This window comes from Neisseria sp. Marseille-Q1983, assembly GCF_018224585.1.
GTDB classification, from domain to species: Bacteria; Pseudomonadota; Gammaproteobacteria; order Burkholderiales; family Neisseriaceae; genus Neisseria; species Neisseria polysaccharea.
Genome location: NZ_JAGTUI010000002.1, coordinates 69,881 through 112,866, shown reverse-complemented (window position 1 = coordinate 112,866; position 42,986 = coordinate 69,881). Strand labels below are relative to the sequence as shown.

General features: G+C 53.0%; 40 protein-coding genes, 1 tRNA gene and 1 pseudogene (1 of these 42 cut by a window edge). 19 read left to right on the top strand and 23 right to left on the bottom strand.

The annotated features are described in order from the left end of the window. The first annotated feature begins 435 nt into the window (after window positions 1-435). The 3 genes from KEM39_RS01115 to KEM39_RS01105 all read left to right on the top strand — a co-directional run bounded on the left by KEM39_RS01115 (window position 436) and on the right by KEM39_RS01105 (window position 3,377). Complete coding sequence (locus tag KEM39_RS01115) at window positions 436-2,517, top strand: carbon starvation CstA family protein (protein ID WP_211709477.1); 2,082 nt, start codon at window positions 436-438, stop codon at window positions 2,515-2,517. Next, window positions 2,507-2,701, top strand: a complete 195-nt coding sequence (locus KEM39_RS01110) for a YbdD/YjiX family protein (RefSeq protein ID WP_002212918.1) — start codon at window positions 2,507-2,509, stop codon at window positions 2,699-2,701. Before KEM39_RS01115 ends, KEM39_RS01110 begins: the two co-directional genes overlap by 11 nt. A gap of 115 nt (window positions 2,702-2,816) precedes the next feature. Continuing rightward, window positions 2,817-3,377: an rRNA large subunit pseudouridine synthase E gene (locus KEM39_RS01105; RefSeq protein WP_118997258.1), complete on the top strand. Its 561-nt coding sequence runs from the start codon at window positions 2,817-2,819 to the stop codon at window positions 3,375-3,377. Between the two features lie 280 nt (window positions 3,378-3,657). On the opposite strand, the gene KEM39_RS01100 is transcribed toward KEM39_RS01105, so the two are convergent. The 3 genes from KEM39_RS01100 to KEM39_RS01090 all read right to left on the bottom strand — a co-directional run bounded on the left by KEM39_RS01100 (window position 3,658) and on the right by KEM39_RS01090 (window position 6,351). Further along, entirely contained in the window at window positions 3,658-4,875 is a 1,218-nt protein-coding gene (locus KEM39_RS01100) for an aspartate kinase (RefSeq protein ID WP_118997259.1), read from the bottom strand. Between the two features lie 201 nt (window positions 4,876-5,076). Then, on the bottom strand, window positions 5,077-5,805 hold the full coding sequence (rph, locus tag KEM39_RS01095; RefSeq protein WP_118997261.1) for a ribonuclease PH: 729 nt from the start codon (window positions 5,803-5,805) through the stop codon (window positions 5,077-5,079). A gap of 81 nt (window positions 5,806-5,886) precedes the next feature. Further along, window positions 5,887-6,351, bottom strand: coding sequence for a universal stress protein (locus tag KEM39_RS01090; RefSeq protein WP_003713854.1), 465 nt, complete (start codon window positions 6,349-6,351; stop codon window positions 5,887-5,889). Between the two features lie 217 nt (window positions 6,352-6,568). Between KEM39_RS01090 and KEM39_RS01085 the strand changes: the two genes are divergently transcribed. From KEM39_RS01085 to KEM39_RS11455, 8 genes and pseudogenes are all read left to right on the top strand, one after another. Next, window positions 6,569-7,345 (top strand): tRNA threonylcarbamoyladenosine dehydratase, encoded by a 777-nt coding sequence (locus KEM39_RS01085; RefSeq protein ID WP_118997262.1) that lies wholly within the window; start codon window positions 6,569-6,571, stop codon window positions 7,343-7,345. 137 nt (window positions 7,346-7,482) lie between these two features. After that, window positions 7,483-8,011: pseudogene (locus KEM39_RS01080) on the top strand (hypothetical protein). 353 nt (window positions 8,012-8,364) lie between these two features. Beyond that, the gene (locus KEM39_RS01075) at window positions 8,365-9,210 is read left to right on the top strand and encodes a segregation and condensation protein A (protein ID WP_118997263.1); all 846 of its coding nucleotides are present in this window, start codon (window positions 8,365-8,367) and stop codon (window positions 9,208-9,210) included. 17 nt (window positions 9,211-9,227) lie between these two features. After that, complete coding sequence (gene brnQ / locus KEM39_RS01070; protein WP_211709476.1) at window positions 9,228-10,553, top strand: branched-chain amino acid transport system II carrier protein; 1,326 nt, start codon at window positions 9,228-9,230, stop codon at window positions 10,551-10,553. 107 nt (window positions 10,554-10,660) lie between these two features. Continuing rightward, window positions 10,661-11,869: a nicotinate phosphoribosyltransferase gene (gene pncB / locus KEM39_RS01065; RefSeq protein WP_211709475.1), complete on the top strand. Its 1,209-nt coding sequence runs from the start codon at window positions 10,661-10,663 to the stop codon at window positions 11,867-11,869. A gap of 91 nt (window positions 11,870-11,960) precedes the next feature. After that, window positions 11,961-13,679, top strand: a complete 1,719-nt coding sequence (argS, locus tag KEM39_RS01060) for an arginine--tRNA ligase (protein WP_211709474.1) — start codon at window positions 11,961-11,963, stop codon at window positions 13,677-13,679. A gap of 539 nt (window positions 13,680-14,218) precedes the next feature. Then, on the top strand, window positions 14,219-15,637 hold the full coding sequence (locus tag KEM39_RS01055) for an LTA synthase family protein (protein ID WP_192886302.1): 1,419 nt from the start codon (window positions 14,219-14,221) through the stop codon (window positions 15,635-15,637). 349 nt (window positions 15,638-15,986) lie between these two features. After that, the gene (locus KEM39_RS11455; protein WP_240002727.1) at window positions 15,987-16,133 is read left to right on the top strand and encodes a hypothetical protein; all 147 of its coding nucleotides are present in this window, start codon (window positions 15,987-15,989) and stop codon (window positions 16,131-16,133) included. Window positions 16,134-17,193: 1,060 nt separating this feature from the next. On the opposite strand, the gene KEM39_RS01045 is transcribed toward KEM39_RS11455, so the two are convergent. The 10 genes from KEM39_RS01045 to KEM39_RS01005 form a co-directional block, all read right to left on the bottom strand. Then, on the bottom strand, window positions 17,194-17,940 hold the full coding sequence (locus KEM39_RS01045; protein ID WP_096108524.1) for an amino acid ABC transporter permease: 747 nt from the start codon (window positions 17,938-17,940) through the stop codon (window positions 17,194-17,196). Further along, window positions 17,924-18,103 carry a hypothetical protein gene (locus KEM39_RS11450; protein ID WP_013448733.1) on the bottom strand — a complete coding sequence of 60 codons (180 nt, stop codon included), beginning with the start codon at window positions 18,101-18,103 and terminating at the stop codon, window positions 17,924-17,926. The genes KEM39_RS01045 and KEM39_RS11450 overlap by 17 nt, the downstream gene beginning before the upstream one ends. 15 nt (window positions 18,104-18,118) lie before the next feature. Further along, on the bottom strand, window positions 18,119-18,790 hold the full coding sequence (locus KEM39_RS01040) for a thermonuclease family protein (protein WP_192886303.1): 672 nt from the start codon (window positions 18,788-18,790) through the stop codon (window positions 18,119-18,121). A gap of 68 nt (window positions 18,791-18,858) precedes the next feature. Then, window positions 18,859-19,530 carry a ribose-5-phosphate isomerase RpiA gene (gene rpiA / locus KEM39_RS01035; protein WP_002225069.1) on the bottom strand — a complete coding sequence of 224 codons (672 nt, stop codon included), beginning with the start codon at window positions 19,528-19,530 and terminating at the stop codon, window positions 18,859-18,861. Window positions 19,531-19,606: 76 nt separating this feature from the next. Next, complete coding sequence (ispF, locus tag KEM39_RS01030; RefSeq protein ID WP_211709483.1) at window positions 19,607-20,089, bottom strand: 2-C-methyl-D-erythritol 2,4-cyclodiphosphate synthase; 483 nt, start codon at window positions 20,087-20,089, stop codon at window positions 19,607-19,609. A 31-nt stretch (window positions 20,090-20,120) separates the two neighbouring features. Continuing rightward, window positions 20,121-20,810: a 2-C-methyl-D-erythritol 4-phosphate cytidylyltransferase gene (ispD, locus tag KEM39_RS01025; protein WP_211709473.1), complete on the bottom strand. Its 690-nt coding sequence runs from the start codon at window positions 20,808-20,810 to the stop codon at window positions 20,121-20,123. After that, window positions 20,807-21,541: a DNA polymerase III subunit epsilon gene (gene dnaQ / locus KEM39_RS01020; RefSeq protein WP_114935532.1), complete on the bottom strand. Its 735-nt coding sequence runs from the start codon at window positions 21,539-21,541 to the stop codon at window positions 20,807-20,809. Before dnaQ ends, ispD begins: the two co-directional genes overlap by 4 nt. Before the next feature lie 154 nt (window positions 21,542-21,695). Next, window positions 21,696-23,006, bottom strand: coding sequence for an MFS transporter (locus KEM39_RS01015; protein ID WP_211709472.1), 1,311 nt, complete (start codon window positions 23,004-23,006; stop codon window positions 21,696-21,698). Next, window positions 22,996-23,181 (bottom strand): cbb3-type cytochrome oxidase assembly protein CcoS, encoded by a 186-nt coding sequence (ccoS, locus tag KEM39_RS01010; protein ID WP_211709471.1) that lies wholly within the window; start codon window positions 23,179-23,181, stop codon window positions 22,996-22,998. The genes KEM39_RS01015 and ccoS overlap by 11 nt, the downstream gene beginning before the upstream one ends. Next, window positions 23,181-23,480, bottom strand: coding sequence for an HLGFF motif protein (locus KEM39_RS01005; RefSeq protein ID WP_211709470.1), 300 nt, complete (start codon window positions 23,478-23,480; stop codon window positions 23,181-23,183). Before KEM39_RS01005 ends, ccoS begins: the two co-directional genes overlap by 1 nt. A 348-nt stretch (window positions 23,481-23,828) precedes the next feature. Between KEM39_RS01005 and KEM39_RS01000 the strand changes: the two genes are divergently transcribed. Beyond that, window positions 23,829-25,025, top strand: coding sequence for an acetate kinase (locus tag KEM39_RS01000; RefSeq protein ID WP_211709482.1), 1,197 nt, complete (start codon window positions 23,829-23,831; stop codon window positions 25,023-25,025). 409 nt (window positions 25,026-25,434) lie between these two features. Here KEM39_RS01000 and KEM39_RS00995 read toward each other — a convergent pair whose 3' ends face one another. Next, window positions 25,435-27,276: a protein-disulfide reductase DsbD family protein gene (locus KEM39_RS00995; protein ID WP_118997275.1), complete on the bottom strand. Its 1,842-nt coding sequence runs from the start codon at window positions 27,274-27,276 to the stop codon at window positions 25,435-25,437. Window positions 27,277-27,360: 84 nt separating this feature from the next. On the opposite strand from KEM39_RS00995, the gene KEM39_RS00990 reads away from it, so the two are divergent. Next, window positions 27,361-27,831: a DUF1841 family protein gene (locus KEM39_RS00990; protein WP_002223573.1), complete on the top strand. Its 471-nt coding sequence runs from the start codon at window positions 27,361-27,363 to the stop codon at window positions 27,829-27,831. 71 nt (window positions 27,832-27,902) lie between these two features. On the opposite strand, the gene hpnC is transcribed toward KEM39_RS00990, so the two are convergent. Next, window positions 27,903-28,715: a squalene synthase HpnC gene (hpnC, locus tag KEM39_RS00985; protein ID WP_192886304.1), complete on the bottom strand. Its 813-nt coding sequence runs from the start codon at window positions 28,713-28,715 to the stop codon at window positions 27,903-27,905. Between the two features lie 86 nt (window positions 28,716-28,801). Continuing rightward, the gene (locus KEM39_RS00980; protein WP_025457789.1) at window positions 28,802-29,284 is read right to left on the bottom strand and encodes an FKBP-type peptidyl-prolyl cis-trans isomerase; all 483 of its coding nucleotides are present in this window, start codon (window positions 29,282-29,284) and stop codon (window positions 28,802-28,804) included. Between the two features lie 474 nt (window positions 29,285-29,758). On the opposite strand from KEM39_RS00980, the gene KEM39_RS00975 reads away from it, so the two are divergent. From KEM39_RS00975 to KEM39_RS00960, 4 genes are all read left to right on the top strand, one after another. Beyond that, window positions 29,759-30,010, top strand: coding sequence for a hypothetical protein (locus KEM39_RS00975; protein WP_030002141.1), 252 nt, complete (start codon window positions 29,759-29,761; stop codon window positions 30,008-30,010). Between the two features lie 109 nt (window positions 30,011-30,119). Further along, on the top strand, window positions 30,120-31,487 hold the full coding sequence (locus KEM39_RS00970) for an FAD-binding oxidoreductase (RefSeq protein ID WP_118997277.1): 1,368 nt from the start codon (window positions 30,120-30,122) through the stop codon (window positions 31,485-31,487). A 40-nt stretch (window positions 31,488-31,527) separates the two neighbouring features. Further along, on the top strand, window positions 31,528-32,028 hold the full coding sequence (locus tag KEM39_RS00965; RefSeq protein WP_240002728.1) for a YfbM family protein: 501 nt from the start codon (window positions 31,528-31,530) through the stop codon (window positions 32,026-32,028). A 90-nt stretch (window positions 32,029-32,118) separates the two neighbouring features. Further along, window positions 32,119-32,349: a hypothetical protein gene (locus KEM39_RS00960; protein ID WP_118997279.1), complete on the top strand. Its 231-nt coding sequence runs from the start codon at window positions 32,119-32,121 to the stop codon at window positions 32,347-32,349. Window positions 32,350-32,453: 104 nt separating this feature from the next. Here the strand turns inward: KEM39_RS00960 and smpB are convergent, their stop codons facing one another. The 3 genes from smpB to KEM39_RS00945 form a co-directional block, all read right to left on the bottom strand. Beyond that, window positions 32,454-32,900 (bottom strand): SsrA-binding protein SmpB, encoded by a 447-nt coding sequence (gene smpB / locus KEM39_RS00955; RefSeq protein WP_114936095.1) that lies wholly within the window; start codon window positions 32,898-32,900, stop codon window positions 32,454-32,456. A gap of 54 nt (window positions 32,901-32,954) precedes the next feature. After that, window positions 32,955-33,965 (bottom strand): lipopolysaccharide heptosyltransferase II, encoded by a 1,011-nt coding sequence (waaF, locus tag KEM39_RS00950; protein ID WP_118997280.1) that lies wholly within the window; start codon window positions 33,963-33,965, stop codon window positions 32,955-32,957. 130 nt (window positions 33,966-34,095) lie between these two features. Continuing rightward, window positions 34,096-34,171, bottom strand: a tRNA-Asn gene (locus KEM39_RS00945). A gap of 260 nt (window positions 34,172-34,431) precedes the next feature. On the opposite strand from KEM39_RS00945, the gene glgB reads away from it, so the two are divergent. After that, entirely contained in the window at window positions 34,432-38,724 is a 4,293-nt protein-coding gene (glgB, locus tag KEM39_RS00940; protein ID WP_211709481.1) for a 1,4-alpha-glucan branching protein GlgB, read from the top strand. Window positions 38,725-38,773: 49 nt separating this feature from the next. Here glgB and KEM39_RS00935 read toward each other — a convergent pair whose 3' ends face one another. Then, a complete protein-coding gene (locus tag KEM39_RS00935) occupies window positions 38,774-39,583 on the bottom strand; it encodes a methylated-DNA--[protein]-cysteine S-methyltransferase (protein WP_211709480.1) in 810 nt (269 codons plus the stop codon). Between the two features lie 292 nt (window positions 39,584-39,875). Here KEM39_RS00935 and KEM39_RS00930 point away from each other — a divergent pair, with 292 nt between their 5' ends. Further along, a complete protein-coding gene (locus KEM39_RS00930) occupies window positions 39,876-40,433 on the top strand; it encodes a YbhB/YbcL family Raf kinase inhibitor-like protein (RefSeq protein WP_211709469.1) in 558 nt (185 codons plus the stop codon). Here the strand turns inward: KEM39_RS00930 and KEM39_RS00925 are convergent. The 3 genes from KEM39_RS00925 to KEM39_RS00915 all read right to left on the bottom strand — a co-directional run. Then, on the bottom strand, window positions 40,411-41,226 hold the full coding sequence (locus tag KEM39_RS00925; protein ID WP_211709479.1) for a helix-turn-helix transcriptional regulator: 816 nt from the start codon (window positions 41,224-41,226) through the stop codon (window positions 40,411-40,413). The two genes, KEM39_RS00930 and KEM39_RS00925, sit on opposite strands and share 23 nt — an antisense overlap. A 416-nt stretch (window positions 41,227-41,642) precedes the next feature. Continuing rightward, on the bottom strand, window positions 41,643-42,788 hold the full coding sequence (gene dapE / locus KEM39_RS00920) for a succinyl-diaminopimelate desuccinylase (RefSeq protein WP_211709478.1): 1,146 nt from the start codon (window positions 42,786-42,788) through the stop codon (window positions 41,643-41,645). A gap of 99 nt (window positions 42,789-42,887) precedes the next feature. After that, window positions 42,888-42,986 carry the final stretch of an HI_0552 family protein gene (locus tag KEM39_RS00915; protein WP_211709468.1) on the bottom strand. The gene runs 522 nt beyond the window's last position, so the window shows 99 of its 621 coding nt (coding positions 523-621); its start codon lies off the right edge, out of view; its stop codon occupies window positions 42,888-42,890.

Genomic DNA, 42,986 nt, shown 5'->3' with positions numbered 1-42,986 from the left:
TCCCAAATAAAGTCTGATTCTACCGCCCCGAAGGACGGATGTCCAAGTGGCGGGGTTTCAACCGGAAAGGAAACACGATGAATCGATAATCCGGATTGCGCACCCCTTCTTTATCCGTCTTCCGACACCGCCTTTTACCTGACGATGCCGTCTGAACCTGCCTGCCCGCTCGGAGGAATGTAAATTTTTTCCAAATTCCAAGTAAAAACCGCTATCAGTGTGCTAATTTGCGTTAAAATCCTATTCAGCGTTTAACGTTTTGTGCGCCCGCATCCCTGCACTGTTTGATGCGGGCATAAGGCACAAATCCCGACAAGCGCACTGTTTCATACTTCGTCAATCATTCAGACTCCGGTTTGTGCCCGTGCCGGCAGGCGGTCGGCCGTTTCCCGCCGTTCAGGCATATTCCGACAGTGTGAGATAAGGATTTATTCGATGAAATCACTCAAAACCTTCCTCATTTGGGGCATAGTGGTACTGGTCGGCTTAGCATCCTTTACCACTCTGGCTCTCAGCCGAGGCGAACAGGTCAGCGCGGTATGGATGGTTACCGCCGCCATATCCGTTTACTGCATCGCCTATCGTTTTTACAGCCTCTACATCGCTAACCGCGTAATGCGGCTCGATCCTAACCGCCTGACTCCGGCAGAACGCCACAACGACGGCTTGGACTATGTTCCGACGCACAAAGGCGTATTGTTCGGACACCACTTTGCCGCGATTGCGGGTGCAGGCCCTTTGGTCGGTCCGGTTTTAGCAGCGCAAATGGGTTACCTGCCCGGTACTTTGTGGATTATCTTCGGCGTGGTATTTGCCGGTGCGGTACAGGATATGATGGTCTTGTTTGTCTCTATGCGCCGCGACGGTAAGTCTTTGGGCGATATTGTGAAACAGGAACTCGGCACTGTCCCCGGCGTGATTGCCTCCATCGGTATTTTGATGATTATGGTCATCATTATGGCGGTGTTGGCGTTGATTGTCGTAAAAGCATTGGTTCACAGCCCTTGGGGTACGTTCACCATTGCAGCAACTATGCCGATTGCGCTGTTTATGGGTATTTACACGCGTTATATCCGTCCGGGCAAAATCGGCGAGATTTCCATCGTCGGCTTTATTTTGCTGATGCTGGCGGTAATTTACGGCGAAGATGTGGCTAAAAGTTCCATCGGGCATTGGTTCGACCTTGACGGCATCCAGCTCACTTGGGCGATTATGATTTACGGCTTTGTCGCCTCCGTATTGCCCGTATGGTTGCTGCTCACTCCACGCGACTATCTCTCCACCTTCCTGAAAATCGGTACGATTGCGGCCTTGGCTTTGGGTATCGTCATCGTCAATCCCGCTTTGCAAATGCCTGCCGTAACCCACTTTATCGACGGTTCGGGTCCGGTATTCTCAGGCGCATTGTTCCCATTCTTGTTCATTACCATCGCCTGCGGTGCGGTTTCGGGCTTCCACGCGCTGATTTCTTCCGGCACTACGCCGAAAATGCTGGAAAACGAAACCCACGTCCGCATGATCGGTTACGGCGGTATGTTGATGGAAAGTTTCGTGGCGATTATGGCACTTGCCGCTGCCGCATCGCTTGATCCCGGCGTGTACTTCGCCATGAACAGCCCAGCCGCCCTGATCGGTACGGATGCCAATACCGCCGCCGAAGTGATTACCACCAAGCTGCAATTCCCTGTCGATGCCGCAACCCTGTTGCACACTGCTAAAGAAGTCGGCGAAAACACCATCCTTTCCCGTGCGGGCGGTGCGCCTACCCTCGCAGTCGGTATGGCGCACATTATGAGCCGCCTGATTCCGGGCGAGGCGATGATGGCATTCTGGTATCACTTCGCCCTGTTGTTTGAAGCCTTGTTCATCCTGACCGCCGTCGATGCCGGTACGCGCGTCGCACGTTTTATGATTCAAGACTTGGGCAGCATCTTCTATAAACCTTTCGGCAACACCGACTCCATCCCCGCCAACCTGATTGCGACCTTCTTCGCCGTGGCATTGTGGGGCTACTTCCTCTACACCGGCGTAACCGACCCTCTGGGCGGCATCAACTCGCTCTGGCCTTTGTTCGGCATCGCCAACCAAATGCTGGCGGGCGTAGCCTTGATTATGTGTGCCGTTGTGTTGATTAAGATGAAACGCGACCGTTATGTTTGGGTGGCACTCGTTCCCGCCGTCGGCGTACTGTTTGTAACCTGCTACGCCGGTCTGCAAAAACTGTTCCACAACGACCCGCGCGTCAGCTTCCTTGCCCACGCCGGCAAATACAGCGACGCATTGGCTAAAAACGAAGTCCTTGCGCCCGCTAAAGACATCGGCGAAATGGCGCAAATCATCTTCAACGACAAGATTAATGCCGGTTTGACCGCATTGTTCCTCTTAGTCGTCGTCATCGTTGCCATCTACGGCGTGCGTACCGCCCTCAAAGCACGCAAAGTCGGCTGGCCGACCGCCAAAGAAATCCCGGCGGTGTACCGCGACGGCAAGCAGCCGGAGGCACAAAGTGAAGCATAAGCTCGCGTCTTGGTGGAAAACCATCAAGCTGACGGCAAACTTGATGGCAGGCGTGCCCGATTATGAAAACTACGTTGCACAGCAGCGCAAACATAATCCCAACGCCCCCGTGATGACCAAGCTGCAATTTCAAGACTACTGCCGCAAACGCCGCTGCGGCGCAAACGGCGGACGCTGCTGTTAAACCTGCTTGAAACAAATGCCGTCTGAAACCAATTTCAGACGGCATTTTATCTTGAAGTTCCACACCAAAAGGCAAACAGCTACAATATCCAGCATCAAGCCCCTATAGACCAACCATGAAAAACCTCATCATCTTCAATAAACCCTATGGCGTTATCTGCCAATTTTCACCGCACGAAAAACACAAAAGCCTGAAAGACTTCATCGATCTGCCCGGTTTCTACCCTGCAGGCAGGCTGGATACCGACAGCGAAGGGCTACTGCTGCTGACCGACGACGGCAGACTTCAAGCACAAATTACCGACCCCAAATTCAAACACCCCAAAACCTACTGGGCACAACTGGAGGGCGTACCCGACGAAACTCGGTTGGAAAGTTTAAGAAAAGGGATAGACTTAGGCGGTTTCGTTACCCGTCCGGCAAGCGTCCGCATCTTGAAACACGGGGAAACAAATCCGTTATGGGAACGCATCCCGCCGATACGCGTCCGCAAAACCGTTCCCGATTTTTGGATTGAAATTACCATTTCTGAGGGCAAAAACCGCCAAGTCAGGCGAATGACCGCCAAGGCGGGCTATCCCTGCCTGCGTCTGATCAGAGTGGCAAGCGGCAGACTGAAACTGTTTGATTTGGATTTAAAACCCGGGGAATGGGCATACGCCCCGTTCAGACCATAAAGCCGCACTACCCTGCCATTATCCTTTTGCCCCTGCCGCTTAACGCTTAACGCTTAAAACAATTAGTAACGCAAGGGCTTATTCTAATTATCTAAGACGGCCTCAAATTTTTTACCGATTGAAACATCTTTAATCACGATGAGCTACAAATTTTAAAAGCAGAAATGGTTTTCTCCGTCGGGAGGATTAAAAATATGCCGTCTGAACGTTCAGACGGCAGACAAAACGGCACAGCCCGATAAAGGCTGTGCCGTTGCTAATTAGACACCGACTCAGGCAATCAGCCCAAATCAAAGGCTTTATGCAATACCCTGGTTGCCAGTTCCATATATTTTTCATCAATCAATACGGAAACTTTGATTTCAGAAGTTGAAATCATTTGGATGTTGATGCCTTCTTCTGCAAGGGTACGGAAGATTTTGGCGGCTACGCCGACGTGCGAGCGCATACCCAAACCGACTGCGGAGACTTTGCACACGGTGTCGTCGCCGTCGATAGAGGCCGCGCCGATACTGTCTTGACGTTCCGACAGGATTTCCAAAGTCTGTTTGTAATCGCCGCGCGGTACGGTGAAAGAAAAATCGGTTGTGCCTTCGCTGCCGACATTTTGGATAATCATATCGACTTCGATGTTGGCATCGGCGACCGCGCCCAAAATCTGATAGGCAACGCCGGGCTTATCGGGCACACCGCGCACGTTGATGCGGGCTTGGTTTTTGTCGAATGCGATACCGGTTACGGCAGCTCTTTCCATGTTGTCGTCCTCTTCAAAGGTAATTAAGGTGCCGTTGCCGCCGTCTTGCAGGCTGCTCAGTACGCGCAGGCGCACTTTGTATTTTCCGGCAAATTCTACTGAACGGATTTGCAAAACTTTCGAACCGAGGCTGGCCAGTTCGATCATTTCTTCAAACGTTACCGTATCCATGCGGCGCGCTTCGGGTACGACGCGAGGGTCGGTGGTATAAACGCCGTCTACATCGGTATAGATTTGGCATTCGTCCGCTTTGATGACTGCGGCGAGCGCAACGGCAGAAGTGTCGGAACCGCCGCGTCCGAGCGTGGAAATATTGCCTTCACTGCTGATGCCTTGGAAGCCGGCAACGATGACGACTTTGCCATCGGCGAGGTCGGCGCGCATTTTTTCGTCATCAATGCTTTCGATGCGGGCTTTGGTGTGGGCGGTATCGGTTTTGAGGGCGACCTGCCAGCCGGTGTAGCTTTTGGCTTCCACGCCGATGTCTTTCAACGCCATTGCCAAAAGGCCGATGGTAACCTGTTCGCCGGTGGAGAGGACAACGTCCAATTCGCGCGGATCGGGGTGCTCCTGCATTTCGTGCGCCAGCGCAACCAGGCGGTTGGTTTCGCCGCTCATCGCGGATACGACAACAACGATATCGTGTCCTTCGGCGCGGGCTTTAGCGACACGTTTGGCTACGTTTTTAATGCGTTCGGGCGAGCCTACGGATGTGCCGCCGTATTTATGTACGATTAACGCCATGTTTCGTGCTTTCTTGTGTAGGGTTGGTCGGGCAGCATGGTTTGCTGGAAAAGGGCTTATTATTACTATTTTTTACTTGAAATTCAAGAACGGACTGCGCTTTCCCGCCTGCCGTTTGACAGCGGTCAGCAAAAAACCTGTTCTTTCAGATTTTTGACAAAATGCCGTCTGAACGGTTTTCAGACGGCATACGGACAATAATTAAGCAACGGACAATGCATTTTGCTGATATCGCACCAGCTCTCTTATGCCTTGTTCGACCAGTCCGATCAGTTTGCCCAATTCTTCCAAACTGAATGGCGCGCCTTCCGCCGTCCCCTGTATTTCGATGATTTTCCCCGATGCGGTCATCACGATATTCACATCACTGTCGCAACCGGAGTCTTCGGGATAATCCAAATCCAAAAGCGGCACGCCGTTCACTACGCCTGCGGATACGGCGGCAACGGCTTCTCGGATGGGGTTTTCACTCAAAATGCCGTCTGAAACCAGTTTGCCGACGGCGATTTGCAGCGCGACAAACGCACCGGTAATAGATGCCGTACGCGTACCGCCGTCTGCCTGAATCACATCGCAATCAATCAAAATTTGTCGTTCGCCGAGTTTTTCCATATCCACGACCGCGCGCAGCGAACGCCCGATCAAACGTTGGATTTCCTGAGTACGCCCGGACTGCTTGCCCGCCGAAGCTTCGCGGCGCATACGCGAAGCGGTGGATGCAGGCAGCATCCCGTATTCCGCCGTTACCCAGCCTTGGTTTTTGCCGCGCAGAAACGGCGGGACATTTTCGTCTATGGAGGCTGTGCAGATGACTTTGGTATTGCCGCATTCAATAAGGCACGAACCGTCGGCGTGCGGCAGGAAATGAGGGGTAATTTTAATATCGCGCAGGCTGTCGGCGGCGCGTGAGGTGCGGATGTAATCAGGCATACTGCCCTCCCGTTAAAAACAGATAAATTAAAAAGCCTTAAATATGAAAAATCACATTTAAGGCCTTCAAACTGAAAATTTCTACGCCTCTTCGGCTTTGCTGCGGATAATCAAAAGCGGCAGGTGGCTTTGGCGCATTACCGTTTCGGCGAAACTGCCCATCAGAAGGTGCATCAGGCCGGTACGTCCGTGCGTGCCCAACACCAGCAGGTCGGCACCGTTTTCATCGGCATAATCGACCAAATCCTGCGCCATTTCGCGCGCGCCTTTGTTCGCCACCAAGAGGTGTTTGACCGTATTTCCGACACCCAGTTCGCGGGCAATCCTCTCGGCATTGTCCAAAACCTCGTTGCCTTGTGCGACGGCGGCGGCTTCGTAGCTTTCGTGTTGCAAAAATTCAGGGGCAAGCGCCATATATTCGGCAGGATTGGCAACGTGCACCAAAGTCAGGCGCGCATTGTTGACGCCGGCAAGTTCGGCGGCGTGTTTCAGGGCATTGATGGAAGTTTCACTGCCGTCGACGGCAACGACCAAATGTTTGTACATAATCGTATCCTCCTTTTGCACCGCCTCGCGGCGCCGTTTCATCAGGTTCGCGCAAAGGCTGTCTGCGCCGTTTCATTATAGTCCCGCCGCCGGGTTTTATACAACAGCCGAACAGCCCGGCCGCTTTACAGTATAATACGCCGCCGTCGGACGGCAGGACGTTTCCCGCCGGCTTCCGTTTACGCTTCATTTGATGCAACCTTACAGGATTTGACTTATGACCGGCACCGGTTTGAACCTTTCGCGCCGCTTCGGCGGCATTGCGCGGCTCTACGGAGACGAAGCACTCTCACACTTTGCCGATGCCCACGTCTGCGTGGCCGGCGTGGGCGGTGTCGGCTCGTGGGCGGTCGAGGCTTTGGCGCGGACGGGCATCGGACGTTTGACTTTGATTGATTTGGACAACGTTGCCGAATCGAATGTCAACCGCCAGCTGCACGCCCTGACCGGCGACTTCGGCAAAGCAAAAGTTACCGCCTTGCGCGAACGTATTACACAAATCAATCCGCAATGCGAAGTATTTGAAATTGAAGATTTCGTTACCGAAGACAATTTGCCGGAATACTTCGGAAAAGGTTTTGATTTCGTCATCGACGCGATCGACCAAATGCGCGTCAAAGCGGCAATGGCGGCTTATTTTGTGAAAAACCGTCAACCTTTTATCATCAGCGGCGGCGCAGGCGGACAAAAAAATCCGGCGTTGATCCAAACCGCCGATTTGAGCCGCGTAACCCACGACCCGCTGCTTGCCAACCTGCGCTACACCTTGCGGAAACGCTACGGCTTCAGCCGCGATACTAAGGAAAAAATGCGCGTGCCGTGCGTGTTCTCAACCGAAAACATCACGCCGCCACAATCGGGCGCGGCGTGTTCTGCCGATGCCGCACTGCAGGGCTTGTCATGCGCCGGCTACGGTGCAAGCATGCTCGTTACCGCTTCGTTCGGGCTATATTGCGCACAGGCGGCGGTGGAACACATCGCGGGCAAAAAATAAGCAATGCCGTCTGAAACAGGATTCAGACGGCATTTGAACAAACTATGGTTATGATTTAGGACAAAAAAGGATACGGATAAAAAATAACATAAAATATATGATTCCTAATAATATACCAAGTATCGGAGAGCTATTTAATGGAATTCGTTAATAATTTAGTTATTTTTTTCATTTTTATTACTAATGCTTATTCCGATATTTTTTGTAGTATATGGTATATACCATAAGATACGTTATCGCAAAATATGTATCCTAAGAACAAGTTTTACATTATTAGTGGTAATACTTTACAGTATGTATTACATATATTGCCGTTATCTTGACCAACAAAAAGTAGCTTATTATTGCATAGATAAACAATGTATTTCTATTGTTCATCTATACAAAGATTATGGTATAAACTCTCCCACATATGCGAGAATTTACGCAGGAAAAATATTGTTTAGATTTCAAGTAAGAGCTAAAAATTACGCTGAATTACTTATGGAAGATGATATATCAATTAGTAAAAAAATTTTGGGGAATAAATTTATCATTTATGGGTCGCTACCTGTAATATACGGTAATGTAGATAATATTGAAGTAAGAGAAGCTACTGGTTATATAGATAGAGCCAGTACTGATTATATTGTCTCAAGAAACTTAAAATTCAGACATTTATATTAATTAAGAGGTTTTAGCAAGAGTGCCGTCAAAATATAGGGCGCATCATCGAATTCGCGAAAGACAAACGCTACGATGAACGTTTCAAGGATTTGAAAAAAGAATCCATAGGCTATCTGAACCGGCATCCCGGTTTGGTAGCCGACTACCTGAAGGCGGCAATCAAGCTGTCGGTTCAGAAAAACCAACATCGGCACACCTAAAACCGTATTCACAACCCGCTCCTTTTCAAAACATTTGCATTTAAAAGCCGTTATAATACCGTCTGAACATCTGCCCGACCACATTACGCGTGAATGCCGGCAGATTGTTTTCTTTTGTAAACTTATATTAAAATCCACTTACCGATTCACGCCATGCCGCCCATCCCTGCCCCATCCGCACCATCCGAGCACACCGTCGCATGGGTATTCGGCCAACCCGTTACCGATTTGCCGCAGGATTTGTTTATCCCGCCCGACGCGCTGAAAGTCGTATTGGGCAGTTTTCAAGGCCCTTTGGATCTGCTGCTCTACCTTATCCGCAAGCAGAACATCGATGTTCTCGATATTCCGATGGTGGAAATTACCGGGCAGTATCTGCACTACATTGCCCAAATGGAAGCCTATCAGTTTGATTTGGCGGCGGAATACCTGCTTATGGCGGCCATGCTGATTGAAATCAAATCGCGCCTGCTGCTGCCGCGTACCGAAGCCGTCGAAGACGAAGAAGCCGACCCGCGTGCCGAGTTGGTGCGCCGCCTGTTGGCTTATGAACAGATGAAGCTGGCGGCACAGGGTTTGGACGCGCTGCCCCGAGCCGGACGGGATTTCGCATGGGCTTACCTGCCTCTGGAAATTGCCGTCGAAGCCAAGCTGCCCGAAGTCTATATTACCGACTTGACTCAAGCGTGGCTGAGTATTTTGTCTCGGGCAAAACATACGCGCAGCCACGAAGTAATCAAAGAAACCATCTCCGTGCGAGCGCAAATGACGGCAATCCTGCGCCGTTTGAACGGACACGGAATATGCAGGTTTCACGACCTGTTCAATCCCGAACAGGGCGCGGCTTACGTGGTTGTCAACTTCATCGCACTGTTGGAGCTTGCCAAAGAAGGATTGGTCAGAATCGTACAGGAAGACGGTTTCGGAGAAATCCGAATCAGCCTCAATCATGAAGGGGCGCATTCAGACGGCATGAACAGGACAGAAACACCGGATTGACCTATTTAAAAAGGAACATGATGACAAGCAAACAAAACCAAGCCTCATTATGGGCGGTCGGACTGATGCTGTTTGCCCTGTTTTTCGGTGCGGGCAACCTGATTTATCCCGCCTATCTCGGTCAGCAGGCAGGCGAAAACTGGCTGATTTCCATGCTCGGCTTCCTATTGACCGGAGCAGGCCTGCCGCTATTGGGCGTAATCGCCATCGGCTACTCGGGTTCCCGTGATGTCGAAGCACTCGCCTCGCGTGTCGCGCCCTGGTACGGCGTAGCGTTTGCCGCCTCCCTCTACCTTGCCATCGGCCCGCTGTTCGCCCTGCCTCGGACGGCGACGGTTTCCTTTGAAATCGGCGTTTTACCGCTGATCGGCAATCTTTCCCCGAATATGGCTCAGGCAGTATTCAGCCTGCTTTTTTTCGGCCTGGCCTACTGGCTTTCGATGTCTCCGAGCAAATTGGTTGACCGCATCGGAAAAATCCTGACGCCCGCACTCCTGCTGACCATCGCCGTATTGGTCGGTTATGCCGCACTCAACCCCATCGGCGCACCGCTCGCCGCACAAGGCGATTTTGCCGCCCGCCCGATGATTAAAGGCATTTTGGAAGGCTACGGCACGATGGATGCCCTCGCCTCACTCGTATTTGCCATTATCGTTATCGACGCCGTCCGCGCCATGGGTGTCGACACCCGTTCGGACCTGCTGAAACCCACCGCCATATCAGGCCTGATGGCTGCAGGCTGCCTTGCTGCGGTTTACCTGCTGATAGGCTATATGGGGGCGACCAGTGTGGCGGGAATCGGTTTGCAGAAAAACGGTGCGCTGGTATTGTCGAAATCGGCACAATACTATTTCGGACTGGGCGGCAACCTGCTGCTCGGCATCATCGTACTGCTAGCCTGCCTGACCACGGCGGTCGGTCTGGTTACTTCGTGTGCCGAATACTTCAACCGCCTCTGTCCGGGCATTTCCTACAAAACCTTCGTCATCATCAATACGCTGGTTTCCATCGTCTTGGCAAACAAGGGGCTGTCAGCCATCCTGCAGATTTCCGTCCCCATGCTCATGCTGCTTTATCCGCTGACCATCGTACTCATCCTGCTGACCCTGACCGACAGGCTGTTCGGCGGTAGCCGCATCGTCTATTTCTGCACCATGATGCCCGCACTGGCGGTCGGCCTGCTCGATGCCTACAAAACCGCCTTCGGTTTCAGCGAAACGGCAGCAAAAGCCATCGACAAAGCCCTTCCCCTATACAGCATAGGACTGGGCTGGATTATTCCCTCTTTAACTTGCTTTGCCTTAGGCTGCCTGCTCAATGCGGCCGTAAGGAAAAAATCCTGAAACCATGCCGTCTGAAAGACCTTCAGACGGCATTTTCGGTACACAGGGCAAATGTGATGTGTTCTAATACGTCCTAAGCCGCCACCAGAAACTGGGAGAACCGCCGCATGACAGGCATCATACATTCACTTCTTGACACCGACCTCTACAAATTCACTATGCTGCAAGTGGTTCTGCACCAGTTTCCGCAGACACACAGCCTTTACGAATTCCGATGCCGCAATGCCTCAACTCCCTATCCGCTTGCCGATATCAAGGAAGACTTGGAAAAGGAACTTGACTCACTCTGCCAACTGCGCTTTACCCATGACGAACTCGGCTACCTCCGCAGCCTGCGTTTCATTAAAAGCGATTTCGTCGACTATCTCGAACTCTTCCAGCTCCAACGCCGCTTTGTCGAAGTCGGCACCGATGCAGAAGGCCGTCTGAACATCCGTATCGAAGGCCCCATGATTCAAGCGATGTTCTTTGAAATCTTCATCCTTGCCATTGTTAACGAACTTTACTTCCGCCGCCTGGAAACCCCTGCGGTCATAGAAGAAGGCGAACGCCGGCTTCAAGCCAAAGCCGCGCGTCTGAAAGAAATAGCCGCCACACAGAATCCGGACGATCCGCCCTTCCTGATTTCCGACTTCGGCACACGCCGCCGCTACAACCTCCCATGGCAGGAACACGTCATCCGCACCCTGCTCGAAGCCGCCCCCGGCATCGTACGCGGGACCAGCAACGTTTATCTCGCCAAAAAACTCGGCATTACCCCCATCGGCACCATGGCGCACGAGTTCCTCCAAGCATTCCAGGCCCTCGACGTACAATTGCGGAATTTCCAAAAAGCCGCACTTGAAAGCTGGGTACACGAATACCGCGGCGACCTCGGTATCGCATTGACCGACGTGGTCGGCATGGATGCCTTCCTGCGTGATTTCGACCTTTATTTCGCCAAGCTCTTCGACGGTTTGCGGCATGATAGCGGAGACCCCTACGAATGGGGGGACAAAGCCTACATGCACTATAAAAAACTCAAAATCGACAGCCGAACCAAAATGCTGACCTTCTCCGACGGACTGGATATCGACCGATCTTGGGCTTTGCACCAATATTTCAAAGACCGCTTCAAAACCAGTTTCGGCATAGGCACCAACCTGACCAACGATATGGGGCATACGCCTTTGAATATCGTGTTGAAACTGGTCGAATGCAACGGTCAGTCCGTCGCCAAGCTCTCCGATTCTCCCGGAAAAACCATGACCAACAACAATACTTTCCTTGCCTACCTGAGGCAGGTATTCGGCGTTCCCGCCGTACAAACATCCTAGTCCCCGGCAACAATCCCACAATTCCTATTGCTGCCGTACAAATTCTTTTAAAATACCGACTGATTTGAATTTAACCGAAAGACCGAACTTCATGAACCTACACCAAACCGTCGAACACGAAGCCGTCACCGCCTTTGCCGCCGCAGGCATCGCCGACAACCCTATTGTTTTGCAGCCGACCAAAAACGCCGAACACGGCGATTTCCAAATTAACGGCGTGATGGGTGCGGCGAAAAAAGCCAAACAAAATCCGCGCGAATTGGCGCAAAAGGTAGCCGAAGCATTAGCCGACAACGCCGTAATCGAAAGCGCGGAAGTAGCCGGTCCGGGCTTCATCAACCTGCGCCTGCGCCCCGAATTCCTTGCCCGAAACATTTATGCTGCCTTAAACGACGCGCGTTTCGGCATAGCAAAAACCGACAAACCGCAAACCGTCGTTATCGACTATTCCTCGCCCAATCTGGCAAAAGAAATGCACGTCGGCCACCTGCGTTCCAGTATCATCGGCGACAGCATTTCGCGCGTGTTGGCATTTATGGGCAACACCGTCATCCGCCAAAACCACGTCGGCGACTGGGGTACGCAGTTCGGCATGTTGGTCGCTTATTTGGTCGAGCAGCAAAAAGACAATGCCGCGTTCGAGCTGGCGGATTTGGAGCAGTTTTACCGCGCCGCCAAAGTGCGCTTTGACGAAGACCCCGCCTTTGCCGACACCGCACGCGAATACGTTGTAAAGCTGCAAGGCGGCGATGAAACCGTATTGGCATTGTGGAAACAGTTTGTCGATATTTCGCTCTCGCACGCCCAAGCCGTTTACGACACGTTGGGCTTGAAACTGCGCCCCGAAGATGTGGCGGGCGAATCGAAATACAACGACGATTTGCAGCCTGTGGTCGATGATTTGGTTCAAAAAGGTCTGGCGGTCGAAGACGACGGCGCGAAAGTCGTATTCTTGGACGAGTTCAAAAACAAAGAAGGCGAACCCGCTGCGTTTATCGTGCAAAAACAAGGCGGCGGCTTCCTTTATGCTTCCACCGATTTGGCGTGCCTGCGCTACCGCGTCGGTACGCTTCATGCCGACCGCCTGCTGTACGTCGTCGACCACCGCCAAGCCCTGCACTTCGAACAACTCTTTACCACTTCCCGCAAAGCAGGCTATCTGCCGGAAAATGCAAAAGCCGAGTTTATCGGCTTCGGCACGATGATGGGCAAAGACGGCAAGCCGTTTAAAACACGCAGCGGCGACACCGTGAAACTGGTCGATTTGCTGACCGAAGCCGTCGAGCGCGCCACTGCTTTGGTGAAAGAAAAAAATCCCGAATTGGGCGCGGACGAAGCGGCAAAAATCGGCAAAACCGTCGGCATCGGCGCGGTCAAATACGCCGACTTGAGCAAAAACCGCACCAGCGATTATGTGTTCGACTGGGACGCCATGCTCTCGTTTGAAGGCAACACCGCCCCCTATCTGCAATACGCCTACACCCGCGTGCAAAGCGTGTTCCGCAAAGCAGGCGAATGGGACGCGGACGCGCCAACCGTTTTGACCGAACCTTTGGAAAAACAACTGGCCGCCGATCTGCTGAAATTTGAAGACGTGCTGCAAAGCGTGGCGGACACGGCGTATCCGCACTACCTCGCCGCCTACCTCTATCAAACCGCTACCTTGTTCAGCCGCTTCTACGAAGCCTGCCCGATTCTGAAATCAGAAGGTGCAACCCGCAACAGCCGCCTGCAACTGGCGAAGCTCACCGGCGACACGCTGAAACAAGGCTTGGATTTGCTGGGCATCGATGTGTTGGACGTAATGTAAAACCGCACCGCCCGATTGCGGACAACAGCCCCGCCATCCTTATCCGAATCTGAAAAAAGCGGCGCGATACACCGTATCCGCCGCCCCTCCCAAAATGCGAAACAGACAAACGCCAAGCAAGCAAGCAAGCAAGCAAGCAAGCAAGCAAAAAATTATAACCCCCTTCCTGCCGACGTACGCACTTTCCGCGCGGCGCATTCCCCTTTTTCCGCCCCTCAAACCCGCCTTTTCTTCAGGCAGGGTTTCAGCCCGCCCCCTTTCCCTGTTTTCCTTTCCCCGACACGCGTGCGCGCCACCTGCCGCACCGTGCCGCACTTTCGCGCCCGGACAGCATCGGTCTGTCATCCGGTTCTCTGTTTTAAATACCCCTGTTTCAGAAAGAAATGCAGATGTTTCAACACACAGGACGACATATAAAGCACCGCCCTATGTGTTGCCCTGATTTGGAAGGGGTTGCGCCCCTCCCAAATAAAGTCTGATCCTGCCGCCCCGAAGGACAGATGTCCGAGTGGCGGAGTTTCAACCGAAAAGGAAATACGATGAATATTCACGCCCTGCTCTCCAAACAATGGACGCTGCCGCCATTCCTGCCGAAACGGCTGCTGCTGTCCCTGCTGATACTGCTGGCCCCCAATGCGGTTTTTTGGGTTTTGGCACTGCTGACCGCCACCGCCCGCCCGATTGTCAATTTGGACTACCTTCCCGCCGCGCTGCTGATCGCCCTGCCTTGGCGTTTCGTTAAAATTGCCGGCGTATTGGCGTTTTGGCTGGCGGTTTTGTTTGACGGGCTGATGATGGTGATCCAGCTTTTCCCTTTTATGGACCTCATCGGCGCCATCAACCTCGTCCCCTTCATCCTGACCGCCCCCGCCCTTTATCAGATAATGACCGGGCTGTTGCTGCTGTATATGCTGGCGATGCCGTTTGTGTTGCAGAAAGCCGCCGCCAAAACCGACTTCCGGCACATTGCCGCCTGTGCCGCCGTTGTGGCAGCAGCCGGCTATTTCACCGGCCATTTGAGTTACTACGACCGGGGGCGGATGGCCAATATCTTCGGCGCAAACAACTTCTATTACGCCAAAAGTCAGGCGATGCTCTACACCGTCAGCCAGAATGCCGACTTTATTACCGCCGGCCTGGTCGATCCCGTCTTCCTCCCCTTGGGCAATCAACAGCGTGCCGCCACGCATCTGAACGAGCCGAAATCTCAAAAAATCCTCTTTATCGTCGCCGAATCTTGGGGGCTGCCGGCCAATCCCGAACTTCAAAACGCCACTTTTGCCAAACTGCTGGCGCAAAAAGACCGTTTTTCGGTTTGGGAAAGCGGCAGTTTTCCCTTTATCGGCGCGACGGTCGAAGGCGAAATGCGCGAATTGTGCGCCTACGGCGGTTTGCGCGGGTTTGCACTGCGCCGCGCGCCCGACGAAAAATTTGCCCGCTGCCTCCCCAACCGTTTGAAACAAGAAGGTTACGCCACCTTTGCGATGCACGGCGCGGGCAGTTCGCTTTACGACCGCTTCAGCTGGTATCCGAGGGCGGGCTTTCAAGAAATCAAAACCGCCGAAAACCTGATTGGTAAAAAAACCTGCGCCATTTTCGGCGGCGTGTGCGACAGCGAGCTGTTCGGCGAAGTGTCGGCATTTTTCAAAAAACACGACAAGGGACTGTTTTACTGGATGACGCTGACCAGCCACGCCGACTATCCCGAATCCGACATTTTCAACCACAGGCTCAAATGCACCGAATACGGCCTGCCCGCCGAAACCGACCTCTGCCGCAACTTCAGCCTGCACACCCAATTCTTCGACCAACTGGCGGATTTGATCCAACGCCCCGAAATGAAAGGCGTGGAAGTCATTATCGTCGGCGACCATCCGCCGCCCGTCGGCAACCTCAATGAAACCTTCCGCTACCTCAAACAGGGGCACGTCGCCTGGCTGCACTTCAAAATCAAATAACAACAATGCCGTCTGAACGCACCAACAGCCTTCAGACGGCATTTTGCAGACAGACCGTCCCCCTCCAAGCCCACTTTTTCATCATTTCCGATAAATTGCTTTGTATAGTGGATTAACAAAAACCAGTACGGCGTTGCCTCGCCTTAGCTCAAAGAGAACGATTCTCTAAGGTGCTGAAGTACCAAGTGAATCGGTTCCGTACTATCTGTACTGTCTGCGGCTTTGTCGCCTTGTCCTGATTTTTGTTAATCCACTATATGCCATGCTCCCCGATCTGATTTATGAGCCCGAATATATTTTTTATGACAACAGCAGAGGAAAAGAAAGTTTTGTTTTACTCGGGAAGCCGTTGGAATGGAACGAAAAATACAGATTGATAGCGGTGTTGAAATATCTGCCGCAGTATGATGAGATTTTTTTGGATTCGTTCCGCTTGGCGGATGAAAAAGAAATTGTGAAAAGTAAGAAACGCTATGAAATGAAAAAAGGCTACTAAGTCGGACTGCAATCCCGACACACTCTCGCTTATGTAACGGATACCAATCCCAGTCTGAAGACTGCATAAGGTCTGCGGAGGGCAGACAAATTCACCGCTTTTTTAGTAGCCTTTTCGGGATAATATCATGATTGATGCCGAATAGGCAATATTTCTGCCGTCTTGAAACAAGGTGTTGAAATATCTGCCGCAGTATGATGGGATTTTTTTGGATTCGTTCCGCCTGGCGGATGAAAAAGAAATTGCGAAGGGGAAAGAAGTATTGAAATAGACGTTGGGCAAGGCTCGAATTCACTTGCACACGCTCTCGGACACTCTAAAGGGCAGGCTGCGGTATCGAGATTATCACCGCTTTTCCAACGTCTGTACGGAATAATACCATGATTGAAGTCAGAATAGACAATATTTAAGAATCCAAAAATCCAAAATCACAGGAAGTTATCAAAAAAACAGAAACCATCCGCCATCATTCCCGCGAAAGCGGGAATCCAAAGCCACGGGAATTTATCGGAAAAACCGAAACTTCTCCGCCGTCGTTCCCGCGAAAGTGGGAATCCAAAGCCACGGGAATTTATCGGAAATAACTGAAACGCCGCCGCCGTCGTTCCCGCGCAGGCGGGAATCTAGGTCTGTCGGTGCGGAAACTTATCGGATAAAACGGTTTCTTCAGATTTTACGTTCTGGATTCCCACTTTCGTGGGAATGACGGGATGTAGGTTCGTAGGAATGACGTGGTGCAGGTTTCCGTATGGATGGATTCGTCATTCCCGCGCAGGCGGGAATCCGGAACCGGAAACCGCAGAAATTTATCGGAAAAACCGAAACTCAAAAACAACGGAAACCGAACGGACAGGATTCCCTCCTGCACAGGAATGACGGCTCATACATCACCCCAAAAAATTGAAACCAAACAGATGGGATTCCCTCTTGCGTGAGGCTGACAGATGCCGTCTGAAAGACTTTCAGACGGCATAGGGCGTTTTCTCTTTGAATGTAAATTTGCCACAAAAAAGCCGCCTCAAATGAATACCCGGGCAGCTTTTTGTTGATATGATTCCAATCAGCGGTGTTGCGGATTGTAACGTTTTTCCAAACGCAGAAATATCCAGCCTAAGAAAGTCGTCATCAGAAGATAAATCAGGGCGACGGTATAAAGCGGTTCTTCATAAACCGAGTACCGGCCCGTAATCGTATTCTGAACATAGGCCAACTCCGCCACGGCAATGACCGATAACAGAGAGCTGTCTTTCAGCAGCGTGATGAATTCGCTCGCCAAAGGCGGCAGCATACGGCGCAATGCCTGCGGCAGAATCACATAGCGCATCGCCTGCGGATAAGTCATACCCAAAGAACGCGCCGCCTCCATCTGCCCTTTGTCTATAGACTGGATGCCCGCGCGGAAAATCTCACAGATATACGCCCCCGAGTTGGCAACCAAAGCAAGCGAACCGGCAATCAAAGGACCGTATCCGCGACGCAACTCGATTGCCGCCTCGCCGCTGACCAAAATGCCGTCTGAAGGGTGGACAAAAAACGGAAACCACACATACGCCCAAATCACAATCTGCACAAACAGCGGCGTACCCCGGAACAGCGTAACGTACAGCAGCGAAACCTTACGCAACGCCCACGCCAGCACGCGCATCGGCACACCGGCTTTTTCCAAGTGAATCAGGCGCGCCAATGCCAAAAGCAACCCCAATACCGAACCGCCCGAGGTCGCCACGACCGTCAGCCCCAGTGTCGTCAGTGCGCCATAAAGGAACATCCAGCGGTATTCGTAAATAATGTCAAAACGAAAATCCATATAGTGTCCGTATCAAAAACCGGCGAAACTGCCGCCGTTTCAAAATAATCCGCCATTTTACCGTAAAAACCGCCGCCTGAACTTTTTTATCGCGGCAGACGGCGGTTGCGCGTTTCCGCAAAAATGCCGGACGCGCGGTTTTCAGACGGCATTTGCCGTTCAAAGCCGTGCGGTGTCTTTACCAAATGCCCAACCATTCGCCCACGGAATCCATCCAATCCTTATTGCCCCCGCCGTTCCTGCCTGCCCGGCGGTACGCCCACGGCGCTTGCGGATTTTTAGCTTTCCACAATCCTTTGCGTTCCCTTTCCGCCTGAATTTGAGCGTCGGCATAGTCGGCAAAATCCGCCTTATCCTGCTGTTCTTTAGCATAACTTTTATAATGCCACGCCGCCCCATCCTGCACCTGCATCAGGTTCAAATCGGTTTTGCCGACAGAAACCTGCGCCACTTCGCGCTGATAACGGTCGGTATCAAACACGCGCACGCTGACTTTCCTGCCTTCCGCCGCCGTCCGCAGGTTGTCGCGCGAACGCGTGCCGTAAGCCTGTTTCATCTCCGGCGCATCGATATACGCCATCCGGATTTTGTGTTTCGCGCCGTCGCCGTCGATAACGTGAAGGGTATCGCCGTCATAGACTTTGGACACCGTGCCTGTGTAGCTGTGGCCAGATTTCGCCGATGCCCGTCGGCGAACGGGCGCGTCGGAACCCACGTCCCCTGCCGTGCCGAGTACGTCGAGTACGGCAACCGCCGTCCGCACCGCCTCACTGTCATATCCCGTATAACCCAACGCGCCCAAAAGCGACAGGGCGACGGGAAGCCATTTCATGATTTTTTTAATCTGCATATTTTTCAAATGTCGATGCCGTCTGAACATCTCTGAACCGGATTTCAGACGGCATCTTAACGTCAGGATTACCCTTGGCAGGGATAGATGACTTTCGCGCCCTCTTCCGTCCCCAAAATCAACACATCGGCGGCATCGCGGGCGAATATGCCGTTTTCGAGTACGCCGGTGATTTTGTTGATTTCGTCTTCCATCGTCAGCGGCTGATCGATATTCAAGCCGTGGACATCGACGATTTGGTTGCCGTAAAACGTGGTGTAGCCGATACGCAGTTCGGGCTGTCCGCCCATAGCGAGCAGTTTGCGCGAAACAAGGGAACGCGCGCTTTCGACGACTTCCACGGGCAGAGGGAATTTGCCCAAACGTGAAACATATTTGCTTTCATCCGCAATGCAGATGAATTTTTCGGATGCGCTGGCGACGATTTTTTCGTTGAGGTGCGCGCCGCCGCCGCCTTTAATCATTTGCAGGGCGTGGTTGACTTCGTCCGCACCGTCGATATAGACCGCCAACCCCGATACTTCGTTCAAAGAAACGACGGGAATATCGTACTGGGCAAGCAGTTCGCCGGATTTTTTGGAGGTCGAAACCGCGCCTTTGATTTTTTTACCGCTTTTGCCCAAGGCTTCGATGAAAAAGTTGATGGTCGAACCGGTACCGATGCCGATATATTCGTTTTCAGGTACGAATTCGACTGCCTTTTCCGCTGCAATGCGCTTGAGTTCGTCTTGTGTCGTCATATTTTTGTCCTTTGGGAAACCGTATCAACAAACAGCCGCCATCTTAACATTTTTTTGCACGTCCTGCCCGCCGCGTTCAAATGCGTACCAGCAATACCGCCGCCTGCGCCTCTATGCCCTCCATCCGCCCGAGATAGCCGAGTTTTTCGTTGGTTTTACCTTTGATGTTGACGCACGAAATGTCTATGCCCAAATCGGCGGCGATGTTGGCACGCATTTGCGGAATGTGCGGCGCGAGTTTGGGTTTCTGTGCAATCACGGTCGTATCGACATTGGCCGCCTGCCAACCCTGCGCCTGAACGCTTTGATACGCCGCACGCAAAAGGGCGCGGCTGTCCGCATCTTTGAACTCTGCGGCGGTGTCGGGGAAATGGCTGCCGATATCGCCCAAACCTGCCGCGCCGAGCAGCGCGTCGGTAATGGCGTGCAACAGCGCGTCGGCATCGGAATGTCCGAGCAGCCCTTTTTCAAATGAGATTTCAACTCCGCCGAGTATCAGCTTTCTGCCTTCGGTCAGTTGGTGGACATCGTAGCCCTGTCCGATACGGATGTTCATCATCGTTTGTGTTCCTGATGTTTTGAATTGAAGTTCAGACGGCATTGAGCAGCAGCCTGACGATGTATGCGTCCTGCGGCTGCGTCAATTTCAAATTGCGCACGTCGCCCTGTATCAGTAGCGGACGCACACCCAGTTTTTCTACGGCGGACGCTTCATCGGTAATGCCTTCCAAGTTTGCCGCAGCCAATGCGCGGTGCAGCAAACTCGCTTGAAAAAGCTGCGGCGTTTGTGCCTGCCAAAGCCCCGAACGGTCGACAGTAGCACTGATTTGTCCGCCTTCTGCGCGCTTGAGCGTATCGGCAACGGGAATTGCCAAAATTCCGCCTTCGGCAGCGTTGCCCGCCTGTTCTATCAAACGCGTCAGGGCTTCAGACGGCAGGCAGCATCGGGCGGCATCGTGTACCAGAATATTGTCATCCGCCGATGCCAAGCCGGTTTCCAACAGTTTTTCCACACCGTTGCGGACAGTTTCGGCACGTGTCCGCCCGCCGATTTTCCAGACTTCCACACCGGCAAATGCCGTCTGAAAACCATCGGCAAGGACATCTTCCGGCGATACGATGACAACCGTCATATCGATAGACGGATGATTTTGAAAAATGCAAACCGTATGCTCCAGAACCGTTTTTCCGCCGATTTCGACATATTGCTTGGGTTTGTCCGCACCGAAACGCGCCCCGATGCCGGCGGCGGGAATCAGCGCGATATTTTTGCGCTTCATGCGTTTTCCCCGCCGTTTTCAGACGGCACGGCCTCCTTGCGCCAAATACAGGACTCGCCCAAGCCGTCGAGGTATTTTTCGTGCGCCGCCAGTTCGGCCTCATCCGCCTTAACCACTTTCAGCTTGGCACTGCGTTTCATTTCGGCAGATACGACAGGTTGGGCTGCCGGTTCTTCCTTTTCGTCCTCCCCCATCAGGTCGAACTGCCGCCGCGTCATCGCCAGATAGACTTCACCCAAAAGTTCGCAGTCAATCAATGCGCCGTGCAGGACGCGCTTGCTGCGGTCGACGGAAAAACGGTTGCACAGGGCATCCAGGCTGGCTTTCTGCCCGGGGAACATTTCGCGCGCCATCGCCAGGGTATCGGTAACGGTACAGCCGAGCTCCTCGACGGTCGGCAGCCCCATCCGGCGAAACTCCATATTGAGGAAGCCCACGTCGAATTTGGCATTGTGGATAATCAGTTCCGCACCGCGCAGGAAATCGGCAATCTGCCTGCCGACCTCTGCAAACGGCGGCGCGTTTTTCTCTTCCAAAACCTGTATCGTCAAGCCGTGGACGCGTGCCGCCTCTTCGGGCATATCGCGCTCGGGGTGGACATAGAGGTGCAGGTTTTTGTCGGTCATTTGGCGGTTGACCATTTCCAAACCGGCAAACTCGACCAAACGGTCGCCGCCGTCGGCATACAGGCCGGTGGTTTCGGTATCTAGGATGATTTGGCGTGTCGTCATATCGGTGTCTTTCTTCTATCTTCGTAAATTGATTATTTTTTAAGCAATGTATTTTTCTGTTTTCATTTCAATGGGCAAACCCACTTATTCACAGTGTGTTCACAACATTGGGCAGGCGGATTGTGTATTTCGGTGCAGGCTGTTCAGACGGCATTTACCGTTTTTCCCCGATTGCCGCCGCGCCTAAAAACCGCCTTTCGCGCTTAATCAAAAATACCGCCAACGGAATATTGCCCAAGGCGACAATCAGGTACAGCAGTGAAATGCTGTCAAACAAAAACAGCAACACCGCGCTCAAAACGGCGGCGGCAACCATAAAGATGCCGTTAACGATATTGTTGGCGGCAACGGCGCAGGCGCGGAAAGTCTCGCTGCTGGCGGTTTGCAGCCAAGTATAGAGCGGAACGGAGAAGAAGCCGCCGAAAAAGCCGATCAGCATCATCACCAGCATGACGGGGTATACCCATCCTTGCGACAGGAACCAGAAAATGCCGTTCAGCCCTTCAAAACGATGACCGTGCGTCAGCCACACCAAAACCAGGCCGCAAACCGTCAAACCGAACGCACCAACCGTTACCCAAGCCAACATCAGGCGTTCCCTGCCGAACTTGGCACACAGTACCGAACCGGCGGCAATACCGATGGAAAACAAAGCAAGCATCAGGTTAAAAACATTATCGTTGCCGCCCAGATGGATTTGGGTAAAGGTCGGCAGTTGCGTGGTATAAACCGCTCCGACAAACCAAAACCACGAAATACCGATAATGGCGGTAAAAACGGGCTTGTGCCGCACCGTTTCACGAAGCAGGGATTTTGTACCCCGGACAATATTCCACTCGATTTGGGTATCGGCAGCCTTGGCAGGTACGGACGGCATAAGCAGGCTGCTAACCGTGCCTCCGACGGCGACCAGCAAAACCAGTATCCCGACAATACAAGGCGGCGTACCTGCCACCGCAGTCCCCAGTATCTGACCGAACAGGATGGCGACAAACGTACCGGATTCAATCAGGCTGTTGCCCATCATCAGCTCGTTGTCGTCGAGATAATCGGGCAGGATGGCGTATTTCAGCGGGCCGAACAGCGTCGATTGCGCGCCCATGCAAAACAAACAGAGCAAGAGTAGCGGGGCAGACCGGATATAAAACCCGTATGCCGCCACCGCCATAATGATGATTTCCAGCACCTTGACCCAACGTGCCAAAACGGCCTTGTCGAATTTGTTGCCCAACTGCCCCGACAGCGCGGAAAACAGGAAATACGGCAAAATAAACAGCAGCGCGCCCAAGTTCAACATCTGTCCGGCAGGCAGGAAGCCGTTTTGCCCCAAACCGTAAAACCCGATCATCACAAACAGCGCGGTTTTGAACACATTGTCGTTGAACGCGCCGAGAAACTGCGTAGCGAAAAGCGGGGCGAAACGGCGGCTTTTGCACAATCCCCGGACACCCTGCTCAGCGTTCATCTTTTTCCTCTTTCTTTTCAATCAGCTTACTTGTCGAATCATCATCCATCAAAATGCGGTGCGCCGGCCCTTCCAAATCGTCAAACTGTCCGTTTTTACCCGACCACCAGAAAAACCAGCCGATGACAAACGCCAAAATGATGCTGATGGGCACCAATATAAACATACTTTCCATTACACCGCTCCGGTCAGGTCGGTCAGAATAAAAGTCTGCCCCGACACGTTCAAATACTCATTGCGTAAAGTCCCTACGGCCGCTTCGTCAAAAAACAGCTCGATACGGTCTTTGACGACACGCCAATATTGGGGAATTTCCGTCTGGGCAAACGGCGACAGGACATGGTTGCCCGCCCCATCTTCCAATTTAACGGCAAAACGCCCGCTCTGCGGCCGCGCCTCCGACTCATCGTCGGCAAGCAGGATGAAAAAGCCTATATGCTGTCCCGATTGGGTATGGATACTGAAATAATGCATAAATCCCCCATCCGCCTTTTTCAGACGGCATCAACTAAAAACAGGGCGAATGTACCAGCTTGAATGGGAAAAATGCAAAGAATCCTCTCCGCAACCTCGAAAAACACCGGCAAACCGCATATTTTCCCTTCCCCGTCAAAATACCCGACTTCCGCCATTTTCACGCAAACGCCCGATTAAGCCAAGCAGCCGCAACGGTTTTTTGATAAAATAGTGCGTTTTTATTCATCAACCGTTTCAGACGGTCCCACTACTTTCCCACCAAGGAAGGCAAAACGGATTCGGCACGGGCTTGGTTAGTATCCGGGACCGATTCCGATGCCGTCTGAAACTTTCCGGAGTAAGAAAATGTCCCAAAAATTAATCTTGGTTTTGAACTGCGGCAGCTCGTCCCTCAAAGGCGCGGTCCTGGATAACGGCAGCGGCGAAGTCCTGCTGAGCTGCCTTGCCGAAAAACTTAACCTGCCCGATGCCTACATTACATTCAAAGTAAACGGCGAAAAACACAAAGTCGATCTGTCCGCACACCCCGACCACACCGGCGCGGTCGAAGCCCTGATGGAAGAACTCAAAGCCCACGGCCTCGACAGCCGCATCGGCGCCATCGGCCACCGCGTCGTCAGCGGCGGCGAACTGTACAGCGAATCCATCCTCGTTGACGACGAAGTCATTGCCGGCATCGAAAAATGCATCCCGCTCGCCCCTCTGCACAACCCCGCCCACCTCTTGGGTCTGCGTGCCGCACAAAGCATTTTCAAAGGCCTGCCCAACGTCGTCGTTTTCGACACTGCCTTCCACCAAACCATGCCGGAACACGCCTACAAATACGCCATTCCGCAAGAATACTATGAAAAATACGGCCTGCGCCGCTACGGCGCGCACGGTACCAGCTACCGCTTCGTCGCCGACGAAACCGCGCGCTTCCTCGGCAAAGACAAAAAAGACCTGCGTATGGTTATTGCCCACTTGGGCAACGGCGCGTCCATCACCGCCGTCGCCAACGGCGAATCACGCGACACCAGTATGGGCCTGACCCCGCTGGAAGGGCTGGTAATGGGTACGCGCAGCGGCGACATCGATCCTTCCGTATTCGGCTTCCTCGCCGAAAACGCCAATATGACCATCGCCCAAATCACCGAAATGCTGAACAAAAAATCCGGCCTGCTCGGCATTTCCGGCCTGTCCAACGACTGCCGCACCATTGAAGAAGAAGCCGCCAAGGGGCATAAAGGTGCGAAATTGGCCTTGGATATGTTTATCTACCGCCTTGCCAAATACATCGGTAGTATGGCGGTTGCCGCAGGCGGCTTGGACGCACTGGTCTTTACCGGCGGCATCGGCGAAAACTCCGACATCATCCGCGAACGCGTGATCGGCTACTTGGGCTTCCTCGGTCTGAACATCGACCAAGAAGCCAACCTGAAAGCCCGCTTCGGCAACGCCGGCGTGATTACCACTGCCGACAGCAAAGCCGTTGCCGTGGTCATTCCGACTAACGAAGAGCTGATGATTGCCCACGATACCGCCCGTTTGAGCGGCTTGTAAGGTTTTATCCTCACGCGAACTGCCTCCGGAAACGGAGGCAGTTTTTTTCTGCCCCCTGCGTCCGAACGATACGGCACTTTACGCCGCCGAGGCATTACGTTTGCCAGCACACATTCCTGCCGGATGACTGACTATTTTTTAATCAGTCTATTATTCTCTATAAAATACATATTCTTAAAACATTTACCCACAAAAGATACACACACCGGCAAACACCGGCTGTGTTTATCTTTTCTTATGCCTATTTTTTAATCATTGTATTTTTATCTTTTAATTTCAATAATCAAACCGACTTATACACATAGTTTTCACATCTTTGGACTGCTTCCGTGTGTATAGCGGATATTGCCGTTTTCCTTTCTGACAAAAATGCCGTCTGAACATTCAGACGGCATTTGAAACATCGGAATCAGCGGTTCTGCTCATACCACTCGATAAACTTGTCTGCCTTGACAAAACCCAGCAGCGGCTCGCTGCGGCTGCCGTCGGCTCGGACGACAAACACGCCCGGCGGCCCGAACAGACCGTATTCTTTCAACAACGCCTGATGCTCCGGCGTGTTGGCGGTTACGTCGATTTGGAAAAAGCGTTCCATATCGACCGCCTGATGCACTTCCGGCTGATTGAGCGTGTAAGCCGCCATTTCTTTGCAGGAAATGCACCAGTCGGCATAAAAATCCAAAACGACGGGTTTGTCGGGATGTTCTTTCAACGCCGTATCCATCGCCGCCTTCAGCGCGGCAGTATCGGCAAACATTTTGCCGTGTTCCGAAGATTTGCCTGCTTTGGCCGGCGGATTGAGGGTCAGGAAATGGTGCAGCGCGGTCGTTTTGCCGTTTGCGCCCTGCCAGCCGAACCACGCGCCGCCTATCAGCAATATGCTGCCCAATGCGAATGCCACAGCTTTCGGACGGCGTTTCTGCCTGCGTCCGTTGACCAGCAGCATACAGGCAGGAACCAGCATCAGCAGCGTGTACAGCGCGACGACGAGATAATAGGGCAAGTGCGGTGTGGCAAGGTAAACGGCGACGGCTAGCAGGATGAAGCCGAATGCGTATTTGACGGCATTCATCCAATCGCCCGCCTTAGGCAGGATATGCCCGCCGAACGTGCCGATGGCAATCAGCGGAACGCCGGTGCCCAACGCCAAAGTGTAAAGTGCCAAACCGCCCAAAACCGCATCGCCCGTCTGACCGATGTAGCCCAAAGCAAATGCCAGCGGCGGGGCGACGCACGGCCCGACAATCAGCGCGGACAGAATGCCCATAATAAAGACGGAAACGATTTTACCGCCTGAAAGTTTGCTGCTCTGGTTTTGGAAATACGACTGCACGGCGTTGGGAAGCTGGATGTTGAACAGCCCGAACATAGACAGTGCCAAGACGACCATCAAAGCCGATGCCGCCAACACGACCCAAGCCTGCTGCAACCATACGGTCAGCAACGCGCCCGTCAGTCCGGCAACAATGCCGACCAGCGTATAAGTCAGAGCCAAACCCTGAACATAAACGACGGACAGCACAAACGCCCGCGCCTTGCCTGCCTTTTTGTCGCCGACCACGATACTGGAAACAATCGGCAGCAGGGGATACATACAGGCGGTAAAACTCAGACCCAAACCGGCGAGAAAAAACGCCAACAGGTTGGCGTTGAGCGTATCCCAAGACAGCTTGAAACGGCTGTCGCCGCCCTCGTCCCCCTTCGGGGGCTGCAACGCCCCGCTGCCGTTTTGAGAGGAAGGCTGCAAAAAGCGGTCTTTGGCGGATGCCGGTTCGTCGGTTTGCGGATGGTAAGTGCCGTTGCCGGAAATATCAAACTCGGTATCCACGGGCGGATAGCACACGCCGGCTTCGGCACAGCCCTGATAGGTCAAAACCAATTTATACGGTTCGCCGACAGCCTTTGCATAAGGAAAAGCAACCTGCGCTTCGTGATGGTAAACCGTCTGCCTGCCGAAAAACTCGTCTTCCTTCTCTTCACCCTTGCTGAAAGAAGGCTGTCCCAACAAATCCGCCGGATCGGTCTTGCCGACGATTTTCGCCTGATACATATAGTATCCGTCGGCAATCTTGAAACGGACGTTCACACCGTCGTCGGCAACGGCAAGCTCCGGCACGAATGCCTTTTCCGGCGGCAGCAGTTCGTTCGCATCCAGCGCGAAAGCCCGTCCGCACAACATCAAAAATACGGCGAACAGGCAAATCAGTTTTTTCATAATCGAATCCGTTTCAGACAAATAATTTGTCCACATTATAAAAGGTAAGGTTGACGGTAAGATTTAATTTATGTAAAACCCCCATTGTCCCAGCCTATACGCATTTTTGCCGAACACATTATGTACGATGTAAACACCCACGATGTCCGCCGCTTTTTCGCCCGCGTGTGGCAGCAGCGGCTCAATCCGCTGCAACTGAGCGCACTGGAACAGAAAGCCCTCCGCATTGTCGAAGCCCATCCCGAATACCACCGCTATCTCGAACGCATCGAAGACCATCTGGACACCGACTGGCTGCCCGAAAACGGCGAAAGCAACCCCTTCTTGCATATGTCGCTGCATCTGTCCGTCCAAGAACAGGCGGGCATAGACCAGCCGCACGGCATACGCGCCATCCACGACACCTTGTGCGCCAAACGCGGCTGGCTGGAAGCCGAACACGAAATGATGGAGGCACTGGCGGAAACACTGTGGACGGCGCAACGCTACGGCACCGGTTTGGATGTCAATTTCTACATGACACGACTGCGCAAACTCATCGGCTTGGGTGCAGAAGATCAAGCCAGGTTGAACCCGCATGAAATCGCCTGACCATACCAACCGCCTGCAAAATGCCGTCTGAAGCGGAACAACCCCTTTCAGACGGCATTCATTTCCCCCAATCATTTCCACAACGCGCGTTTCAGCATAATCAACCAATCCTTCTTATCCAAAACGGGGCGTTGTGCAAACACATCGTATCGGCACGCGTCCAGTTTCTGCAAAATCAACTGCGCCCCCAACACAATCATACGGAGTTCCAAACCGATACGCCCTTTCAATTCGCGCGCCAAAGGAGAACCCGCCTTCAGCATACGGAATGCGCGTCGGCACTCATACGCCATCAGCCGCTGAAACGCCGCATCCGCCCGTCCTGCCGCGATCTGTTCCTCAGAAACACCGAATTTCAACAAATCGTCCTGCGGAATATAAACCCTGCCCTTTTGCCAATCCACAGCCACATCCTGCCAAAAATTCACCAGTTGCAAAGCCGTACAGATACCGTCGCTTTGCGCCACGCACACCGCATCCGTTTTCCCGTACAAAGCCAGCATAATGCGTCCGACAGGGTTGGCGGAACGCCGGCAATAATCGACCAGCTCGCCGAAATGCGCGTACCGCGTTTTGACCACATCCTGCGAAAACGCCGAAAGCAAATCATAAAACGGCTGCAAATCCAAACCGAACGGCACAACCGCCTCGGCATCCAATCGTGCAATCAAAGGATGCGCCGACCGGTCGCCCGATGCCAACACGTCCAACTCGCGCCGCAAACCCTCCAACCCCGCCAACCTGGCTTCAGACGGCATACTGCCCTCGTCCGCCATATCGTCCGCCGTCCGTGCAAACGCATACACCGCATGAACCGGCTTCCTCAACCTGCGCGGCAAAATCAGCGAACCGACGGGAAAATTTTCATAATGCCCAACCGACATACCTTCTCCATCCATCAAACAAAATGCCGTCTGAAATGGAACAAACCCTTTTCAGACGGCATCAGATACCTCCAAGCTGCCGACAATCAGTGGTGGTGATGACCGTGCGGGCCATGGACATGTCCGTGTGCGATTTCCTCATCAGATGCATCGCGCACACTTTCAACCGTAGCCTTAAAACGGATTTTCATGCCTGCCAAAGGATGGTTGCCGTCCACCACCGCCTTGCCGTCGACAACATCGGTTACACGATAGACGACAACATCGCCGGTTTCAGGATCGTCGGCTTCAAACATCATGCCGACTTCGACTTCAACAGGGAACACGCCCACATCTTCAATACGGACCAACTCCGGATCCTGCTCGCCGAACGCATCGTCGGGCGACAGCGCCACATCGACCGTATCGCCGGCATCCTTACCGTGCAACGCCTCTTCCACCAAAGGGAAAATGCCGTCGTAACCGCCGTGCAGATACGCAATCGGCTCTTCGGTTTTGTCCAAAAGCTGATTGTTGGCATCATACATCTCATAATGCAGCGAAACCACGGAATTCTTCACGATAGCCATATTTGTCCTTTCAGGAACAGCAGATTGATTACAGGCGCATTCTAACACAACCGCCGCGCCGGCCGATTACCGTTAACCTGTTCATAAACTGTACGGCACATATTTCAATGTAAATTTTTGTTATTTTATTATGGTGTAACTTTTTTACAACATTCTTAAAAACCATTCCGACCTGTCTGCCGACTTTCCCAATCCGCCTTAATAAATCATACAAGATACTGAATTATATTAATCTCTATAATATTCATCCCTATCGAATTTTTAACAGTAAAACCGTTTTACAGGATTTATCAATCCGCCCGCCAGAAAACTTTTCATTCAAACCTTTTTTCCCATCTGTACGACATTGCAATCCCTTATTCCATGGTGCATAATTACGCAAAATTCAGCAATGAATTTCCAACCCAGTTTGTAGTATGGTCGACAAAGACCTATTTGTTTCAATAATTTAAATTGATTTTAAAGGTTACTAAAATGAAAAAATCCCTGTTTGCCGCTGCTTTGTTGTCTTTGGCTTTGGCTGCCTGCGGCGGTGAAAAAGCTGCTGAAGCTCCTGCTGCCGAAGTCCCTGCATCCGAAGCAGCCGCTTCTGAAGCTCCTGCTTCCGAAGCTCCTGCCGCTGAAGCTGCCGCTTCTGAAGCTCCTGCCGCTGAAGCTCCTGCTGCCGAAGCTGCCGCTTCTGAGGCTCCTGCTGCTGAAGCTCCTGCTTCCGAAGCTGCAAAATAAGCATTTTCCGCTTGCAAAAAAGCAGGATACGTTCAGTATCCTGCTTTTTTGATTTTTCAGACGGCATCAGATTCCCTTCCTCAATCTCCTCCCTACCCTTCCGACAAACATGCCTGACCTTCATACCGAATTTTCCCGACTCCTGCCGGCAGATGAAATTGCCGAACCTTCTCCGACGCTTTTAAAAGACCAGCGCAACCGCTTTACGTCTGCACCAGACATCATTTTGCAGCCGCGCAGCGTTGAAAGCGTGCAAACCATTATGCGTTTTTGTTACGAACACCGCATTCCGGTTACGCCGCAAGGCGGCAATACCGGTTTGTGCGGCGCGGCAGTATCGGAAAACGGCGTATTGCTGAACCTTTCCAAACTCAACCGCATCCGCAGCATCAATTTGTCAGACAACTGCATAACCGTCGAAGCAGGTTCCGTACTCCAAACCGTCCAACAGGCAGCCGAAGCCTCAAACAGGCTGTTTCCACTCAGTCTCGCCAGCGAAGGCTCGTGCCAAATCGGCGGCAACATCGCCTGTAACGCCGGCGGATTGAACGTATTACGCTACGGCACAATGCGCGATTTGGTCATCGGACTGGAAATTGTCCTGCCAAACGGCGAACTGATTTCCCATCTTCACCCGCTACACAAAAACACCACGGGTTACGATTTGCGCCATCTGTTTATCGGCAGCGAAGGCACACTGGGCATCATCACTACCGCCACGCTCAAGCTTTTTGCCCGTCCCTCGGACAAGGCAACGGCATGGGTCGGCATTCCCGACATCGAATCCGCCGTCCGCCTGCTGACCGAAACCCAAGCTCACTTTGCCGAACGCCTATGCAGTTTTGAACTGGTCGGCCGTTTTGCCGCCGAGTTGTCTTCCGAATTCAGCAAACTCCCCCTGCCGACACATTCAGAATGGCATATTTTACTTGAGTTGACCGACTCTCTGCCAAACGGTAACCTTGACGGACAACTTGCCGAGTTCCTGTACGAAAAAGGCTTTACCGACAGCGTATTGGCACAAAGCGAACAAGAACGTATCAATATGTGGGCGTTGCGCGAAAACATCTCCGCATCGCAACGCAAACTGGGAACCAGCATCAAACACGATATTGCCGTCCCTATCGGGCGCGTTGCCGACTTTGTCCGCCGGTGCGCCAAAGATTTGGAACAGAATTTCAAAGGCATACAAATCGTCTGCTTCGGACATCTGGGCGACGGCAGCCTGCACTACAATACTTTCCTGCCCGAAATCCTCAGCAATGAAGTCTATCGTTACGAAAACGACATCAACAGCACAGTCTATTGCAACGTTCTTGCCTGCAATGGTACAGTTGCCGCAGAACACGGCATAGGTATCATCAAAAAACAGTGGCTGGACAAAGTACGCACACCTGCCGAAATTGCCCTGATGAAAAGCATCAAACAACACCTTGATCCATATAACATCATGAACCCGGACAAACTTCTTTCATAAATAACTGATTCAAAATGAAATTATAGGAAATATCATGGGAATGACAGCAACCTATCAACTGGTCGATAATGAAAAACTGGCTTTGCTTAAAAACACCGATACCGAATGGCAAGAATTGTTTGAAGAACTGGAAGATTTAGAGGATGAGGCTGCCGTCTGCCTCGACATCGATAAAATGTGGGATGTTTTGCATTTTGTACTGACCGGAACAAGTGCAGAAAATCCCTTAAAGGGCAATCTGTTATCCGAATCAATCGTCGGAACGGCACCCATTTCGGACGGCGACGGATACGCCGCTTATATCGAATCCGCCCAAATCCATGAAATCATCTCAGCTTTGGAAGGCTTCGACATAAAAAGCGCAATGGAGCATTTCAGTATGCAGGTGTGCAAAGAGCATCATATCTACCCCGACATTTGGGATTATGAAGATGAAATTGATGATATAAAAGAAGAAATTACCGACTACTTTTACAAAATCGGCAATTTTTACAAAACCGCCCGGCATTCAAATAGCAATGTGCTGGTCAGCATTTACTAAACATATTTCAAACATCACGGAAACTTTAATGAAGACAAAGTACGGAATCGCACTCAAGGAAACCTAGGTATTTCAACCTGGGAGACCATCATGAGTAAAAGTTACAGAAAACACCCCTTTTCCCCTATAACCACGGCAGTCAGCGAAAAACAGGACAAACGTCTTGCCAACCGGAAATTACGGAGAATAGCGCGCGAATGTCTGAAACAAGGAAAAGAACCACCCCACCATATCAGGGCAGTCAGCAACGTTTACGATTTCGCCAAAGACAGGCATTTCCGTTTTTCCGCTTCCCGTCATCCGCATCTTTTACGCAAATAGAAAACAGTGCAACCGCCCTGTTTTTCCGTTTCGTATTTCAACACCATTGTCCAAACAACCGTCAGACGGCATTGTTCAAATGCCGTCTGAAACCGCATCCCCCATCAGCGCGTATGCTTAATCAACCGCTGTTTTTCACGTTTCCAGTCGGCTTCCTTCATACTCTGTCGTTTATCGTGCTGTTTCTTACCTTTTGCCAAACCGATTTCCATCTTGATTTTTCCGCGCAAAAAATGCAAATCCAGCGGCACGATAGTGTAACCTGCACGTTCGGTTTTGCCGATTAATTTGTTGATTTCCGACTGTTTTAACAAGAGCTTGCGCGGGCGTGTGGCATCAGGTTTGATGTGTGTCGAGGCTGTGGGCAACGCGGTAATATGGCAGCCGACCAGATAAAACGCATCTTTTTTCCAATAGATATAACTCTCTTTAAGCTGTACGCGCGCGGCGCGGATTGCTTTGACTTCCCAGCCTTCCAAGACCAAACCGGCTTCAATCCTATCTTCAATGAAAAAATCGTGAAATGCTTTTTTATTGTTCGCAATAGCCATAAACATCCTATCAATATCCGCCGTCAGACGGCATAAATCCGAAAACAGAACCCATCATACCGCCTCTTCAACCGCCTGCACAATCTTCTCTGGATACAGCCTGTTGAGGCAGTCGGTATGCCCCAACGGACATTCACGTTTGAAACAGGGCGAACATTCCAAGTGTAGGCTGACGATTTTCGCCCTGTCGCTCAAAGGCGGCGTATGCGTCGGGCTGGAAGAACCGTAAACCGCCACCACCTTTCTGCCCAAAGCTGCCGCCAAGTGCATCAGCCCGCTGTCGTTGCACACGACCGTGTCCGCCAACGACAGCAAATCCATTGCCTGCGACAAATCGGTTTTACCGCATAAATTCACACATATGCCGTCTGAAAGGCGGTTGATTTCCTCGGCAATTTCATCATCTTTTTGCGAACCGAACAGCCAAACCTGCCAACCCGCCGCCGAATAATGTTTGCCCAACTCGGCAAAATGCTTTGTCGGCCAACGCTTTGCCGGCCCGAATTCCGCACCCGGACAAAAAGCCAGAACAGGCTTTCCAAGATTCAAACCGAAAGTTTCGACAGAAATTTCCCGCCGCCGTTCATCAATGGAAAACTCGGGGAATCCCGAATGCCCGTCAAAATCTTCCTGACTCGGATGCGCGAGAGCCGTATATCTGTCCACCATCAAAGGCAGACGTTCCTTATCCAGCCTGCGTATATCGTTCAATAGAAAATAACGGCTTTCGCCGACATAACCCGTTCTTTTTCCGATGCCCGTTGCCAGCGCGATGACTGCCGATTTCAAAGAACCCGGCAACACGATAACCTGATCGTATCCGCGCCGCCCCAAATTCCTGCCGACCCGCCAGCGGCGTTTCAACTCCAATGCACCGTGTCCGAACGGATTTTCAAGAATCTCATTCACTTCAGGCATACGCTCGAACACCGCCATCGACCACTTCGGCGCGAACACATCAATCGTGCAACCGGGATGAAGTTCCTTCAAACGGCGGAACAAGGGCTGGGTCATCACGCAGTCGCCTATCCAACTGGGAGAAATAATCAGGATTTTGATGGACATAACAAGAAACCGAAATCAGACAGGCGGAATTTTACCGCGAAACCGTTGGAAAACCTATCTCGCCGCATTCCGAACGCCGTACGTGCAAATATGAAAAAGCCCGAACATTCAAGTTCGGGCTTCAAAATTCTGGCTCCCCGACCTGGGCTCGAACCAGGGACCTGCGGATTAACAGTCCGTCGCTCTACCGACTGAGCTATCGGGGAATGGGGCGTATTATAGCGTCCGGAAAAAATGTGTCAATCCTTAATTTTGTCCAAACGGGTAACAAAACTACAAATATATGAATGGAAAAGACATTTAACCAAATATGCCGTCTGAACGGGAAAACCGGCTTCAGACGGCATATTGGTTCAAATCAAACAATATGGAAGAAACTGCCGTTGCACGCAATTACAGCCGTCATCATTCCGTATTTATATTAAGATTACGCCTTGAGATTACGGACAACAGACAGGACGACAAGATGGATACCGTATCGGAACAGCAGGCCTCTGCTTTAGGCATCAGCTTGGGGTTTCACGACATTAACGGCGTATATCGCGCCACACCGCCCGAGGTATGGGAAACGATAGCCGACACCTTGCAGAAAGACAGTGTTTCAGACGGCATTTATCTCGACACGCTGGCAGCCCGCGAACACGGATGCGAAAATCTGACCCTGCCGTCTGCATGGTCGGACGAAACGGAAACCGTTTTGGAAGATGAAAACGGCACACATCGGGTTTTACCCCTCAACCGCGACGACCACGGCACATACCGGCTTGCCCTGCCCGACCTCCCTTGCGGCTACTACACCCTTTCGTGCGCTGCCGGAAAAATCCGTCTGATTGTCGCACCGCAATCGGTTTACCGGCCGCCCGAACCAAACGGCGGCGCAAGAATGAACGGGTTGACGGTGCATCTGTACAGCCTGCGTTCGCACCGCAACTGGGGCATAGGCGACTTTACCGATTTGCAGAACCTGATGGCTTATGCGGCAGAGAAAAAGCTGGATTTCGTCGGCATCAATCCGCTGCACGCGCTTTTCAGTGCCAAGCCCGCCTTTGCCAGCCCGTACAGCCCGTCTTCCCGCGAATGGCTCAATCCGATTTATCTCGATGTGGAAAAAGTCGGGGCGTTTTCCTACAGCGAAACCCTGAAAAACCGTTTTGCCCAAGAAAAAATGCAGCGGCGCATTGCCGCACTGCGGATTACTGATACCGTAACCTACACGGCGGTTTGGGCGTTCAAACGCGAAGCTCTTCAGGCGGCATTCCAAGCATTTGAAACCGAACCGTGCGAAGCCGCCCAAAAGGAACGTGCGGCTTTTGCCGCATTTGCGGAAGAAAAAGGAGCGGCACTGTCGGGATTCGGGCTGTTTGAAGCCCTCGACCAATATTACGGCGGCTGCAACGGCATAGGCTGGCAATCCTGGTCTGCCGAGTTTCACGACCCCGACGGCGAAGCCGTCAAAAACTTTGCCGCCAACTACGGACACGACATCCGTTTTCATATGTGGCTGCAATGGCTTTGCGCGGAACAATGGTACAAAGTGCAGGAAACGGCGGTCAGACTCGGCATCAAGTTGGGGATTTACGGCGATTTGGCGGTCGGCGTGGCGCGCGGCGGCGCGGACACTTGGTTAAACCACCAAGATTATTGTATGGATATGTCTGTCGGCGCACCGCCCGATCCTTTGTGCCCGACGGGGCAAAACTGGGATTTGCCGCCGCTCAATCCGATAATGCTGAAGCACACGGGCTATGAGAAGTTCGTCCGCCTTTTGCGTGAAAATATGCGGCTTTACGGCATCTTGCGCATCGATCATGTGATGGCTTTGTGCCGCCTGTGGTGGGTTGCGGGCAAGACGGCGGACTTTGGCGCGTATGTGCATTACGACGCAGATGTGATGTTTGCCATCCTAGCTTTGGAAAGCCGGCGGAATCGATGCGTGGTCATTGGCGAGGATTTGGGGACAGTACCAGACCAAGCGCGTTATTTGCTGAACCGTTATCAGGTGTTTTCTTATAAGGTCGTGTATTTCAGCAAAGGCAGGCACGGTTTTGAATTGCCCGATGAATATCCCGAACAGGCGATTACGGTCGTCAGCACGCACGATGTCGCGCCTTTGGCGGGTTATTGGACGGGCAAGGATTTGGAAACCATGTTCCGCCTGGGCACGATTCCCGATGCGGAAACTTTTCAGACGGCATTGGAAGCGCGCGAACACGACAAGGCAGACCTGTTCGACAAACTTAAACAATGCGGCTGTTTGGACAAAGACAGTACAATGCCGTCTGAAATGACGGAAGGGCTGATGTCCGCCATCCACAAATACGCCGCGATGAGCCGCAGCAGGCTGTATGCGGTGCAACTGGAAAATCTGCTGGGCGTGGGCGACAACCTGAATGTGCCGGGCGTTGCCGAGGGTTATCCCAACTGGGCGCGCAAAATGCCTCTTGCACTGGAAGACTTTGCAGATTGCCGAACCATGACCGCCCAACTTGCCATGATTGACGGAGTCCGTATGAAAAAGAACTGCCCAACCCTTTCCTACCGCCAACCCGACCAAGCCGAACGCGACACGGTCGACAGCCTGTTTTTTGCGACCCACGGCGACGTATTCGCCTATTTGGGACGGCACCGCCTTGCCGAAGGCGGCGAAGTCGTGCGCGTTTTGATTCCCGACGCTTCGGCAGTAGATATTGTCGACCGTGAAAGCGGCGGACTGATTGTGCCGTCTGAAAAAATCGATGAGCGCGGATTCTTTGTCGCCGTACTGCCCGGTGATGCGCCCGATTACGCGCTGAACGTCTATTACGGCGGAAACGGCAACCCCGTGCGCGAAGAAGACCCCTACCGCTTCCCGTCGGCATTGGAAGAAATGGATTCTTGGCTGTTGGCGGAAGGCAGACACCTGCGCCCTTATGAAACTTTGGGCGCGCATTTTGCCGAGTTGGACGGCGTGAAGGGCGTACGTTTTGCCGTATGGGCGCCAAATGCGCAACGCGTGTCCGTTATCGGTGAGTTCAATAACTGGGACGGCCGCCGCCATGTGATGCGTTTCCATCGCGACAACGGCATTTGGGACATCTTTATTCCTGCCGTCAAACCCAATGCCCTCTACAAATTTGAAATCCGCGATGCCAACGGCGATGTGCGGCAAAAAGCCGACCCGTATGCCTTCGGTGCGGAGTTGCGTCCGAATACCGCGTCTGTCGTGCGCGGTTTGCCGGAAAAAGTCGAAGCCCCCGGCTTCCGCGCCCGCGCCAACGCCGTTGACGCGCCTATCAGCATTTATGAAGTGCATTTGGGTTCGTGGAAACGCAATCCCGAAAACAACTTCTGGCTGACTTACGAAGAGCTTGCCAAAGAATTGGTCGCCTACGTCAAAGACATGGGCTTTACCCATATCGAACTCTTGCCCGTCTCCGAATACCCGTTTGACGGCTCGTGGGGCTATCAGGCGACCGGATTGTATGCACCGACCAGCCGTTTCGGTTCGCCCGACGAATTGCGCGCCCTGATTAAAGCCGCCCACGACGAAGGCATCGGTGTCATCCTCGACTGGGTGGTCGGACACTTCCCCACCGACGACCACGGGCTTGCCAAATTCGACGGCACGGCATTGTACGAACACGCCGACCCCCGCGAAGGTTTCCACCAAGACTGGAACACCTTGATTTACAACTTCGGCAGAAACGAAGTGAAAAACTTCCTGCAAGGCAACGCCCTGTATTGGATAGAACGCTTCGGCTTCGACGGCATCCGCGTGGACGCGGTGGCTTCGATGATTTACCGCAACTACTCGCGCAAAGACGGCGAGTGGATTCCGAACCAATACGGCGGCCATGAAAACCTCGAAGCCATCGCTTTCCTGCGCGATACCAACACCATGTTGAAAAAGGAAGTTCCGGCTGCGACGGAAATTGCTGAAGAATCCACCTCGTTCGCCAACGTAACCCGTCAAGAAGGTTTGAACTTCAGCTTCAAATGGAATATGGGCTGGATGAACGACACCCTGCGCTACATGATGGAAGACCCCATCAACCGCAAATACCACCACAATAAAATGACCTTCGGCATGATGTACCAGTACAGCGAAAACTTCGTCCTGCCGCTTTCACACGATGAAGTCGTACACGGCAAACGCTCGCTGCTCGGACGGATGCCCGGCGACTGTTGGCAGCAATTCGCCAACCTGCGCGCCTACTACGGCTTTATGTACGGCTTCCCCGGCAAAAAACTCTTGTTTATGGGCAACGAGTTCGCGCAAGGTAGAGAGTGGAACTACAACGAAGGACTGGATTGGTTTTTACTCGAACAAGAAGGCGGCCGGCACAAAGGCGTACAAGACTTCGTGCGCGATTTGAACCGCATCTATAAAGACACCGCGCCGCTTTACCAATTAGACCAATGGCCGGAAGGCTTCGAGTGGCTGGTTGCCGACGACGGCGACAACTCCGTATTCGTCTTCGAGCGACGCGACCGCGAAGGCAACCGCGTTATCGTGATCAGCAACTTCACGCCTGTGGTGCGCGAAGGCTACCGCTTCGGCGTAAATTCTGCCGGCGGATACCGCGAAATCCTCAATTCAGACGGTCTGCATTACAAAGGCAGCGGCGTTTCTGCCGGCGCGACGTTGGAAACGGAAGAAGTTTGGTCGCACGGCAAACCAAATTCCCTGTCCGTAACCGTACCGCCGTTGGCAACCGTGTATCTGTATCAGGCGGCACAAAGCCAAACCGGGGCGGAAAAAACCTCCGATGCCGTCTGAAAGGCGGACGGGGCTTGAACCCCTCAAGCCCCGTTGTCCGCCGCTCCCGTCAAAACAATGCCGTCTGAACTTCGCCGCGTTCCCAAGCCAGTAAAAACTGTTTGCGGTTCAACCCGCCTGCGTAGCCGGTCAGTTTGCCGTCGCTGCCGATGACGCGGTGGCAGGGAATCAGAATGGACACTTTGTTCTGCCCGTTGGCGGCGGCAACGGCGCGGACGGCTTTGGGGTTGCCCAAACGCTGCGCCTGCTCCTTATAACTGCGCGTTTCGCCGTAAGGAATCGCCAAAAGTGCGTCCCACGCCTGTTTTTGGAACTCAGTACCAATCTGCTCCAAGGGCGTGGCAAAAGTTTTCAGACGGCATTGGAAATACAAGTCCAATTCCTGCCGCAAAAGTTGCGTCCGCTCATCCTCCCGAAACACAAACCGTCCGCGCAAGGCTTTTTGGACGGCGGCAATTTCCTGTTCCAAATGCTTCTGTCCGACAAACTCCAGCAGACACAAACCCCTGCTACCGAACACCGCCAGCATCTCGCCCAAAGGCGTGGCAATGGCGGCACACACCAGCTCGTTAAAACTGTCGGGATAACGTGCTTCCAACAGACGGATGGCGCGGCGGATGCGGACATATTCTTCGGGCGTGCAGCCGATACGGTCGATAAAATCCTGTTCGAACTGCTTGGCTTCGTGTTCCGTCAGATTGGGATACGGCATGACTTCACACTCAAAAACTTGGGTTTCGAGCCGATGGCGGATTTCATCCCATTTTGACGGCAGACTGTTTAAGGAAGGCAGGGTAATCATTCGTTTGCTCCGTATCCCTATCATAGATTTGACGGCGAAATCCCCGATTTCCGCCATTCCCGCACGCCGGTGCAGGAACAGGCTGCGGCGGAAACCTTGAGGGTCGGGTTGCGGCAATGCCTAAATATGCGATATTTCCAAAGCATCAGGGAAAGGAATGTTTCAACACACAGGACGACACATAAAGCGTCGCCCTATGAAAAATTTCAGACGGCCTTCAAAGGGTCGTCTGAAACCACGATTTTTGCATTTGCGCATTTCGGCACATCATCCAACCGTTTCGGCACATTCCTGCCGCCGTTGACAGCCTATAATGAATCCACTTATTCATCAAGCAAAGGAACCGTCTATGCAAACCCGCATCCTCTCCGCAGTACTGCTGGCTTTTTCAACCGCTGCCTTTGCCGGGGGCGTATTCACGCTGCAATTCGACAATCCGTCCGAAGACGGCGGCTTCACGCAAAACCAGCTTTTGAGCACGCCTTACGGCTTCGGCTGTTCGGGCGGCAATGCTTCGCCCGCGCTGTCGTGGAAAAATCCGCCCGCAGGGACAAAAAGTTTCGTCCTGACCGTTTACGATAAAGACGCGCCGACCGGTCTGGGCTGGATGCATTGGGTGGTCGCCGACATCCCCACCGATGTCCGCCGCCTACCCGCAGGCATTACCGCGCAAGGCGGCAGGCTGCCCAAAGGCGCGCTGCAAACCCGCACAGACTTCGGCACTCCGGGCTACGGCGGCGCGTGTCCGCCCGAAGGCAGGAAACACCGCTACGAATTCACGCTCACCGCGCTAAAAGTCGCTAAGCTGCCGAACATCACCGCCGAATCCACACCCGCGCTGGTCGGTTTCTTCACTAAGGCAAACAGCTTGGGCGAAGCGAAATTCACGGTCGAACACCGACGCTGACCTGCCCCGTGCGCCGATATGCCGCCGGCTCCGCTTCCGAGCGGACCGCCGACGGTACGCAACCGAACCGCTCTTTGAAGCGCGCGCTGAAACGGGATGGGCAGTTATAGCCTACCGCGCCGGCAATCTGCGCCACCGGCCATTGCGTAACCTGCAACAGCGTCAGCGCGCGCATCATGCGCACATCAGTCAGCAGCGTACGGAAATTCGTGTCCTGTCGCGCCAACCGCCGCCGCAACACGGCCTCGCTGCAATTAAGCCGCTGCGCCAGCATCGCCGACGACCAGTCCGCAGCCATATCGACGGTAATCAGTTTGCGGATTTGCCGCATCAGGTTGACGCCTCCGTACACGTCAAAACCGATGCCGTCATGCTGCAACCACGCCAACACGCCGCAAAGTGCGGCCGCCGCCGCATTGTGCGGCACTTTTTCATCCGCCAGTACCGCAGCCGCATAATCAAACGCCGCGTTCATCCGCCCGGGGTGCGGCAGCTTCACCGCATCGCACACTGCCTGCGCCGTCCCGTATTGTGCGGCAAACCTTTCTACGGTTTCCTGTTCGAAAGCAATCCATTGCGCCTGATAAAGGCCGTCTGAATCGGGAATATTGATGACGTCAAACGTCTGTCCGCCTGCCAAGGCGACAGCCTCACCCGCCGCAATCCTCAATTCGTGCCCTGCCCACCGCAGCTTCTTGCATCCGCGCCGCACGATAAGCACAGCCGGTTCATATACCGCCACGCTGCGGTACAAGGCGGTATGATGTTGCACGATGCCGCCCAAAGCACCCAATCGTTCGCGCGTATGAAAGTAATTTGACGGCACGGTTATATTCCTCAATGTTTCAACACACAGGGCTGCACATAAGGCGCAGCCCTGTTTACCCTGATTTGGAAGGGGTTACTTCCCAAAAAATAAACCAAAATCCCACCGCCCCGAATGGCCGGGTTTCAACCATATTCCGTCGGCGTACCTGCAACTTGGCTCCCTCCCCTGTGAGGGAGGGTCGGGGAGAGGGTAAAACGGGGCAGATACAGGCAATATTTCCGTTGCCGCCCCAATGCCCTCTCCCTAACCCTCTCCCTCGGGAGAGGGAATGGATTGCCGTTCAAATAAATCGCTCTACATAAAAATCAATGCGTTATCTCAAACCCACGTTAGGTCTAATCAAATGGTCGGACATCCGTATCCGACAGCCCATCTTCTTTTCAGACGGCATTTTCAGCCAACAACCGCGCCAATATCCCCTCATACACCGCCGACAGCTTCGGAATATCGTCCAGCCGCACGTTTTCGTTGATTTGGTGGATGGTGGCGTTGGACGGACCTAATTCGATGAGTTCTTTCGCAATGGCTTTGATGAAGCGTCCGTCCGAAGTGCCGCCGGTGGTGGACAATTCGGTCTCTGCGCCGCAGGTTTCGGCGATGGCTGCGCGTGCGACATCGGTCAGTTTGCCCGCGTGGGTCAGGAAGGGCTGACCCGAACACGACCACTGCAAATCGTATTGCACGCCGTGTTTGTCCAAAATGGCGTGGACGCGTTGTTTCAGCCCTGCTTCGGTGGACTCGGTGGAGAAGCGGAAATTGAATTTGACGTTCAGCTCGCCCGGAATAACGTTGGTCGCACCTGTGCCACCGTTGATATTGGAAATTTGAAAGCTGGTCGGCGGGAAGTATTCGTTGCCTTCGTCCCAGACTTCCTGCGTCAGCTCTAACAAGGCCGGGGCAAAAGTGTGGACGGGATTGATTGCCAAATGCGGATAGGCAATATGGCCTTGCTTGCCTTTGACGGTCAGGTTGCCCGACAGCGAGCCGCGCCGGCCGTTTTTAATCATATCGCCCAATTTGTCCACGGCTGTCGGTTCGCCGACGATGCAGTAGTCGATAAGCTCGTCGCGCGCTTTCAATACATCGACGACTTTGGTCGTGCCGTCCAACGCGTCGCCCTCTTCGTCGGAAGTAATCAGAAGCGCAATGCTGCCTTGGTGGTTGGGATGTTCGGCAACGAAGCGTTCACAGGCGGTAACGAAGCAGGCGATGCTGGTTTTCATGTCTGCCGCGCCGCGCCCGTATAATCTTCCGTCGCGCTCGGCCGGTTCGAACGGGGGCGAATCCCATTTTTCGACAGGACCTGTCGGTACAACGTCGGTATGCCCTGCAAAACAGACGACGGGAGCTTTCGTGCCGCGTCGCAACCAGATGTTTTTGGTGTCGCCGAAATGGAGTTCTTCAGCCGCAAAACCGATTTTGTGCAGGCGTTCGGCAAGCAGTTTTTGGCAATTTTGGTCATCCGGCGTAACGGACGGTCGGGCAATCAATTCTTTGGCAAGCTCTAGGGATCGGGTTTCGGTCATTTTTCGGCTTTTCTGTTTGAGATGCCGTCTGAACGGCGTTTCAGACGGCATTTGATGTTGAATGGAACGGGCTAACGATAGCGAAGCGGGTTCTTCAGGTCAAGCACCATGACACGCTTCGTAAAGCGGCAGCAAATCTTCCACCGTTTCCGCTATCCATTTCGCGACATCCTGCCTGCCCAAATCGTCGCGTTCGAT

Excerpts from the sequence above, each read along its gene's own strand:
- KEM39_RS01115 (WP_211709477.1), top strand. The coding sequence starts at position 436 with ATGAAATCACTCAAAACCTTCCTCATTTGGGGCATAGTGGTACTGGTC.
- KEM39_RS01105 (WP_118997258.1), top strand. The coding sequence starts at position 2,817 with ATGAAAAACCTCATCATCTTCAATAAACCCTATGGCGTTATCTGCCAA.
- KEM39_RS01100 (WP_118997259.1), bottom strand. The coding sequence starts at position 4,875 with ATGGCGTTAATCGTACATAAATACGGCGGCACATCCGTAGGCTCGCCC.
- rph (WP_118997261.1), bottom strand. The coding sequence starts at position 5,805 with ATGCCTGATTACATCCGCACCTCACGCGCCGCCGACAGCCTGCGCGAT.
- KEM39_RS01090 (WP_003713854.1), bottom strand. The coding sequence starts at position 6,351 with ATGTACAAACATTTGGTCGTTGCCGTCGACGGCAGTGAAACTTCCATC.
- KEM39_RS01085 (WP_118997262.1), top strand. The coding sequence starts at position 6,569 with ATGACCGGCACCGGTTTGAACCTTTCGCGCCGCTTCGGCGGCATTGCG.
- KEM39_RS01075 (WP_118997263.1), top strand. The coding sequence starts at position 8,365 with ATGCCGCCCATCCCTGCCCCATCCGCACCATCCGAGCACACCGTCGCA.
- brnQ (WP_211709476.1), top strand. The coding sequence starts at position 9,228 with ATGATGACAAGCAAACAAAACCAAGCCTCATTATGGGCGGTCGGACTG.
- pncB (WP_211709475.1), top strand. The coding sequence starts at position 10,661 with ATGACAGGCATCATACATTCACTTCTTGACACCGACCTCTACAAATTC.
- argS (WP_211709474.1), top strand. The coding sequence starts at position 11,961 with ATGAACCTACACCAAACCGTCGAACACGAAGCCGTCACCGCCTTTGCC.
- KEM39_RS01055 (WP_192886302.1), top strand. The coding sequence starts at position 14,219 with ATGAATATTCACGCCCTGCTCTCCAAACAATGGACGCTGCCGCCATTC.
- KEM39_RS01045 (WP_096108524.1), bottom strand. The coding sequence starts at position 17,940 with ATGGATTTTCGTTTTGACATTATTTACGAATACCGCTGGATGTTCCTT.
- KEM39_RS01040 (WP_192886303.1), bottom strand. The coding sequence starts at position 18,790 with ATGCAGATTAAAAAAATCATGAAATGGCTTCCCGTCGCCCTGTCGCTT.
- rpiA (WP_002225069.1), bottom strand. The coding sequence starts at position 19,530 with ATGACGACACAAGACGAACTCAAGCGCATTGCAGCGGAAAAGGCAGTC.
- ispF (WP_211709483.1), bottom strand. The coding sequence starts at position 20,089 with ATGATGAACATCCGTATCGGACAGGGCTACGATGTCCACCAACTGACC.
- ispD (WP_211709473.1), bottom strand. The coding sequence starts at position 20,810 with ATGAAGCGCAAAAATATCGCGCTGATTCCCGCCGCCGGCATCGGGGCG.
- dnaQ (WP_114935532.1), bottom strand. The coding sequence starts at position 21,541 with ATGACGACACGCCAAATCATCCTAGATACCGAAACCACCGGCCTGTAT.
- KEM39_RS01015 (WP_211709472.1), bottom strand. The coding sequence starts at position 23,006 with ATGAACGCTGAGCAGGGTGTCCGGGGATTGTGCAAAAGCCGCCGTTTC.
- ccoS (WP_211709471.1), bottom strand. The coding sequence starts at position 23,181 with ATGGAAAGTATGTTTATATTGGTGCCCATCAGCATCATTTTGGCGTTT.
- KEM39_RS01005 (WP_211709470.1), bottom strand. The coding sequence starts at position 23,480 with ATGCATTATTTCAGTATCCATACCCAATCGGGACAGCATATAGGCTTT.
- KEM39_RS01000 (WP_211709482.1), top strand. The coding sequence starts at position 23,829 with ATGTCCCAAAAATTAATCTTGGTTTTGAACTGCGGCAGCTCGTCCCTC.
- KEM39_RS00995 (WP_118997275.1), bottom strand. The coding sequence starts at position 27,276 with ATGTGGACAAATTATTTGTCTGAAACGGATTCGATTATGAAAAAACTG.
- KEM39_RS00990 (WP_002223573.1), top strand. The coding sequence starts at position 27,361 with ATGTACGATGTAAACACCCACGATGTCCGCCGCTTTTTCGCCCGCGTG.
- hpnC (WP_192886304.1), bottom strand. The coding sequence starts at position 28,715 with ATGTCGGTTGGGCATTATGAAAATTTTCCCGTCGGTTCGCTGATTTTG.
- KEM39_RS00980 (WP_025457789.1), bottom strand. The coding sequence starts at position 29,284 with ATGGCTATCGTGAAGAATTCCGTGGTTTCGCTGCATTATGAGATGTAT.
- KEM39_RS00975 (WP_030002141.1), top strand. The coding sequence starts at position 29,759 with ATGAAAAAATCCCTGTTTGCCGCTGCTTTGTTGTCTTTGGCTTTGGCT.
- KEM39_RS00970 (WP_118997277.1), top strand. The coding sequence starts at position 30,120 with ATGCCTGACCTTCATACCGAATTTTCCCGACTCCTGCCGGCAGATGAA.
- KEM39_RS00965 (WP_240002728.1), top strand. The coding sequence starts at position 31,528 with ATGACAGCAACCTATCAACTGGTCGATAATGAAAAACTGGCTTTGCTT.
- KEM39_RS00960 (WP_118997279.1), top strand. The coding sequence starts at position 32,119 with ATGAGTAAAAGTTACAGAAAACACCCCTTTTCCCCTATAACCACGGCA.
- smpB (WP_114936095.1), bottom strand. The coding sequence starts at position 32,900 with ATGGCTATTGCGAACAATAAAAAAGCATTTCACGATTTTTTCATTGAA.
- waaF (WP_118997280.1), bottom strand. The coding sequence starts at position 33,965 with ATGTCCATCAAAATCCTGATTATTTCTCCCAGTTGGATAGGCGACTGC.
- glgB (WP_211709481.1), top strand. The coding sequence starts at position 34,432 with ATGGATACCGTATCGGAACAGCAGGCCTCTGCTTTAGGCATCAGCTTG.
- KEM39_RS00935 (WP_211709480.1), bottom strand. The coding sequence starts at position 39,583 with ATGGCGGAAATCGGGGATTTCGCCGTCAAATCTATGATAGGGATACGG.
- KEM39_RS00930 (WP_211709469.1), top strand. The coding sequence starts at position 39,876 with ATGCAAACCCGCATCCTCTCCGCAGTACTGCTGGCTTTTTCAACCGCT.
- dapE (WP_211709478.1), bottom strand. The coding sequence starts at position 42,788 with ATGACCGAAACCCGATCCCTAGAGCTTGCCAAAGAATTGATTGCCCGA.